Source organism: Pseudidiomarina marina (genome assembly GCF_003987045.1).
Lineage (GTDB): Bacteria > Pseudomonadota > Gammaproteobacteria > Enterobacterales > Alteromonadaceae > Pseudidiomarina > Pseudidiomarina marina.
This window is the reverse complement of the sequence record NZ_PIPZ01000001.1, coordinates 57,672-115,342: the sequence shown is the minus strand read 5'-3', so window position 1 is coordinate 115,342 and position 57,671 is coordinate 57,672. Positions and strand designations below refer to the sequence as shown.

The window sequence follows — 57,671 nt, the reverse complement described above, 5'->3', positions numbered from 1 at the left end:
TTCCGCCAAGGCTGCGCATCATCTTCGCCATACCGCCGCCTTTCATTTTCTTCATCATTTTTTGCATTTGCATAAATTGCTTCAGCAATTTGTTCACGTCTTGTACTTGTGTACCCGAACCAGCTGCTATTCGACGTTTGCGCGAGCCTTTAATTAAGTCGGGGTATTCACGCTCTTTGGGCGTCATGGAATTAATAATTGCTTCCATACGAACGGTCATTTTGTCGTCAAGCTGACCTTTCACTTGCGCTGACATCTTGCCCATTCCTGGAAGTTTGTCCATGAGCCCCATCATGCCGCCCATGTCGCGCATTTGCGCTAATTGGTCACGGAAATCCTCGAGTGAGAACTTCCCTTCTTTCATGACCTTCTTCGCTACTTTCTCGGCTTTGCTTCGATCAACCTTGGTTTCGAGTTCATCAATCAGTGATAACACATCGCCCATTCCCAAAATGCGCGATGCGATGCGATCGGGATGAAACGGCTCCAGAGCCGTGTTTTTCTCGCCAACCCCCAAGAATTTAATCGGTTTACCAGTGATATGGCGAATCGACAATGCGGCACCACCGCGCGCATCACCATCGGTTTTCGTCAAAATCACGCCAGTTAGCGGCAATGCTTCACTGAATGCTTTTGCCGTATTGGCGGCATCTTGCCCCGTCATTGCATCGACCACAAACAGTGTTTCTACTGGATTGATAGCTTGGTGCAACGCCTGAATTTCGGCCATCATGGCTTCGTCAATTGCGGTACGACCGGCAGTATCCACTAACACCACATCGAAAAACTTCTTCCGTGCGTGATCGATAGCACTTTGTGCTATTGCAACAGGCTGTTGCTCTGTGCTGGAAGGAAAAAATTCTACTTCCACTTCTGCGGCTAGCGTTTCAAGCTGTTTAATTGCGGCAGGACGATAAACGTCGGCGCTGACCACGAGTACTTTCTTTTTCTGTTTTTCGCGCAAGTAACGCGCGAGTTTGCCGACACTGGTCGTTTTACCAGCCCCCTGCAAACCGGCCATTAAAATGACAGCCGGTGGTTGTGCCGCTAAATTAATTGGAACGTTGCCATCGCCCATGGCATGTTCGAGTTCTTTTTGGACAATTTTCAAGAATACTTGACCTGGGGTAAGGCTTTTATTCACTTCAACCCCAAGCGCTTGCTCTTTAACTCGACTCACAAATTCACGCACTACCGGCAGGGCAACGTCAGCTTCTAATAGCGCCATCCGCACTTCGCGCAGGGTGTCTTTGATGTTGTCTTCGGTGAGTCGGCCTCGACCGGTGATATTTTTCAACGATTGCGACAATCGTTCGCTTAAATTCTCAAACATGCGAATCTGCTCACTCTCTGTTGGCACTTATGTGTTGGCGATTATGTCGATATGGCGGCGAGTATATCGCAAATCAAGCAAAGTTTCCTGATCCTATTGGGTTTAGTCTCGACAATGCATATACTTGGAGCATTCCAATTTTTAGACACAGTGAAATAATAACCGCCATGACCATATTGCTTCTACTCAGTGTTGCGCTTTATGTACTTTCAGCCATTTTACTGTGGCGCAATTTGGTGCGGGCGAAACCGGCATCGTGGACATTATTAGTGGTACCTTTGCTGGCTATCCTGTCTCATTTAGCACTGTTGTGGGGGTATTTGGAAACCGACCACTTTGATCACCTCAACATCACCACCAGCTTGAGCACTGTGGCGTTGCTGCTTGCAAGTTTAACTCTGATTCGCAACCGTCGAGCCGGCGGCTTGTTATTGAGCCCTATTATATATGTTTTCGCGGCAGTAAGTGTCATTCTGATGGTTGTTAGCCCAGCCAACTGGGGCGCGCAATTGAGTGAGGCCAAGGGTTTAGTTGTCCATATTCTTTTATCGTTATTAGCCTATGCCGTATTAATGTTAGCCACCTTGTACGCAATTCAATTGCTCTACCTAAATTATGTGTTAAAACATCACCGCTCCCAAGCTTTGACCGGTTATTTACCACCATTGATGACGGTTGAACGGTACTTTTTCCGTCTATTAAGTGCCGGAACAGTATTGTTGGCGATTGCTATAATCAGCGGATTTATCTTCCTTAACGATATGTTTGCGCAAGGTCAGGCGCACAAGACGGTACTTAGTCTCGTGGCTTTTGTTTTATATGCTGTCGTGATATTTCTGCACCAAGTAAAACAGGCGCGCGGTAAAACCTTAGTGACAACGAGCGTCATCGCAAGTGTCATTTTATCACTAGCCTACTTTGGCAGTCGTTTCGTCAAAGATATTATACTTTCGCTGTAGTTTATGGCTTAAATACTATCGAAGTGCTTGACTTGTTAGCCTAGCTGGCTAAATTAGTCGTTCAGTTTTAAGTTATAGGAATATTTTTTGGACGAGATATCCACCTCGACCCTACTTATCATTCTTGGGGTTTTATTGCTGCTTTCGGCCTACTTTTCTGGTTCGGAAACTGGAATGATGTCAGTCAACCGTTATCGACTTCGACATCTCGCTCAACAAGGTAATGCCGGAGCCAATCGCGTCCAATATCTGCTCGATCGTCCTGATCGTCTCATCGGCCTTATTCTGATTGGCAACAATTTGGTCAATATTGCTGCGTCTGCAGTAGCCACAATCATCTGCTTGCGCTGGTTTGGCGACGCTGGGATTGTGGTCGCAACCTTTGGTTTAACACTGATTGTTCTGATATTTTCAGAGGTCACGCCGAAAACGATTGCTGCGCTACATCCGGAACAAGTTGCATTTCCAAGTTCGGTCATATTGAAGCCACTTCTTCGTGTCATGTACCCACTTGTAGCCGCCGTAAACTTTATTACCAATGGTTTTATGCGACTACTTGGCATTAATCCGAATGGGTCTTCAGGACAAGATGCGCTGAGCTCTGAAGAGCTACGTACCGTGGTGAATGAAGCAAACTCAATGATACCTTCGAGCCACCAAGAGATGCTGCTCAGTATTCTCGACTTGGAAAAGGTAACGGTTGAGGACGTCATGATTCCTCGCGCGGAAATATCCGGAATTGATGTGCAAGATGACGTCAAATCGATCATCAAGCAGCTTAGCCAAGCGCAATACACGCGCATTTTGCTGTACCGTAACGAAATTGACGATGCCGTAGGCTTTCTGCATGCGCGTGACATTATGCAAATAATGACAAAAAACACTGCCGACCTAGATAAGTCAGAGATTGTGCGTGCGGCTCGAGATATTTACTACATTCCCGAGGGTACGCCACTCAACGTGCAACTATTGAAGTTCCAACGAAATAAAGAGCGCATCGGGCTTGTTGTTGATGAGTATGGCGACATTCAAGGGCTTGTCACCTTAGAAGATATTCTTGAAGAGATAGTTGGTGACTTCACGACAAGCATTACCCCAGCCCCAAGCGAAACCACGCAAGTACAACCCGATGGTTCGGTGTTAGTGGAAGGCGTAGCCAATATTCGTGATTTAAACAAAGAAATGAATTGGGAGTTGCCAACCAACGGTCCGAAAACTGTTAGCGGTTTGATTATTGAAACACTTGGCGATATTCCACAGCAGGCACTGTGCTTGAGAATAAATGGTTATGCGATGGAAGTTATCGAAAGCAGTGATAACCTCGTCAAACTCGTTCGATTCATGCCCGAAAAATAGCGCTTATTAGAACAATAAGCGCCACAACCATCCGCGTTTTAACTCATCTTCGCATTGGCGCAATTGCGCGCCATAGCGACCGGCTCTCGCCTTAACTCGTTCAGCAGTTTGCATCAACCAGCGTTTTTTGCGGTACGTTTGCCGTTGATAGCCGCCCCATCCTTCGTGATAATTCAAATACTGTGCGTAAGCATCCCACTTGGATACACCATTAATTTTTTGGCTTTTTGAAATAAACCAGCCCATAAAATCGATGGCATCTTCGAAATCATCACGCGACGACCATGAATTGCCAGTTTCACGAACATAGTCGTCCCAAGTTGCAGTTTTTGCTTGAGAATAACCGTAAGCGCTACTGACGCGTCCCCATGGAATTATCCACAAAATATAATCCCGTGGCGGTACTGCATCGTGCTTAAATGAGCTTTCTTGATACATCATGGCCATGGGAACCTGAATCGGAACTCCCCACTTATCACGCATATCAGCCGCAGCATCATACCAATCACGCTTTTCTTCGAATATTCGACACAAATTCTCAGGCTCTTCAGGCGGCGCCGAAGCACACCCTGATAGAATCAGAGATGCAAGAATAACGGTAAACTTAACCTTCATTTTTTAACAATCCGGCGACTGACATGCAGCACGGCGGAAGTACTCCTCTAAAAATTCATCGAAACTCGTATTAGCGTCTTGTTGCTCTAATTCAGCCTGCGCTGCAAGCGATGCATCACGTAAACGATCAAATTCAGAACGGCTAAAATATTGTAGCGGCTGGTCCCTCAGTTGCTGCTTATACTGACGTGCCAATTGCATACCAAACTTACTGTTATCCATCTGGTTATCTAATAAATAAGATAAAAATTGACCAGACAAGGTTAACTCTGGATTCAAGACACAACGATATTGCTGTGTCACTGTATCACTGTATTCGCTGCCACCGTGGGCTACATCCATAACTTTTGCAATTTGCTGTAAGTCGGCGAAAATATCTTCCAACCAATCGGAGATCGGACGCTCATAATTGTTGTCATTCAGTGTTAATCGAGGATTCCGACCGTCCATCACCACCCGATTAAAATTCTTATCGGTGATAACCTGTTCTTCCCAGCTCAACGGCTCACTTGGTCTGATCGCACAGTACATTAATAGTAAATCTAGGAACCGAATTTGCTCAGCGGTAATTCCGACTGGACTAAAAGGATTCACATCTAATGCACGCACCTCAATGTATTCAACACCACCACGTTCTAAAGCCTGCGTTGGCGTTTCACCAGAGCGCGCTACACGCTTTGGACGAATGGCCGAATAAAACTCGTTTTCGATTTGTAAAATATTATTGTTTAACTGGCGATACTCGCCATCGACTTTAACACCGATTTTGCTAAACCTTGCCGATTCCTTTGTAATGGCTCGACGCAAACCTCTCACATATTCTTCCAATGTGTTGTAAGTGATTTTAAGGTCGGCTTGCTCTTTATTGGTATAGCCTAGGTCACTCATTCGAAGTGACGTTCCATATGGCCGATATACTGTGCCTTTACCCATTGATGAAAACTCAATGTTATCTTCAGTATGTTGTAAAAACGACTTACAAATGGCCGGCGATGCGCCAAATAGGTAAGGGATCAGCCAACAAACGCGTTTATAATTACGAATCAAGTGAAAGTATCTTGTCGACACAAAGTCCTGATTAAACGGCTTGTTTTCATGTTGGGCTAGTATTGCTAATAACTCATCCGACAAACTAAAGTTAAAATGAACGCCAGCAATTATCTGCATTCCGCCACCATATCGATAAGTCAGACCTTTGCGATAGAGTGTCTTCATTTTACCTGTATGTGAACTACCGTACTGTGCAATCACAATGTCTTCAGCTGAGCCGACAAAACACGGCATGCTGAGCGGCCACAGCAACTCATCCCCTAACTCTTGATATGTGACCTTATGAATATCTGATAATTGCTCGAGGGTAACCGCAATATCGCTAGCGACCGGCGTAATAAACTCCATAAGCGTTTCAGCATAATCAGTAGTAATTAGCGGATGTTTAAGAGCCGATCCAAGTGCTTTCGGATGTGGACTCGAAGCTAATTTACCCTGCTCGGTAATACGCAAAGTTTCGCGTTCCACGCCACGCTGAATACCTCGTAAGGCTTGAACGTGCTCGGCTTTGGCGAGAGTCGCCAACAGTTCGGCAAATTGTGACTGCAAAATTTTTCCTGCCTTATCTCATCGAGCCATAAGTTATGGCGAAATATTACTGGTTTATAAACGGTTAGTCTATGTTAGTCGATCACTGTTAAACATTGGCAGTACTGGGCTTGCATGGCATGATAGTACAACTAAAACATATCAATGTTGATTTGAGGCAGTTGATGCAAGTTTCACGTAAGTTAAAACAGTGGCTTTCTAAGTACCGTCGCCGCGCCCAACACGGTGCGGCGAAAACGGCAACGTCTTCACCATCACTGTCGATTGCCGAACGTGAACGTGAACTCCAAGCGGTTGCTGCTGCGAATCAAGCGAAAAGCGAATTTTTAGCGAATGTCAGCCATGAAATCCGCACACCGATTAATGCCATATTGGGCATGACTCAATTAAGTTTGAAAACCGATCTTGATGATCAACAGCGCAGCTATTTACGCTCCATTGAAAGTTCATCGCGTATCTTACTCGGCATTGTGAATGACTTGCTCGATTTTGCGAAAATCGAAGCTGGTAAGCTAACTATAGAAGCCATCCCTTTTGACCTCGAAGAAGTACTTGCGAACCTCGCAGATATGTTTGCTTATCGAGCGTACGATAAGAATCTGGAATTCATTATCAACTTACCTACTAATATTCCGACCCGCCTTATTGGCGACCCGTTGCGATTAAATCAAGTATTAGTCAACCTCGTTAGCAATGCCATCAAATTTACCGAAGATGGCGAGATTGTAGTTGCCGCAACGTTACTCGATATTGACTCTGATAATGTTTATTTACGTCTATCGGTAACCGATACGGGAATTGGTATGGACGAAGCGCAACGAGCCCGATTGTTCGATGCTTTCACCCAAGCTGATGCCTCAACCACAAGACGTTTTGGCGGCACTGGTCTTGGTTTGGCAATTAGTCAGCGTATCGTCAAATTAATGAATCAACATGGCCTTGGCGTGATCAGTTCATTAGGTCAAGGTTCAACTTTCTTTTTGGAAATGCGCTTTCCATTGCAAAAGAATCAAGATGATTCTGGTCGTGATTCACTTATTAATCGGTTACAACAGAAACATGTTCTTGCTATCGAAGATAACTTGACGACACGAGAAATGTTGACTGAATTATTGCGAAGTTACTCTGTCAATGTTGTGAGTTGCCGCACTGCCGAAGAGGCCTTGCAACTTTTAGAGCAACATGATTTTGATGCGGTCATCGTCGACTGGCAACTTCCTGGTATGAGTGGTTTAGAGTTTTGCCAAGAACTCCTGTGCCAAGACACGACATTACCGCGGCTCGTTCTTGCAACTAACTACCACGCTAAAGATATGATTGAACAAGCGCGAGAAATCGGCGTTGCCGAGTATATTGTTAAGCCATATACCAGCTCGGCCCTATTACGCGTGCTCTGCTCAGCGTTAGCTATATCGGGGCAACCATCAGTTCCTGCCGCATCAAACCGACTTGAGGAACTTTGCAGTGCGCCTGTGTTGCTAGTTGAAGATAATGATATTAATCAAATGATTGCCAAAGAAATGCTTCAACAGGCGGGATTAGTGGTTGATGTCGCGCGCAACGGTGAAGAGGCCGTGGCGATGGTGAGAGCAAAGCCCTATGCCTTAGTTTTTATGGATATCCAAATGCCGGTTATGGATGGACTAACTGCCGCCGAGAAAATTCGTGGTTTCTTTTCTTATCAGCAGTTGCCAATTATTGCTATGACGGCCAATAGTAGCGGCGAAGATATCGAACGTTCGTTGGCCGCTGGAATGCAAGATCACATCAGTAAACCAATTGATGAAGGAACCTTGATTGAGGCACTTGAAAAATGGTGTGTGCGTGGTCGCTACACAAACGACGACAAACCACCTGCGACATCACATCCAATTGTCGAAACACCGGAACACGTGTCTTACCCAAATCACAATGGCATCGACTTTAATGGTGCACTTGAACGGCTCGGGCATAACTTAACCCTATACCAAACTCTCGTTGAACGACTCTATAGCGATTATCACCAAGCCCCTCAACAAGTCGTTGAGTTCTTGTCGAAAGGCCAACATGATCAGGCTAAGCGCTTTTTCCATTCATTGAAAGGTGCTGCGGCAAATCTAGGCTTGACCAAACTGTCAAAAGTAGCGGCAATTCTGGAGCAAAGTATGTCATCAGGCGCTGTCAACGAGGTTGCCGATAACATTACGCGACTCGATCCATTGCTTGAACAAGCCAGACAGGCTGTTGCTGATCTCGTGCTGTGGCAGCAGCGCCAACAATCATCAGGAAAACAATCATGACTCGATTTTTGTTTTTGATTCCACTTATTTTAAGCGTTGCTTGGTTCGTTTATTTGAGATTACATGGATGGACATTACGACAAGGCTTAAAGGGTTTTATCTATATCGCAGTTTTTAGTGCATTTATTGCTGTTTTTTACACGCTTTTGTTGTGGTTAACGGGAAGGTGAATTCCCCCTTCCCATTAGCCAAATCGTTTTGAGTCAGGCTTTTTCAGCCTTCTCGCCAACCTAATGTCACCCTACCAAAGCAAGCAATATACCGGCAGCTACGGCGCTTCCGAGAACACCAGCTACGTTCGGCCCCATTGCATGCATGAGCAGGAAATTTTGTGAATTCGCCTCCAAGCCAACTTTGTTGACAACTCGTGCAGCCATCGGCACCGCTGAAACACCTGCGGCACCAATAAGAGGATTAATAGGTTGTTTACTAAACTTGCCCATCACTTTCGCCATGAGCACACCTGACGCTGTCCCGATGCCAAAAGCAACAGCACCGAGCGCTAATATACCGAGTGTTTGTAACGATAAGAATTCTTCAGCAGACAGTTTTGAACCAACCGCAAGCCCAAGAAAAATCGTGACAATATTAATCAGTTCATTTTGCGCCGTTTTGCTCAATCGATCGACCACACCCGCTTCGCGCATTAAATTACCTAAGCAAAACATACCTACCAACGGCGTTGCTGTTGGCAGGAACAATAGTGTGAGAAACAGCACCGCGAGAGGAAATAAGATCTTCTCGCGACGAGCAACCGGGCGTAACTGTTCCATTTGAATTTTGCGTTCCGCTTCAGTGGTCAACAACTTCATAATCGGCGGCTGAATAATTGGAACTAGCGCCATGTATGAATAAGCAGCGACTGCGATAGCACCGAGTAAATCAGGACTCAGCCGCGAGGCAAGAAAAATCGCCGTCGGCCCATCAGCGCCACCAATAATCGCGATGGCTGACGCATCCGCAAGAGTGAAGTCAAACCCCGGTAGGCCGTTTAGTGCAATCGCACCAAGCAAAGTCGCGAAAATACCAAATTGTGCGGCTGCGCCAAGCAATAGGGTTCGTGGGTTGGCCAGCAGCGGACCAAAATCCGTCATTGCTCCAACACCCATAAAAATGAGGAGCGGAAATACGCCAGTCTCAATACCAACGTAATAAATGTAATACAGCAAGCCGCCAGGCTCAGTAAAACCGGCTTGAGGAATATTGGCTAGAATGGCACCAAAACCTATTGGCAGTAACAATAGCGGTTCAAATTTTTTGTGAATCGCTAGGTAAAGTAACAGGGCTCCCACCAACATCATGATGGCGGCCCCCCAAGTAAATGCTGCAATCGCTGTGCTATCCCACAACGTCATTATTCGGTCCATGAATTACTCCAAAGTCAGTAAAACGTCGCCAACATTCACGCTATCACCTTCTTTGGTAGTCAGCGTAGCTACTGTTCCATCATGCTCAGCCTTAATATCAGTTTCCATTTTCATGGCTTCAAGAATAATAAGAACATCACCGGCCTTAATTTGTTGGCCTTGCTTCACCTGAACTTTGAAGACGTTACCCGCAAGTGGTGCTTTTATTTCTCGACTACCGGCTGCTGTGGCCTTCGATGACTCTGGTGTCGATTGCGCTGCTGATGTCGATACTATTTGCCCAGATGGAGCAACCTCAACAGTAAATGTTTTTCCATCCACTCGCACATCATAAACTTCAGTTGTGCCGGCAGTTTTAACAGCACTTTCTGATTGTGATGTCGTCGCTGAAGCGTCCGTTTCGGCATTCGGAGCCGGCTCAAATGCGTCTGGGTTGCCACGATTTTTGAGAAATTTGAGACCTATCTGTGGGAACAGTGCATAGGTTAAAACATCATCGATTTCATTTGATGCTAACTCAATGCCATCAGCTTTTGCTTTTTCTTTAAGCTCCTTTGTTAGTTTTTCTAACTCATCATCAATCAAATCAGCTGGGCGGCAAACAATAGGTTCTTCACCATCTAATACACGTTGTTGCAGTTCTTTGTTTACTGGCGCAGCTGTTGCTCCGTATTCACCACGAAGTACACCACGCGTCTCTTTTGAAATAGACTTATAACGCTCGCCGCTCAGCACATTTAACACGGCCTGGGTACCGACAATTTGCGATGTTGGCGTTACTAATGGAATAAACCCGAGGTCTTCACGCACACGAGGGATCTCTTGAAGAACCTCATCAAACTTATCGGTTGCACCTTGCTCACGTAATTGGTTTTCCATGTTCGTGAGCATTCCACCTGGCACTTGTGCAACTAAAATTCGAGCATCAACACCTTTCAGCGAGCCTTCAAACTTGGCGTATTTTTTGCGAACTTCGCGGAAGTAACTCGCAATATCTGTAAGGTCTTCGAGATCTAATCCTGTATCTCGTGGTGTACCCTCAGTCATCGCAACAATCGTTTCTGTTGCGGAATGACCGTAAGTCATACTCATTGAAGAGATAGCGGTATCCAACATATCGATACCTGCATCAATAGCTTTTTGATAAGTAGCAGTGCTTAAACCAGTAGTCGCATGGCACTGCATTGCAATTGGTATCTTCACCGTCTTTTTCAACGCCGAAATTAACTCGTATGCAGGTTCTGGACGCAGTAAACCAGCCATATCTTTGATGCACAACGAATCACAGCCAAGCGCTTCAAGCTCCTTCGCCATTTCCAACCATTTATCCAAGGTGTGTACCGGGCTTACCGTATATGACATTGTACCTTGTGCATGTCCGTCGACTTCTTTCGCCGCTTTTATTGCGGTTTCTAAATTACGCACATCATTCATCGCGTCAAAAATTCGGAAAACATCAACGCCATTTTCTTTCGCCCGCTCCACAAAACGACGCACCACATCATCAGCATAATGACGATAGCCCAACAAATTTTGGCCTCGTAGCAACATCTGCTGAGGTGTTTTAGGCATTGCCTTTTTTAACTCGCGAATACGCTCCCACGGATCTTCACCTAAATAGCGGATACAGGAATCAAATGTCGCTCCCCCCCATGATTCCATTGACCAATAGCCCATCTCATCAAGCTTTGCGGCAATCGGTAACATGTCATCCAGACGCATGCGTGTCGCTAATAGCGATTGGTGAGCATCGCGTAATACTAATTCAGTCAACTTCAAAGGTTTAGTCATGAAAGCACTCCTTACTTTTACGAACGACGCTGGCGACGATATTGATGAATTGCGGCTGAAATAGCAGCAAGCTGCATTGCGCTTGGCTGCTGCTCACCAGATGATTGAGTTTGCGACTCGACTTCCACTTTACCTGCGATAATGCGTAAAAGGCCCATCGCACCAATTAAAAGCGTTAAAAACACAAAAACGGTGATCATACCCGTCACCATAACCATGAAAGCTTCTGAGATGAGATTCGTCATGCAACGCCTGCTTTTGTTGAGTTTGTTGTTTTAATCCTAATCTAACTTCAGGATAACACAATTTATTTACAGGCAGGGTTTAGCAAAAAAATAGACAATATAAGTGCGAGATATTCGTTATTCGTTATTCGTTATTCGTTATTCGTTATTCATTATTCGTTATTCGTCTTTAGTGTATTGTTTTAACGAATAACGACAAGCGAAGCGATCGAATAACGATAAACGCTTTTAGGGTGTTGTGTTTGTTTTTGTTTTTACGAATAACCAACAACGAATAACGACTAACGCTCTTGGTTTTAGGGAAGTGGCGCACTCGGGAGGACTCGAACCTCCAACCGCTCGGTTCGTAGCCGAGTACTCTATCCAGTTGAGCTACGAGTGCGCATTTCAATTTTGACTGTCAACAAATGGCGCACTCGGGAGGACTCGAACCTCCAACCGCTCGGTTCGTAGCCGAGTACTCTATCCAGTTGAGCTACGAGTGCGTTGTTGACAAATGGCGGTGAGGGAGGGATTCGAACCCTCGATAGAGCTACAAACCCTATACTCCCTTAGCAGGGGAGCGCCTTCAGCCTCTCGGCCACCTCACCGCTTACTTGTGGCGTTGAATTCTAGCGATGTTGACAAATATGTCAAACGATTTTTTGGAATTCGCTGATCGTTTGTGGGATTTTTAAGCATCTGGACGAAAATTCCAACACAACGGTCTATTTTCAGGCAAATTCAAAACGCTGCAGGAACGCTCTAAACGCAAAAAGCTGACTTTCTAAAGTCAGCTTTTTCGCGCAAATCTTATTCTTTATCGGTCTTCTCGCCGTCTTGGTGCTCAGCTTGAATACGCATATAAATTTCTTCTCGGTGAACAGAGACGTCTTTCGGTGCGTTTACCCCAATTCGCACCTGATTCCCTTTTACACCCAATACAGTGACTGTGACCTCATCACCTATCATCAAGGTCTCACCCACTCGGCGGGTTAAGATCAACATTAGCCTACTCCTTCCCTACTTCTGTTTTCCATACGGTTCAGTATAGAACATTACCGCACTATCAGCCTGTCTAATTTACTGCGCCATCGAATATATCACAATTGTTATACGATTCACTAGTTGATTGCGTATTTATTCATCGAGAATAAAATGAGAATGTTCAGTTTACCAATTAAAGCTTACTAACACACTCTCATTTGCCCTAAAGCCATCCGCATCGCTGTGCAACTTATCGCAATAATGATTCAATTTTTTCTTTGGCAACATTCAATGCTTGGCTCAAGTTGTTCACTTCGGTTCCACCTGCTTGCGCCAAATCTGGTCGACCGCCGCCTTTACCGCCGACTTCCGCTGCAGCGACATTAACAACGTCACCCGCTTTTACACGGTCAGTAAGATCTTTGGTAACACCAACGATCAGACTCACCTTTTCATCAGCGGCTAAACCGAGAACCACTATGCCTGATTGTAGTTGATTTTTTAAATCATCAACCATATTCCGCAGAGCTTTCGGTTCAACATTTGAAACTTCTGCAAGTACCACTTTTACGCCACCGATTTCTAAAGCGTTGCCAATTAAATCAGTACCCGCTTGTGAAGCAATTTTCTGATTCAATTCATCAATAGTACGTTCAAGCGCACGACTACGATCAATATGTTGCTGCAATCGTTCGCTAACATGCATCACATCCGTTTTCAGCATCCCGGCAGCTTGGCGAAGTTGTTGCTGCTGTTGCAAGGTAAACTGCACAGCGCCGGCACCTGTTACCGCTTCAATTCGACGTACGCCGGAGGCAATGCCCGCCTCCGATACAATTCGGAACATACCAATATCACCCGTTTGGGTAACATGTGTGCCACCACAAAGCTCCATGGAGAAATCGCCCATAGTCAACACGCGCACATCGTCATCATACTTTTCACCAAACAAGGCCATAGCGCCTTGCTTTTTGGCCTGTTCAATTGGCATGACGGCAGCTTTAACAGCGTGATTCTTATAGATCTCTTCGTTCACTTGACGCTCGATTGCATCAAGTTGCTGTGGTGATACCGCCTCAAAGTGAGAAAAGTCGAAACGTAAACGTTCCGCGGTAACGAGAGAACCTTTTTGTGTTACGTGTTCACCTAACAAGTTACGAAGCGCTGCATGCAACAAGTGGGTTGCCGAATGGTTACGCTTCACCGCTTGGCGGCGTTCCGCATCCACATGGGCTGCAACTTTATCACCAAGCTTCAAGGCCATCGCGGCCTGACCATGATGAGCAATTGCTTTACCAATATATTGGGTATCTTCAACGATAAACTCACCACCATTCGCAACGAGCTTACCTGTATCGCCAATTTGACCACCACTTTCAGCGTAGAAAGGAGTGCGCGATAGTACGATAATCCCCTTGCTGCCAGCAGCTAGTTCCTCAACAGATTCGCCATCAACAAACATTTCGACAATTTCACTTTCGTCGGCTGTTTCGGTATAGCCAGAAAACTCCGATTTTTGCGCCGACTTCAGGCGTTGATTGTAATCAACACCAAAATTAGATGCCTGCTGAGCACGTTGGCGTTGTGCTTCCATGGCTTCGTTGAAGCCATCCTCATCGATGGTTAATCCTTTCTCACGCGCTATATCAGCGGTTAAATCCATCGGGAAGCCATAGGTATCGTAAAGTTTAAATACCAGTTCGCCGGGTAACACGGTACCCTCTAAGCTTTCCAACGCATCGTTTAGAATACTGAGTCCGCGCTCGAGGGTTTTACCGAACTGCTCTTCTTCACGCTGCAATGCTTGTTCGATTACCTTTTGTTTCTCTTGCAACTCAGGGTAAGCGTCTCCCATCTGCGTTACGAGGCTCGCAACGAGCTTATAGAAGAAGTTTCCCTTAGAGCCGAGCATACTACCGTGGCGCACAGCACGGCGAATAATACGACGCAATACATAGCCACGACCTTCATTTGATGGCTGCACACCATCTGCAATCAAGAAGCTGCATGAGCGAATATGATCAGCAATGACGCGTAATGATTTATTGTTTAGATCATCGGTGCCAATCACTTTAGCGGCATCGCCGATAAGCGCTTGGAACAGGTCAATCTCATAGTTGCTGTGAACGTGTTGGAGCACTGCGGCAATTCGTTCAAGCCCCATGCCGGTATCCACTGAAGGCTTTGGTAATGGCAATAAGGTTCCGTCTGCCTGACGGTTATATTGCATGAATACCAAATTCCAAATTTCAATGTAACGGTCGCCATCTTCTTCAGGCGTTCCCGGCGGTCCGCCCCAGACATCATCGCCATGATCATAGAAGATTTCCGAGCATGGACCGCAAGGACCGGTATCACCCATCGCCCAAAAGTTATCTTTAGCACCGATACGAGAGATTCGATCGGTAGGGACACCAATCTCTTTCGCCCAGATATCGTAAGCTTCATCATCTTCAGTAAAAACGGTCACCCACAGCTTATCTTTCGGAAGTTTTAATTCTTCGGTGAGAAATTCCCAAGCGTATTGAATGGCTTCGCGTTTGAAGTAGTCACCAAAACTGAAGTTGCCTAGCATTTCAAAAAAAGTGTGATGGCGCGCGGTGTAGCCAACATTTTCAAGGTCATTGTGCTTACCACCAGCGCGTAAACAGCGCTGAGATGAAGTTGCACGCGTGTAGTCGCGGTGCTCATCGCCCAAAAATACGTCTTTGAAAGGCACCATTCCGGCGTTGGTGAATAACAACGTTGGGTCGTTACCTGGGATTAATGATGCTGAAGGGACGCGATGATGGCCCTTGGAAGCGAAGAACGCGAGAAACGCTTCACGAATTTCCGCACTGGTCATTTGCATGGACTACTTCCTACGACGTTTTGGGTAAAAAATGGACTAAAATATTAGGCGAAATGCTACCACGAAAGAAACGGCTAAACTAGTCTGCATCAGCGTTAGCTTGACGATCAAGCGCCTGTTTTATCTCACCGAAACTGTAACCACGTTGCATCAAGTGGCGAATCATTTTGTCGCGCTGTTTTTGATCTTGCGGCGGCGTTTCACCAAATTTTTTAATTAAACGCTCATAACACGCCTGATTCCAATTGGGCTGCTCAGTTTGCAAAATATCTTCGATTAACTCGCTCGATAGACCTTTTTGCGGAGCACGAGCCATTATTTTTCGCACGCCATCTCCCTTGGCGATACATGCTCGAACCCAAACTTGTGCGAAACGACGATCCGATTGCCAGCCGTTTTCTTGCGCTTTAGTCAGAACCATTTCAATAATTTGGTGGTCGAAACCTCGTTGTTTTAACTTCTGTTTTAGCTCTCGGGCACTATGTTCTCGACGCGCTAGCAAACGGATGAGCGTTTCTTCTGCTTGAAGTCTTTCGTTTTCAGCTGTCATATTGATGTGTTATCAACCGTATTTGGAGGCGCTATGTTACTTCGCCATGCAATTATCTTGAGTTTATTTAGTGGAATTCTCGCCGGCTGCCAACCGCCAAGCTCCGACATGACGCGAACCGTTAGCGTGACTGGGCATGCCGAATCACTGGTGGCTCCTGATCAAGCCAAATTGACTATCAGCGTTAATCGCGATGGTGCAGAACTTGCCGATATCAAACAACAAATTGATCAAGTTTCGGCATCAATCATAGCATTTCTTCGCGAACAGCAAATAGATGATGCGGACATCACGTCTTTCAAAGTAAGTGCCAGTCCGGCATACGATTACCAGGATGGCAAACGTGTTGCTCGTGGATTCACTGCTACGCGCCAAATCCAAATCACGCTGCGAGACCTGACGCAATATGACAGTATTGTCGATCAAGCTTTACAGGCGGGCGCAACACACATCATGAATGTTGAGTTTATCATCAGTGAAACTGACAAAATTTATCAGCAATTACTTGCCTCAGCGGTCGAACACGCGCGTCAAAAAGCAAGCAATATGACGAGCGCTGCTGGCAGCACACTCGGCGAGGTTATTTCTATCCAAGAGAGTAGTCACGCGCCGGCTGTCAGTCAGCAAGCGATGATGCGCATGCAAGAAGCTGCCGACGTTAGCTTACCGGGCAAAAATGAATTAAGAGCACAAGTCAGCGTCACTTATCGTATACGTGATTAAGGCGTTGGCAAGGTCATACAATGCAGTGCCCCACCGGCTTTTATGAATTCATCGGCTGCAGCACCAATGATTGTAAGTTGTGGTGCTGAACGCCGTAAAATTGCGAGTGCCTCGGCGTCAGTATCTAAACCAAATTGTGGCACCAGCACAACGTTCCCTGTGCGCACAAAGTTAACGTAACTTGCCAGCAGTGGAGCCTTGCCTCGTGGAAGCACGCCAGCTTGCTCGCGAATACTCTGATACTCACTTAAAACAGGTGTAATCGCTTCCGGTTGAGGCACCACAATCACCTTGAATAGTTCACCCTTTGCATTTGTCCAGCGCCGCGCTACTTCAAGTTGTTGGATATAATCATCGGTTAATGATGATGCTGCATTCGGTAGGCTAACCACAATGGTATTGGCGTCTAAAAACTGCACTTGGTTATCGGCATGACCACCGGTTTCATCGGCAGGGTGAGCAAAATGCAACCAATAAAGGTGAGTTATTTGAAGCTCAGCTTTCAGATATGTTTCAATGTCTAAAGCTGACCAAGTTGGATTATTTCGAATGACGCTTACACCATGAATGACCGCTGTACCAGCACCATCAGTGCTGATTGCACCGCCTTCGAATACCAAGTCATGGGCACGGTAAGTGACATTCAATTGATGTGCTAAACGCTCAGCAAACAATTGATCATCGTGAAAGTTGGGGTACAGACCATGCCATGCGGAAAATTTGAAACCATGTGCAACGAGCGTTTGCGTGTCGCTGCGAGCCCATAGCGGACCGATATCACGTGGCCAAGCATCATCATACTTCATGGAAAAAAGGGAAAACTGATTTGATATACGCTGCTGGACCGCATCGTATTGATCGGGATGAACGCCAATAACAATATTCTGATAAGGCTGAAGGCGTTCCGCGAGTTGCAACAACTGACGCTGTGCAGGCTCTCCGTTATCACGCCATACATCGTTACGAAAAGGCCACAGCGCTAGCAGTGGCCCATTCAGTTGCCAATCAGCCAACAGACTCATGAGCGTGTTCGTTGACGTCCATTGGGTTTACGTTTTTTGTTGGCGTTCGTCCGCGATGATGGTTTACCAGTTGACGGCGCTTTACCACGCGGACTGCTTGGCTTACGTGGGTCTCTGCGCGGAGCTTTTCGTTGCTCCGGCGTAGGCTCTTCAAGATTTGCTCCGGGACCGCGTTGTTGCAGTTTTTGCGCATTAATTCGACGCGCACGTGAATAGCGTTTCTGCCGTGACTCACCTTGACGCGGATCGATAAACGTACGGGTTTCTTCAGGCAACCCAACCAAGTCGCGTAGATAATTAATATCTTTTAGGGATAGCTCACCCCAGCCACTTTGAGGTAAGCCTTGTTCTAATTTGATATTCCCGTAACGAACACGAATTAGCCGGCTTACTTGCACGCCCTGTGACTCCCACAAACGGCGAACTTCGCGGTTACGACCTTCCGTTAACACAACGCGAAACCATTGATTCATGCCTTCGCCTCCACCACGTTTAATTTCTTTAAACGCAGCAGGACCATCTTCCAATTGAACGCCTTGCTTCAACTTTCGCATCATTGCATCAGTAACTTCACCAAACACACGAACTGAATATTCTCGCTCAATTTCATGGCCCGGATGCATCAATCGATTGGCTAGTTCACCATCAGTGGTGAATAACAGTAGACCCGATGTGTTCACATCTAAACGACCCACTGCTACCCAACGCGCGCCTTGCATACGAGGTAACCGATCGTACACCGTTGGGCGGCCTTCCGGATCGCGTTTTGTACACAATTCACCTTCTGGTTTGTGGTACATCAATACGCGACAGACAACATCTTCTGGCTGCTTGATGCTCACTTCGCGACCATCAATGCGCACAACCGCATTGGTATCAATTCGTTCGCCTAATGTGGCGACCTGGCCATTGACGCTTACGCGCCCAGCAGCAATCATCGACTCCAACTCACGGCGCGAACCATGACCAGATCGGGCTAGTACTTTTTGCAGTTTTTCACTCATGGTGGATATTACTCTGTATTTGTCGCTGTCTCAGCGGTTATCTCAAGTTTAATCTGAGCGGTCTGCCCGGCATTGCTGCCTCGCTCGGGAGGTTCCGGAATTGCAGGTAATTCAGATAAATCGTGTAAGCTAAAATAATCTAAAAACTCATTCGTTGTGGCATAAAGCTGCGGGCGCCCAGGTACTTCACGATGACCAACTACTTTGATCCATCCCCGTTCTTGCAACGTCTTCATAATATTGGAACTGACGCTGACCCCACGGATTTCCTCAATGTCGCCGCGAGTAATCGGCTGCCGATACGCAATTAATGCAAGCGTCTCTAATAATGCCTGTGAATAGCGCGGAGGCTTCTCTTGCCACAAACGACTTATTATACCACCCAATTCCGCGCGCGTCTGAAATCTATATCCAGACCCAACTAAAATGAGTTGCACACCACGTTCTTGATAGTCGCTCTGCAATTCGCGCAGTACGTCTTTTAGTTGTTTTTTCGTGACGTTTTCGGGGGCAAAATGATCCGCAAGCTGTTGCTCACTCAACGGTGACTCGGCAACAAATAGCAATGCTTCAATAGCCTGTTTAAGTTGTTGAATCTGCATAAACTTGCTCTCGATTTGTCACATGAATTTCGCTAAATGCATCGACCTGAGTTACTTCTACTAATGCTTCTTTCACGAGTTCCAAAATAGCTAAAAAACTAACAACAACGCCAGCTCGCCCTTCTTTGGGCTCAAAAATATCGCTTAATCGGAGCCGTTTTTTTGTCTGCAACAAATCTAAAATACGGCTCATCCGCTCGCGGGTCGATAATTTTTCTCTTTGTACATGATGATGGTTCTGCAACTTAGCCTGAGCCAACGCTTGACTAAAGGCAACAGCAAGTTCAGCCAGAGTTACTTCTGGCAACTGCTGTTCAATTAATTCCTGTGCATCAGTCTGTGCGTGCGCTACAAAATTATCGCGCCCCGTTTGTGGCATTCCATCAAGATGTTCCGCGCCTTGGCGAATGGCCTCGTACTCTTGTAATCTTCGAACGAGTTCAGCTCTCGGATCGTGTTCATCCTCGTCCTCAGCTGGCGGCCGTGGTAACAGCATGCGACTTTTAATTTCAGCCAGCATGGCAGCCATCACCAAATAATCTGCCGCCAACTCTAATTTCAAATCTTTCATCATATCGACGTATTCCATGTACTGTTTGGTAATGGGCAGTATTGGAAGATCGACAATATCGAGTTTTTGACGGCGAATTAAATAGAGTAACAAATCCATCGGCCCGGAAAAGCTCTCAAGTATTAGCTCAAGCGCATCCGGCGGAATATAGAGGTCTTCGGGTTTTTCAATCACTGGCTCACCACGGACAAAGCCCAGCGGCAGTGATTGTTGTTGAGCGATAGTCACGTCAGCGTTGCTCATCGCACTTTATGCATCCACAAATGGCGAAATATCGCCAGCACCTTCCCGAACTACTTTGACTGCGTCGTCGGCTAAGTCAATCACGGTAGTTGGCTCTTCACCACGATGCTCACCATCAATGATCAGCTCAACTTGTTGGTCTAATCTTTCGCGAATCTCATAGGGATCAGACTCAGCAAACTCATTATCGTCGAGAATTAAACTCGTCGACATTAATGGTTCACCCAACGCTTCAAGTAATGCCATAACAATTGGGTCATCCGACACCCGAATACCGATAGTTTTGCGTTTCGGATTCAGCAGGCGCTTTGGGACTTCTTTGGTACCTTTCAAAATAAAAGTATAAGCTCCCGGTGTGTTGTTTTTAAGCAGCCGAAACGCTTGGTTATCAACACGCGCGTACGTCGACAACTCTGATAAATCACGGCACATTAGGGTGAAGTGATGGTCTTTATCAATATTTCGAATACGACAAATGCGTTCCATGGCATTTTTGTCACCAATACGGCAACCTATGGCATAGCCTGAATCGGTTGGATAAACCACCACACCACCCTGCAAAATAATCTCAGCGGCCTGTTGCATCAAGCGCTTCTGCGGGTTTTCTGGGTGTACACTAAGGTATTGGCTCATAATAATTAAATTTGTCTCATTGCGGTTGCTTTAACACAGCCTACTTATACTGCTTACCATAGGGTCCATATTGGCACACAGCGCTCTGGTAAACAAAGATTTTTACCTAACTCACGCCAGCGTGCCGGATAATGAAAATCAGAGCCAACAGAGGCTGCCAGGCCAATTTCTTCAGCAAACGTCGCCAATGCTTCGCGCTGACCGGGTGATTGTGTGCCAATGGCAACTTCGACACCGGTTACGCCGACCTGTTTAGCCTCGGTTAATAAGCGCCGTAACCATTTATTACTCAATTGATAAGCATGAGGATGTGCGATTACCGTCACACCGCCAGCGGCCGTAACCGCCGCCACCGCATCGGCTAAGTTCACCCATTGCGTGGCAACATAAGCTTGCTGGCCTTTCCCCAAATAACGCCGGAATGCCGACTCAAACGAGCTGACCCAATCACCTTCAACCATGGCATCGGCAAGATGCTTGCGGGTCGGCATCGTCATAGCCTGTGCCATTGGCGGTTGTACATCAATGCCAGCTTTGTGAAGCTTCGCTACCATGGCTTGGTAGCGGTCGCGACGGCGTTGTTGTTGCTGCGCCAATAGCTGTTCCATGCTTGGTGCATCGGCGTTAAAGTTCAGCGCCACCAAATGAATTTCGAAACCTTCCCACGAACAAGTGATTTCTGTACCCACAATGAGTTTTAAAGGTAGCTGGTGTTGCGCAATAAACGCTTGTGCCACGGCAACACCACCTACCGAATCGTGATCAGTTATCGCCAAATGCGTGACGCCCTGCTCACAGGCGCGCTGAACCAACTCTGCGGGGCTTAATGCGCCATCAGAATAGTAGCTATGACAATGTAAGTCATAACATGGTGTCACATCAAATGCTGGCTGCAAGCTCGGCTCCTTGACGAATGGCTCGTTTCGCATCGAGTTCGGCGGCAACATCTGCGCCACCAATTAAGTGCACCGATACGCCCTTTTCTTGTAGTGCGTCATGTAACTCGCGCTGTGGCAATTGCCCGGCGCATACCACAACGGTATCAACGGCAAGCAGTTGCTCGGTGCCCTCAATTTCAATCCATAAGCCTTCGTCAGTCACTTTCTTGTAAGTAACACCGGCAATCATTTCCACGCCTTTTTTCTTCAGCGTCGCACGATGCACCCAACCCGATGTTTTACCCAATCCCGCACCTACTTTGGAGGTTTTGCGCTGTAATAACCACACCTCGCGTGGACTATGTTCAGTCGCCTGAGGCATTAATCCACCGCGATGTTCATAACTTTCATCAACTCCCCATATTTGCGACCACTCGCGAACATTTAGGGTTGGCGAATGTTCAGTAGTTAGGTATTCCGCTACGTCAAAGCCAATACCGCCAGCACCAATTAGAGCTACTTTATGACCGACCGGTTTGTGATCACGAAGTACATCGAGATAGCCAAGAACATTTTCGTTGTTAATGCCTGGAATATCTAATTCACGAGGCACGACACCAGTAGCCAATACAACCTCATCATATCCGCCTGAACTCAAATCATCAGCTGTTTGACGCGAGTTTAAGTGAACGTTGACACCGCTATCTACCAGACGATTTTTAAAATAACGAATAGTTTCGTGGAATTCTTCTTTGCCTGGAATCTGCTTGGCATAGTTAAATTGACCACCGATGTCGCTTGCGCCGTCGAATAAATCGACATGGTGTCCGCGTTCTGCTGCGCGGCAAGCAAACTCGAGTCCTGCAGGGCCCGCTCCAACAACGGCAATGCGTTTAGCTTGTGCAACCGGAGTAAAGACTAACTCACTTTCATAACAGGCTTGCGGATTGACCAAACAGCTTGCCCGCTTATTTTCAAAAACGTGGTCAAGACAGGCCTGGTTACAAGCGATACAGGTATTAATTTTGTCGGCTTCATTGCGATTGGCTTTTGCAACAAAATGCGGGTCGGCAAGCAAAGGACGCGCCATCGACACCATATCAGCTTCGCCATCAGCTAAGATTTTTTCCGCAACTTCAGGCGTGTTGATGCGGTTGACGGCGACTACCGGAATAGATAGTTCTTGTCGAACTTTTGCCGTAATCCAACTAAATGCTGCACGCGGCACTGAGGTCACAATGGTTGGCACTCGAGCCTCATGCCAGCCAATACCACTATTGATAATGGTTACCCCGGCCTGCTCAACAGCCTTACCGAGTGCGATTACTTCATCGTAAGTATTTCCGTCCGGCACTAAATCGAGCATTGATAAGCGGTAGACAATAATAAATTCTTGCCCTACCGCTTCGCGAATGGCCTTGATAATTTCAATGGCTAAACGACTACGGTTCTCAAAAGAGCCGCCCCAGCGATCCGTTCGCTTGTTTGTTCGCGGGCAAATAAACTGGTTGATTAAGTAGCCTTCGGAACCCATCACTTCCACACCATCATAGCCGGCCTTCTGCGCCAGCTTAGCGGCACGTGCAAAATGGCGAATCGTGGTGAGAATTTGCCGTTCGCTCATCGCTCTCGGTGCAAATGGGTTAATTGGCGCTTTGATTTTACTCGGAGCGACAGAAAATGGGTGATAGGCATAGCGACCGGTATGCAAAATTTGCATACAAATCTTGCCGCCCTCAGCGTGCACAGCCTCGGTTACTTTGCGGTGTTTTGCCACATGCCAAGGCTTGCTCAGTTCACTACCAAAAGGGCTCACGCGGCCGCGAAAATTCGGACTAATACCGCCAGTGACAATTAACCCAACGCCGCCTTTCGCGCGCTCGGCATAAAAGGCGGCGAGTTTATCAAAGCCATTTTTCTCTTCTTCAAGCCCGGTGTGCATCGAACCCATCAACACGCGGTTCTTGAGTTGCGTAAAGCCTAGATCGAGAGGCTGAAATAAATGCTGGTATTTTGTCGTCACAGTGACCTCAACTTAAACAACTGTTTGAATAGGGTCACTGTACTCATTTTTGCTCAAAAATAATAGCCTATATTAATGTTGAAACGGGTGTTGGTATCCGTAGCATTGCCGCTCATGGAGCCACCAACAAACGGTTGATTACGTGCTGTCACCAAATCAAAGTAGGTGTACAAACCGCCCGCTGAAACCGCAACGCCTAGCACATTCATTAATGTATCTTCGGAATAAAAACGTTTATCGGTCATCAAGCTAAAATCATTGTAAAACGTTAAGTTGGTTACCGGCCCCCATTTCACTGGAAGACTGTACGCGATGTTTGCTGAGTACAAGGTAGCTTTCGTTGGAATGGTATCAAAGTAATTGTAGGCGCCCACGACAATGCCTGCATTCGTAACATCCATATCGTAATCGTATTGCGTGACTTGCCCCATGAACGTCCAGCGATCGTAGTTATAAAGACCATGAACTGCCCAAGCAATACGTTCGCCAACATTATCAACGCCATCATTCATGTCGCCCCACTGCACTGATGCGCCGAATTCTGCTGAACGAATATCGTCAAACGACCATTTACGCACACCGCGTAATGCCCAGCTATTGGTTTCGGCAGCGAGAACAGTCGGATCATCATACAAACCTTCATCAGGGATCCGAATACCAACCGCATCGTAAGCGTAACGATCCGATTTATTCGTTGCTAAACCGTCTGCACCACCGAGCTCATCCGATTTAAAGAAGGCAACGTCAAAATCCCAGTCGGCATCGCGATAACGCATTTTCGCGCCCATATCGTGGTCATCTTCTAAACCAACGTAAAAGTTTGAGCTAAAAAAGTAGCTGTTTGAGTTATACGGCGTGTTACCGAATGGGACTTTAGTTACCCCTAACTGCCCTTGCCAGTTCTCGGTGAAGTTGTAACCAACCCATGCATGTTGCACCACATCCATATACTGGAACCATCGATATTGAGCTGACAAAATCACATCACCAATTTCGCCATTGTAGTCAATTCGAACCAGATCAAAGTCAAAATCGCCACCGCGATCTTTCAGCGGGTCATTATAATCTTCCCATACGTACTGAGCCCGTACTGCACCACCTATTTGTATTGGTGCATTTTGAGCCTCTTGCACATCCTCTTCTAAACGCTCCACTCTTGCTGCTAAGGCTGAGCTTCTTACCTCACGCCGCGGCGCAAATTCTTCTTGTTGGTCAGATTGTTGCGCTTGATCTTGCTGCTCCTGCTGCTGCGAGGCTACGCGTTGCTCTAAATCGACAACACGTTGTTTCAACTGCTCGATTTGTTCAAGTAGCTGCTGTAACTCTTCAGTGCTTGTCAACTCATTTGCCTGACCAAACGCACTTGGTGCGGTGATCAAAGTCGCCATCGCTACGGTTAACAGTTTCAATTTCATAGTCTGTTCCTTAACGCAGAACATGCAGGAAATGCATGTGTTTGTGGTAATGATCGATGATATCTCCTATCACAGCATCACGTGACCAACCTAAAATATCGTAATCTTGGCCGCCCTCACGTAGGTGAACTTCAGCGCGATAGTATTTCTGTTCTTCAGGGGCATCTACTTGCTCCCCTTCGGCATAGATAAATGCTGGCTGGATATGTGAGGCAAGTTCAACTTGATAAATAAAATCGATTTCGTCACCATGAATGACGCGAAATGTCTTAAGGTTCTTATCGTCAACTTGCAATACAACGGTTAGCCCACTTGCTTCCATTTCTTCAGCAACATCTTTAAATGCCGGCTCAACAACTTGCAATAAGAAACGCTGACCCACTGACTTGCTCGGAAAGTCGATAATGTTGTGCAAGCGTTCACGCCAATTCTTGTTGCTCTGTGATGACGCAGTTAAATAGCTGTTCTGTAGCGTATCTTTTTTATGAACGTCTACACGTAAGGCTTGGATCAATCCATAAGTTGCCACAAGAAGAATGATCGTAAACGGCAGCGCGCTAGCGATGGTCATAGTTTGTAATGCGCCTAAACCACCAGCCAAGAGCAGAATAATAGCGACGATTCCTTCTCCGCTCGCCCAGAATATACGTTGCCACGCCGGTGTATCATCGCGACCATTGGAGCACAGCATATCGACTACCATGGAACCCGAGTCGGATGAAGTGACAAAGAAAACGACAACCATAAGCGTCGCAACCACACTCAAGAAACTACTCCACGGAAACTGCTCCAAAAAGGCAAATAGAGCAATCGACACATCGTTTTCAACCATTTCACCGAGCGACACAACGCCCTTATTAAGAATCATATCAATGGCTGAGTTACCGAAAAATGTCATCCACATGAGCGTGAAGCCGGCAGGCACCAATAACACACCTAAGACGAACTCACGAATCGTGCGTCCACGCGAAACGCGCGCAATGAATAAACCTACGAACGGTGCCCAACTTAGCCACCACCCCCAATAAAAGACAGTCCAACCGCCAATCCAATCGGTTTTTTCATAGGCAAACAGGTTAAACGTGTTATTGACGAGTTCAGACACATATGAACCCGTATTTTGTACAAATGCTTGTAAGAGGAATACGGTTGGCCCAAGTAACAAAACAAACACCAGCAATAACACGGCAAGAATCATGTTTAGTTCGGACAGTCGACGGATACCTTTATCCAAACCAGTGGTAACCGAAATAACTGCAAGTAAAGTTACACCAATAATCAGCAATACTTGTACCGTGTCAGAAACCGGAACATCGAATAGGTAATTAATACCAGCGTTAATTTGCGTCACACCATAACCTAAGGATGTTGCTACCCCGAATACGGTACCGATCACCGCAAACACGTCAACAACATGACCGATGGGGCCATATATTCTGTCACCAATCATAGGGTAAAGCGCCGAGCGAAGCGTAAGCGGTAAGCCATGCCGATAAGCGAAAAAGGCGAGAATTAATGCGACAATGGCATAGATAGCCCAAGCATGAAGGCCCCAATGGAAGAATGTAATCTTCATCGCCTCACGAGCGGCTTCGACACTACCTGCCTCTGCTACTGGCGGAGCTAAAAAGTGCATCACTGGTTCGGCTACACCGAAAAACATCAAACCGATACCCATCCCTGCGGAGAACAACATTGAAAACCAGGTGATTTTTGAATAATCGGGAGCAGAGTGATCAGGGCCGAGCTTAATCGCACCCATTTTCGAAAAGCCCAGATAAAGAACGCTCAGAAGTATAATTGCGACGGCAAGCACATAGAACCAGCTACCATTCTCAATAATGGCTGCCTGAACGGTTTGAAACCAACTATTCGCTGTTTCTGGGACAATGGCTGCGAATAATAAAATCACAATGATTAAACCGGCCGCACTATAGAATACAGGGGGATTCAGTCTTGCAGGAGCGTTAGTATCGTTCATTCTATGTCCTTGCTTGAATTGAAAAACTTTCGATTATTATAGCGTTGATTGAGAAAATTTCCTGAACACAAAAAAAACGACCACCCGAGGGTGGTCGTTTATTAATCACGTTATTAAGTAATCGGTTAGATTACTTCAGCGCGCTCTACAATCTCAACTAGTGCCCAAGACTTCGTCTTAGATACTGGACGAGTTTCGCGAATAATCACGGTATCGCCAGCTTTACACTCGTTGTTTTCGTCGTGTGCGTGTAACTTGGTGGTACGGGTAATGTACTTACCATATACCGGGTGTTTTACACGGCGAGTTACAGCTACAGTGATAGACTTGTCCATCTTGTCGCTAGTAACACGACCTTGCAGAGTACGAACACGTTTTTCTTCAGCCATTACGCACCTGCCTTCTGATTCAAGATAGTTTTCACACGTGCGATATCACGACGCACTTGCTTCAACATGTGAGTTTGATTCAGCTGACCAGTGGCTGCTTGCATGCGCAGGTTAAACTGCTCACGACGCAAACCTAACAACTCTTCGTTCAGCTGCTCAACGGTTTTTTCTTTCAGTTCGTTCGCTTTCATTACATCACCGTCCGAGTCACAAAGGTGGTTTTGAATGGCAGCTTACGTGCCGCAAGGTCAAACGCTTCACGCGCTAACTCTTCCGAAACACCGTCCATTTCATACAGGACACGACCTGGCTGAATTTGAGCTACCCAGTATTCCACGCTACCTTTACCTTTACCCATACGCACTTCAAGAGGCTTCTGAGTGATTGGCTTGTCAGGGAACACGCGGATCCAAATTTTACCTTGACGTTTCACGTGACGCGTCATGGCACGACGAGCCGCTTCGATTTGGCGAGCAGTCATACGACCACGCTCAACCGATTTCAAACCGAAAGTACCGAAGCTGACCTTGTTACCTGCTTGCGCCAGGCCGCGGTTACGGCCTTTGTGTACCTTACGGAATTTAGTACGCTTTGGTTGTAACATATCGTATCTCCTTACTTACGGCCTTTAGGGCGTTTTGCTGGAGCTGCTGGCTTTTCTTCAGCAACTGGCATGCCGCCAAGAACTTCGCCTTTGAAGATCCATACTTTGATACCAATGATACCGTAAGTGGTGTTAGCTTCAGCGGTTGAGTAGTCGATATCCGCACGCAATGTGTGCAATGGAACACGACCTTCGCGGTACCATTCGGTACGTGCGATTTCCGCGCCGCCTAAACGGCCACTAACTTCAACTTTGATACCTTTGGCGCCAAGACGCATGGCGTTTTGAACCGCGCGCTTCATTGCACGACGGAACATGACACGACGCTCTAGCTGGCCAGCGATGTTTTCAGCAACCAGTTGTGAATCAAGCTCAGGCTTGCGCACTTCTGAGATGTTGATTTGCGCAGGAACACCAGTCAGTTTAGAAACTGCTTGACGCAACTTCTCAACGTCTTCGCCTTTCTTACCAATCACAACACCTGGACGTGCAGTGTGGATAGTCACGCGGATGCTCTTCGCTGGACGCTCGATGACGATACGTGAAACTGACGCGTTAGCCAGTTCTTTGTTCAACATCTTGCGAACCAAGTGATCGCTGTGCAGGTTATCAGCAAAATCTTTCGTATTCGCGAACCAGGTTGAATTCCATGGTTTGGTGATACCTAGGCGAATACCATTAGGATGTACTTTCTGACCCATAATTTATCTCCTAGCTATCTGATACAACCACAGTAATGTGGCTGGTACGCTTAAAGATACGATCAGCACGACCTTTCGCACGAGGCTTGATGCGTTTCATGGTTGGACCTTCGTCTACCATTACTTTAGCAACTTTTAACTCGTCGATGTCGGCACCTTCGTTGTGTTCAGCATTCGCGATAGCTGACTCCAACACCTTCTTCAGCAGCACAGCTGCGTCTTTAGGGCTGTAGTTCAGAATATCCAGAGCTTTCGCTACTGGTAATCCGCGAATCTGATCCGCTACCAAACGGCCCTTTTGCGCAGAAAGCTTGGCAAACTTGTGAATAGCAATAGCTTCCATCTTATGTCTCCCTTAGCGTTTCTTCGCTTTCTTATCAGCGGCGTGGCCACGATAAGTGCGGGTTGGTGCGAATTCACCAAGCTTGTGACCAATCATTTCGTCAGAAACGAAAACTGGTACGTGCTGGCGACCGTTATGAACAGCGATAGTTAAGCCGATCATATCAGGGATAATCATTGAACGACGGGACCAAGTTTTAATTGGCTTTTTGTCCCCGGCTTCCAACGCTTTCTCCACCTTATTCAGTAGGTGAAGGTCGATAAATGGACCTTTTTTAAGAGAACGTGGCATGTCTAATCCTCAACTCTTATTTGTTGCGACGACGTACGATGAACTTATCAGTACGCTTGTTCTTACGGGTCTTATAACCCTTAGTCGGAGTACCCCAAGGAGTAACCGGATGACGGCCACCAGAAGTACGACCTTCACCACCACCGTGTGGGTGATCAACTGGGTTCATCGCCACACCACGAACGGTAGGACGAACACCACGCCAGCGCTGCGCACCAGCTTTACCCAATTGACGCAGCATGTGCTCTGCGTTACCTACTTCACCGATGGTTGCACGGCAATCCGACTGAATGCGGCGCATTTCGCCAGAACGCAAACGTACAGTTACGTACGCGCCATCGCGAGCTAGAAGCTGTACTGACGCACCAGCTGAACGAGCCAACTGAGCACCTTTACCAGGCTTCATTTCGATAGCGTGAATCACTGAACCCACTGGGATATTGCGCAGTGGAAGTGCGTTACCGCTTTTAATCGGTGCATCTGAACCAGATACGATTTGATCGCCAGCTTTCATGCCTTTTGGAGCAAGAATGTAGCGACGCTCACCGTCTGCATACAGAACCAAAGCGATGTTCGCTGAACGGTTTGGATCATATTCCAAACGCTCAACTTTCGCTGGGATACCGTCTTTGTCGCGTTTAAAGTCGACCATACGGTAGTGATGCTTGTGACCACCGCCGATGTGACGAACAGTAATACGACCATTATTGTTACGACCGCCTTTTTTGTTGTTTTTATCCAACAACGGGGCGTAAGGCTTACCTTTGTACAGGTCTTCGTTAACCACTTTAACTACGTGGCGACGACCTGGAGACGTAGGCTTACACTTAACTAATGCCATGTGAATTCCTCCTGTTACTCAGCGCCGCCGACGAAGTCGATGTCCGCACCTTCTTTCAGGGTGACATACGCTTTTTTCCAGTCGCTGCGCTTACCGAAGCGCATGCCGGTACGTTTGGTTTTGCCTTTTACGTTCACAGTGCGAACGCTATCAACCTCAACTTCAAACAACTTTTCTACAGCTGCTTTAATTTGCGGTTTAGTGGCGTCTTTCGCTACTTTGAACACGACAGTGTTAGCTGTTTCTGCAGTCACAGTCGACTTTTCAGAAACGTGAGGAGCCAGAATTACAGTCAGCAAACGTTCTTCGCGCATCATGATAATACCTCCTCGATTTGCTTCACTGCGTCAGCAGTCATCAAAACTTTTTCAAAAGCAATCAAGCTTACAGGGTCAAGACCTTGAACGTCGCGAACGTCAACTTTGTGCAAGTTACGTGCGGCTAAGAACAAGTTCTCGTCAACTTCTTTAGTCACGATAAGAACGTCGTTCAAATCCATTGACTTCAGCTGAGCTGCTAATGCTTTAGTTTTTGGTGATTCAACACCAAACTTCTCTACCACGATTAAACGGTCTTGACGAACAAGTTCAGACAAGATGCTTTTCATCGCACCGCGGTACATTTTCTTATTTACTTTTTGGTCGTGGCTGCGTGGTTTCGCTGCAAACGTAGTACCACCAGAGCGCCAAATTGGGCTACGGATAGTACCTGCGCGAGCGCGGCCAGTACCCTTCTGACGCCATGGCTTTTTGCCACCGCCAGATACTTCAGAACGCGTCTTTTGTGCTTTGGTGCCCTGACGAGCGCCCGCAGCATAAGCAACGACTACCTGATGAATCAGAGCTTCGTTGAACTCACGTCCAAAGGTAGCTTCGGAAACTTCAAGAGCGCCTTTTGCGTCTTTTAATGTTAATTCCATCACCATTCTCCTCAGACGTTACGCCTTAGCCTTGACTGCTGGCTTGACGATTACATCGCCACCAATAGCACCAGGGACAGCACCGCGAATCAGCAACAAGCCACGCTCTGCGTCAACACGTACAACGTCAAGCGTTTGTACAGTTACTTGCTTGTTACCCATTTGACCTGCCATCTTCTTGCCTTTGAATACCCGACCAGGAGACTGGTTTTGACCAATAGAACCCGGCGCACGATGCGACAACGAGTTACCATGGGTAGCGTCCTGAGTACGGAAATTCCAGCGCTTAACAGCACCTTGGAAACCTTTACCTTTTGAGGTACCGGTAACGTCTACTTGTTTGGTGTCTGCAAAAATCTCAACAGTGATTTCAGAACCTACTGCAAAATCTTCACCTTCACCGCTCTCTAGGCGGAATTCCCAGAGACCGCGACCTGCTTCAACACCCGCTTTCGCGAAGTGACCAGCAAGTGGTTTAGTAACGCGGTTTGCTTTTTTAGTACCTGTAGTCACTTGAAGCGCGCGATAACCGTCAGTTTCCTCAGATTTAACCTGAGTCACACGGTTTGCTGTCACTTCGATCACAGTAACAGGTACAGAAGCGCCGTCTTCTTGGAAGACGCGAGTCATTCCTACTTTACGACCGACTAGACCAATAGCCATTGTTAAAACCTCTCGTGTGTAATCCTATTACTGCCCGCTTAGCCCAGGCTGATCTGTACATCAACACCCGCTGCAAGGTCTAAACGCATTAATGCGTCTACAGTCTTGTCAGTTGGGTCCATGATGTCGATCAAACGCTTGTGGGTACGGATCTCGTACTGGTCACGCGCATCTTTGTTCACGTGTGGAGAAATCAACACGGTGAAACGTTCTTTGCGTGTAGGTAGTGGAATTGGGCCACGTACCTGAGCACCAGTGCGTTTTGCAGTCTCAACGATTTCTGCAGTCGACTGGTCAATCAGACGATGATCGAACGCTTTCAAGCGAATCCGAATTCTTTGATTAGCCATAAAAAATCAAAGCCTCAATTAAAGAGCATTTAAAAAAGAGCACAGAAAAAAACCGACACCCTGGCAGCATACCGGGCGTGGCATTTTCAACGAAAAATCCATTCAATCCCCTATCGGGACTGCTGTGGCAACCTAACACAGCTGTGAGCGCTCCAAGGAGTTCATCAACTGTGGCCGCGAATTATACACTTTTGAAGGGAAAAAGCAACGTCGTTATTGGTTATTCGTTATTGGTTATTCGTTATTGGTTATTCGTGGAAAAGAAAAATCTCCGCTCACGGAGTGAGACGGAGATTTCGGGATTCAACGCTTTTGGTTTTTCGTTTTCTCGAATAACGAGTAACGAATAACCAATAACGCCTTTAATGTTTGGCGGCGTAGTCTTCTACTTCGCGCCACACACGTACAAAGTTTTTATACAGAATCTTCTCAATTTCTTCTTCACTGTAGCCCCGGTCAAGAAGCCCTTGAACCAAGTTTGGATAAGTTGAGACATCCTTCAAGCCCACCGGCAGTGAGTCACCAACACCGTCGTAATCCGAACCAATACCTATGTAATCAATACCAACGAGGTTTTTCACATGGTCAATATGGTTCAGCACTTCTTCAAGGGTCGCGAACGGGAACGGATTTTTTGCGCGTACTTCAGCGATGCGCTTTTCAGCTTCCTCGCTGCCTTCTCCATATTGCTCATTGATCGCAGCAATTTGCTTACGAACGATATCGCCGTATCGGTTTGCTTGCTGCGTAACAAACGATGAGCCGAAGTTGATCATGATAACGCCGCCATTTTCGGCGAGGCCTTTGATCATCTCGTCACTCATATTACGCTCAAAACCTGGCGTATATTTACGTAGCGAAGAATGCGATGCGATAACTGGAACTTGCGAGAGCTCGACGGCTTGCCAGAATGCTTCGTCCGACACGTGAGAAATATCAATCATCACCCCGACGTTGTTCATTTCTTTTACCAGCTCTTTGCCAAATGGACTTAAGCCATTCCATTGACGGCGAATATCGTATGATGAATCTGAGATGTGATTCGACTGGCTGTGTGCCAAGGTAATATAGCGAATACCTCGGTTATAGAATTCGTGGAGGTTGTTTAAGTCGCCTTCAATTGGCGAACCGTTTTCCATACCAAGGGCTAAAGAAATAACGCCGCGCTCTTGTTGCTGCATCACTTGATCGACACTATATGCCATAGCAAATTTTTGCGGGGCTCGCCAAGCTAAGGCTTCCATACTATCAATAAGCTGATGCGCTAATTGATAGCTAGCTCCTGGCGTTTGTTCTAATTGCGCTGGAATATAAATCGACATGAACGGAACATTCAAACCGCCCTGCTTTGCACGAGGGTAGTCGAAGTCACCACGTTGTGTTGCGCGTGAAACATCTTCCCAATCGTTATTTAATCGATATGGCACATCAATGTGTGTATCAATAATTAAATTCTTCTGCGCAATTTCATGCGCTTTGTCACTCGCTGTGTATTCTTGTGCTGTGGCAATAGTTGTTAGACTCAGGGCGCCAACCAAACCCAACATAAGTGGCTTATTCACGCAGTAACTTCCTCTTATTATAAGAATTAACGGTGAAAATCAGCCTACCACATGTTTATGTTGTATTCACTCGGATTTGTCGACGCTTATCGCAGCAGTAGCGATGACGACCGCTCCAGCAACCACGGTACCCAATACTGGTGCTGCCATCATCGCGACAAGAAAACTGGATTGCATCCACATGCTGTTATTCCTCGTTACCGGCAATTAAGTCAACGGCAACTTCAGCCACATTAGTCAACATGCGTGATGGATCTAATGCAAATTTTACTTCAGCAATATACTGCATCAACTCAAGTTGGTTTTTTGATTTAACTTGCTGACGCGTGTTGCTAACTTCTTGTGAAATGCTTTCTTTTAAAGACAATTGTAAATTACTGTCTGTTTGTTTTTCTTGTGCTTGCGCTGAACCGAACAATAAAGCAGAAGCTACAACGATTGAAGTGATTGTGGTTTTCATGGGTAATCTCCTAGTTAGTATTCGTGGACTAATTATTTAGTCGCTAGGAGATAAGCAAAGGTTGTGCCAACTTTGGCGGGTGACGCTAAAAAATTTATTTATTCTTTATTTTTCAAAGGCTTGTATATTTTCTTTTTAATTAAAAGTGATCATATACCCGAGCTTCACTGATGTGCAGTTAACTTGTTTCAGTTGCGAAATTAGCCAATTTTTCGGCAAAAAGCGTACGGGCTGATACAACTTCATGGTATGCCGCCTCCAAAACAGGACGCGCAGCAGTAGCTTGCGGACCAAGCTGGCTGAGTACCTGTCGCCACTTTTTAGCACCAGGCCCACCTTGAAACAAACCAATCATATGTCGTAATACATGCCATGGTCGGCCGCCTTGCTCCACATGGTGATCGGTATAGGCAATCATTGTTTCAATAACCAACTCGACGTCAACCTGACGATTATGTCCGAGTAAACCGTCAAACTCAGTTAACAGATATGGATTTTGATAGGCTTCACGGCCAATCATCACGCCATCAACATAGTGTAGATGCTGCTTGATTTCGGCAACACTTTTAATGCCGCCATTAATAGATAGGTGCAAATGCGGGTAACGCTCTTTCATGCGATATACACGATCATAGCGAAGCGGAGGAACGTCCCTATTTTGTTTCGGGCTCAAGCCTTTTAGCCAGGCGTTACGTGCATGCAGAGTAAAATGCTGGCAACCGGCATCCATTACCGGCTCCATAAACGCTTGAAGATACTCGTCACTATCGTGTTCATCAATGCCAAGTCGAGTTTTGACCGAAACAATCGTATTCGGTGCGGCGTCGCGCATCGCTTTAACGCATGCTGCTACAATTTCCGGCTCGGCCATTAAGCAGGCGCCGAAACTACCGTTTTGCACTCGATCTGACGGGCAACCAACATTGATGTTTACTTCTTGATAACCACGTTCAGCTGCTCGCGCAGTGCACTCAGCCATGGCCGCAGGGTCGCTACCACCGAGCTGAAGAACCACGGGTTGCTCTTCAGGGTTAAACTGCAAAAAGTCCATTTTCCCGTGAATAATTGCGCCTGTAGTCACCATTTCAGTGTAAAGCACTGACTTTTGGGTCAATAACCGATGAAAATACCGACAATGCCGATCAGTCCAATCTAACATCGGCGCAATTGCAATTAATTTGTCGGCATCATAATAGGTCATTGTACTTCTTCACTACTGTTTCAATTCGAGCGCGCGATTCTACCACTCTCTACTAGTGAGGGCTAGCCACAACCGGAGCCCGTCGTGCCTGCGTCATCAATTCAAAAGCATGTGCTGCTTCAATCAAAACACCCTCACTACGAGCGGTGCCGAAAAAACTTAATCCAACTGGCATGTGCTGAACAAAACCCATCGGCACAGTAATATGAGGATATCCAGCAACTGCGGCCGCCCCACTCGCTGAACCGGTAAAATGATCACCATTAATTAAATCAATTTTCCATGCCGGTGATACAGTCGGCGCAATAAGCATGTCTAAGTTATGCTCTTTCAAGACCGCATCGATACCTTCTTTGCCCGCTTTGCGTTTAGCATCAGCCTTAGCTTGCTTATAATCCTCATGGTCAGCTTGGCGAGCGACTGACATTTCGAACAATTCTTGTCCAAACCATTTCATGGTGACGCCTGCATGTTCCTTGTTTGCAGCAATAAGGTCTTCCAATGAACTAAAATCCGGATGCGGGCTCTGTTCAAAGTACTCGCGCATGCCATGAGCGAACTCATACAGCAAAACGGTATATTCATCGCCACCCCAATTGCGTCCATTTGGAAATCTGAGGTCATCAACAATAATGGCGCCAGCTGCTTCTAGCTCCTCAATCCGACGATTAAACACGCGGTCAAGCTCGTTATTGTAGCCAGCGAGCTCGCGCATCACACCAATGCGCTTTCCTTTCAAACCATCGGTTTTTAGATGTTCTACATAATTGACTGTATCGTTATAACTCGCGGCATCGCTTTTATCGTAACCCAGCATCGCCATCATTAGATGTACGGCATCGGCGACGCTACGAGCCATTGGTCCGGCCGTATCTTGACTTGCAGAGATCGGGATAATCCCATCGCGGCTGAGTAAACCAACCGTTGGTTTAATGGTCACAATGCCGTTAATGGCAGCCGGACAAACAAGACTACCGTCCGTTTCAGTACCAACCGCAACGGGAATAAAGTTAGCGCTCACCGCGGCAGCTGAACCCGAACTAGAGCCACAAGCGGTGCGTGACTGATCATATGGGTTCTTAACTAAACCACCCAAACTACTCCATCCAGAAGACGAATTGGTCGAGCGAAAGTTCGCCCATTCACTTAAGTTGGCTTTACCCAAAATAATTGCACCGGCTTCGCGCAATTTCGCCACAATAAAAGCATCGTTGGGTGGCATATGGTCACGCAATAAATAAGAACCTGCGGTGTTAGCTAACCCGTCAGCAGTATCAATATTATCTTTCAACAGTACAGGAATACCGTGCATTGAACTGCGAGTTTTCCCGGCTTCACGCTCAGCATCGAGCTGCTTGGCTTGCTGTAATAGCTTCTCACGCTCCTGCACAGACAAAACCGCTTGAAGTTCGGCACCATCACGATTGTGTTGGGCAATTCTATCCAAGTACCGTTCAACCAAAACAACACTGGTCAATTCACCACGGTTTAATTGGTATTGAAGTTGTTCAATTGTCGGATCATCAGCCGCCCATGAATTCGCACTGAACAATACAAAAAACGCCAACCAACAAAGTGCTTTTATTGTTTTCATTTATATTCCTTTCAAGTCACTGACAGATGGCGCTTTGCGCCTGATGAAAGCGATGATAAACTGCTGCTCATGAACACACAAGAAACCCAGCGCCTCGTCAATAAGGCCGAACAACTATGTGAACAACGTGGCGCCCGCTTAACGCCGGCACGCCGCGAGGTTTTTGAGATCCTTGCTGAACAAGAAGGTGCTATTGGTGCTTACGACCTGCTTGATAAACTCAAAGCAGCGGTACCGAATGCTAAACCGCCAACCATTTATCGCGCATTAGATTTCTTGCAAGAGCAGGGTTTTGTTCACAAAATCACATCGTCAAACAGCTACGTATTATGCAGCCATTTTGACCACCAGCATCCGGTACAAATGTTAATTTGTGAGCGTTGCGGATCGGTGCAAGAGATACAATCAGACGGTGTATATGATGCGCTGAAAAAGCAGGCTGAGGGACAAGGTTTCTTAGTTGCTTCGCAAACCATTGAGGCGCACGGCCTCTGCAAAGACTGCCGTTAATAAAGCGAGCGGGCCTAGTAATCAGGCCCGTCTGGCATATCAATCTTCGCTAAATTATCAAAGCGCGAGTAATGTCCTTGGAATTTTAGCTTCACACTGCCAATAGGACCATTACGCTGCTTACCAATAATCACTTCCGCTACGCCCTTTTCTTCACTTTCTGGATGATAAACTTCATCACGATAGATAAACATAATCACGTCGGCATCCTGCTCAATTGAGCCTGATTCACGTAAATCAGAGTTAACCGGCCGTTTGTTGGTGCGTTGTTCCAACGAGCGGTTCAACTGCGACAAAGCAACAACAGGCACTTCAAGTTCTTTCGCTAACGCTTTCAATGAGCGAGAGATTTCAGCAATCTCAAGCGTTCGGTTTTCTGACATACCTGGCACGGTCATTAACTGCAGATAATCGACCATAATCATCGAAAGACCACCACTCTCGCGATAAACACGTCGTGCTCTAGAGCGCACCTCAGTCGGGGTTAATCCAGATGAGTCATCGATATAAATATTATTCTTATCTTTGAGAATATTGATTGTTGAGGCGATACGCGACCATTCGTCTTCTTCGAGTCGCCCAGTACGAATTCTAGTTTGGTCCACATGGCTTAGTGAAGCGAGCATACGCATCATGATTTGTTCCGATGGCATTTCTAAACTAAACACAAGAACGGGTTTCTCAGCGCGCATCGCAATGTTTTCAGCTAGGTTCATTGCAAACGTTGTTTTCCCCATCGATGGACGCGCTGCGACAATAATGAGATCCGACGGTTGTAATCCAGCTGTCATTTGGTCGAGATCATAGAAGCCGGTTGAAGCGCCAGTAATACCATTATGATTTTTACTACGGCTAAGTTCGTCAATTCTATCGATAGTTTTCTGCAGAATTGGCGAGATTGGTTGCGGCCCTTCATTCTCGTTGGTACGTTTTTCGGCAATCTGAAAAACTTTGCTTTCAGCAAGATCAAGAAGTTCGCTGGAAGTTCGGTTTTGGGTGTCAAAACCAGATTCGGCAATTTCATTGGCCACTGCAATCATTTCTCGCAACACTGCGCGCTCGCGTACAATCTGCGCGTAGGCTCTAATGTTTGCTGCACTTGGCGTGTTTTTGGCAATTTCACCTAAGTACGCGAAACCACCAACATCTTGAAGTTCGCCGGAGGTTTCCAATACTTCAGATACTGTGACCAAGTCAATCGGTTGGGTACGCTCGGCTAAATGATGCATGGCTCGATAAATAAGGCGATGCCCGCGATGATAAAAATCATCCGCAATCAATTCCCCAGCAATCGTATCCCAGGCCTGATTATCCAGCATCAACCCACCCAGAACTGATTGCTCTGCTTCAATCGAATGGGGAGGCGTTTTTATTGCATCTAGTTTGGCATCTTTTATTTTTTGCTGTCCTTGCCGTGAATGCTTATCGCTGCGCTTGTCTGCCATGAATGTCCCAGTGAACTAATTTGAACGACCAAGCGAAACTATACAAAATGATGCCTCAGTAAGAAAGCGAATCAGCATAATTTTGCTGATTCGCTTCTTCTCGTTCCAATCAATTACTTTTTAAGAACGATGTCACCGCTAACCGTACGGAAGGTCATTGAGCCGCTACGCTCGCCCAACTGCAAGCTAAGGCGTTGGCCAATGCCGAAGGGTGATTCTTCTGCTTGTTGTTGTGTTAAGTGATTATGGATAGCGCCACCAGCACTTGTTTTAGCATCGATATCGGCGTCAATAGACCCCTTGAACAGCATATTGACTTCACCGCTAACACTCTCAACGCTCACTCGGCCTTCACGAGCTACTTCTAAGTTTGCATCGATATCACCGCTAACACTATTCACCTGAAGTGACTCGATACGTTGCAAGCGCAACTCGATATCACCAGAAACAGCTTCTACACGCACAACCTTGGCATTTGTTTTTGCGGCCAAGTCACCACTCACGCTGGAATAAGTTGCACGTGAGCTATCACTGCCATGGTCCTTCACATCGCCACTCACGCTGCGTAGTGCTAGTTCGCCGGCAAGACCTTTTCCTTCGATATCGCCGCTTACAGACTCAAGCTGTGCGTTACCAACAAGTTGTGAAGCCGCAATATCTCCGCTGACGGTATTCGCCGTTACGGCTGATTTAAAGTTTGATACTTTAAAATCTACTGATACGCCGCGAGCTTCTACTCTAGCGGTTTCAGGTAATGTTATTGTCAGATCGTTACCATCGTTATCGTTGTAATTACCACGCTTTGGCATTTCAACTTTAATCGTCAAAGTATCGCCGTTTAACTCAAAAACAAACTTCTCAGCGTGTTTGTCCAAGCGACCAGTAACGTGGGCAACATTATTTGAACCACCTCGAATATCCACTTCGCCACGCATTGTATCAATAACAACGCGTGCATTTGCTGGAATGTCTAGTTTCTGGTCAACTCGTTCGCCCTGAGCCTGTGCTGAAAACGATAGCGCGATTACAACGGCGCCAATCAACATATTAAATACTTTCATGGTCGTACTCCTGTTACACCTGCTGATAGGTGCGTGGTTGTTGATACATAACTTTTAATAAATCGAGTTCTTGCTGATGCAGCCATTGGAGAAACTGCCACAACTCACTATTATCCGGATCGAGTCGCAATTGCTCTGTGACTTGCACAGCAGCGCTACGCAATTGTTCAAGCTCAGATTGCAGCTCTGAAAAAGTAGGTTGTAAACCAGCATCTTCATAGTTCGCTAAAAGTATCTGGCGTTGTTGTTGATGCTGCTGCGTCACCATGGTCAACAGTTCAAGCTGTTGCCCATTGACGGTTGTACTGACTGAATTCATCGATAAGCTCAAGGTAACGCCAACAATGACAAATATCGAAGCCGCCGCACCAGTGAACCACACCCAGTAATTGCTAGGTTTACGTTTCAACGTGACTTGACTGCGACTGATACTCGCTTCAATACCACGCCAAAGATCTCGCGGAGGGGTTACTTCACGGTTTTCAGCGATGGCTTGTTGGATAAGCGCATCAAGCTTTTGAGCTCGGTTATCATGCGTTGTCATAACTTAGCCACTCCTCTAATAATGTTCGGGCGCGAAATACCTGCGCTTTGCTAGTGCCTACTGCTATACCTAACTCCTCGGCCACGTCTTCATGGCGCATTCCCTCTAAACAATGCAGCACGAAAACCCAGCGCATCTGTAACGGAAGTCGTTTTACTAAGTGATCCAGTTGGTTTAAGTCAGCACTATCTTCTTGCACCAGTTGCTGTTCAAATTGCGCTTGGTTCTCGCCAGCTAACTGCAATTTGCTGAGACGCTTCGTTTGTTTACGCAATTCGGTTATTGCCACACGTGTCGCGACAGTATGTAACCACGTACTAAACTTGCTCTCACCGCGAAATCGTTCGAGATTCTTCCACAGCTGAATAAACACTTCTTGCGTCACATCCTGAGCGGCATCATGATCGGCCGCGAGTCTCAGTACCAAACCGTAAACTCGGCGATGGTGCCGTTCATAAATTTCTCGAAACGCCTGGAGATCGCCAGCACCGGCTTTTTTAGCAAGTGCGATGTCAGGATCATCAAACTGCGTTGTTGTTAGTATTTGGGCTGTCACTGTTAGTCCTTGATTCAGTTGGTACAGCTAAGTGTTATTTCTCGTACCTAGTATGTCGTCACTAACCACATTATGGTTTACACGATTTAAAAAAAATCCAAAAAAAAAGCTGCCCGAATGGACAGCTTTCTTAAATTGATAACTGCGACTCAATTAGTCAGCAGCAACAACCTGTAACTTCACAGTAGCAAATACGTCTGAGTGCAAGTGCAACTCGATGTCGTATTCACCAACTTCACGCAAAGTACCGTGTGGTAATAATACTTCAGCTTTCACAACTTCAACGCCTGCAGCAGTTACTGCATCCGCGATGTCGCGAGTACCGATTGAACCAAACAACTTACCTTCGTCACCAGCTTTAGAGCTAATCACAACCGGCTCAAGTGCATTGATTTTTTCTGCACGTGCTTGCGCTGCTGCTAACTCTTCTGCCAATTTAGCTTCAAGTTCAGCACGACGCTCTTCAAATACTTTGATGTTCGCTTCGGTAGCAGGAACTGCTTTACCTTGTGGGAACAAAAAGTTACGTGCATAGCCAGACTTAACTGAAACTTGGTCACCCAAGCTACCTAAGTTGGCAATTTTGTCTAATAGAATGATTTCCATTGTACGCTACCTCTGAGTTTCTGAGATCGTTCGCGATGCCGGCTTACTGATGTGAATCAGTGTAAGGCAGCAACGACAAGTAACGTGCACGTTTAATTGCACGCGCCAACTGACGCTGGTACTTCGCAGAAGTGCCAGTGATGCGGCTAGGAACGATTTTGCCACTCTCAGTGATATAGTTTTTCAGAGTAGCGATATCTTTGTAATCAATTTCTTTAACGCCTTCAGCCTTAAAACGGCAGAATTTACGGCGACGGAAAAAACGAGCCATGATGGTCTCCTCAAATCTTCACAAGTTGCTGGGCGTGTAGTACTAATTTGCCAATACCGTTTTTATCTTCTATTCGATTCAAAAAACCAGTGGCTTGTACTGCAGTTCCAACCTTTAATTCGTTTGCCCATTGCGGTGCTTTCTCGCCACTTAAAACCACAGTAATTCTGACATAACTGCGACGTGGGAGACCGGCTTCAATTTGTTCAGAAATATGTTCTAAGACAAATCGTAAGTGGCTAATGCCAGCCGGACTGTGCGTCAATTGAGGCGGTTTGATAATCTCGCCGCTTACGCAATAGTTATTTTGCACAGGCTCCACAATAGTAGACTCAGTGAGTTACGGCTTATGCCGCTTCGCTGTCGTCTTGCTCTTCGTTACGGCTTTCGCTCTTACGCGGCTCGTCTTTCTTGCTCAATGGAGAAGCTTCAGTTTCCGCTTCTTTCTTGCGCATGATCATGCTGCGTAATACCGCATCGTTGTAACGGAAAGCTGTTTCCAGCTCTTCAACAACTTCAGCAGTCGCTTCGATGTTCATCAACACGTAGTGTGCTTTGTGCAACTTGTTGATTGGGTATGCCAACTGACGACGGCCCCAGTCTTCTAAACGATGAATGGTACCGCTTCCCTGTTTGATGGTCTCGCTGTAACGCTCGATCATGCCAGGGACTTGCTCGCTCTGGTCTGGATGGACCATGAATACGATTTCATAATGACGCATTTCTGCTCCTTATGGTTCATAGCTACTGACTGGCTCAGTCACACCCTCAGCAGCAAGGAACGCTTTTTTAAATGAATAAAATACTTCAGACTGATTTAAGCGGCGGGATTTTAGCCTATAACGCCTGCAATCACAAGCTTGATTGCGCTTTATGGCCGTTTTCAACAAGCTCAATTAATATTTTGACGTACTGCTCCGGCAATGCACCAAAGGTTTCCATCTGCCCTTGCACTTTAAAACGTTGTATCGAAGAGCTTGTGTCACTCTCTGTTGGCGCGCTCAACTGCCCTGACAATTGCAGTAAATCAGCAGCTTCAACCGTAACATTGAGTGTCCAGGCATGGTCTTGTGGTTGATCGAGCAATCGCCATTCATGACGGCTTTCGATTCGTTGTTGTACATCAAACAGAACATCTTCTAACTGCGGATTTTTAGTACCGGTAACCTCGTAGGAAACATATAGGTACGGCTTGTTTGAGCGCTTGCTTGGATCAAGATCGCCAACGGGCAGCCATGCTAGTGCTAACATGGCAATCACTAACCCCGCGAGTAATAATGGCCGCCAGCTACGCTTAATTGCCATGACGTTGCCTCACCGCCTCATACAAGCAAACACCGGTAGCGACAGACACATTTAAGCTACTGACGGTGCCTAATAATGGGATTTTAATGAGCTCATCACAGGTTTCCCGCGTCAACCTGCGCATGCCGTCACCCTCTGCACCCATTACAATAGCGACAGGCCCTTTAAGGTCGACAGCATAGAGTTCTTGTGTAGCTTCACCAGCCGTACCAATCACCCACACTTGCTTATCTTGCAACTGTCGTAAAGTACGCGCCAAATTCGTTACCTGGACAAACGGTACGGTTTCGGCCGCACCACTTGCCACCTTGCGGACCACTGGTGTAATCGATGCCGATTTGTCTTTTGGAACAATCACGGCAGTAACCCCAGAGGCGTCGGCAGTGCGTAAGCAAGCACCTAAATTATGCGGATCAGTCACACCATCGAGAACTAGGAACAGCGCGCGTTTGCCGGCTTTGTCACATAGGCTATCCAAATCATTCTCGGTTAACTGCGGTGCTTCAAGCGCAGTAATGGCGATTCCTTGGTGATTACCACCTTCGGTTTTTTTATCGAGCGTCGCCTTTGGCACAAATTGGACGCGTAAACCTAATCGCTGAGCTTGGCTGACTAATAACTGTAACGGTTTATCTTGACGCTCTCGGGTGGCAAATACTTCGACCAAACGCTCTGGGTGCTGCTCTAACAAAGCGCGCACCGAATGCATGCCAAATATGGTGACTTTTTTACTCATGATAATTATTGACTCACTTTCTTACTTTTTTGTTTTTTGGCTTCTTACCTTTTCGCGTCGCTTCGGTCGCTTTTCGCTTCGATTTGATTCGCGCTTTAGTCGCTTGTTTTTTCTGCTTCTTACTAGTAGCAGAAGGCTTGTTGCGCTCGCCACGCGTACTCGGATGGTGCCCTTCCGGCATGCGATTTTTACCCATCGGGCTTTCCGCTGACAACAAGTCTAAATCGATTTTACGTTCATCCAAATTAACCGATTTGACACGGATGCGGACTTTATCACCTAACCGATAAACAATTCGACTATTTTCACCAATGAGCATCTGCTTTTCGCCGTCAAATTGATAATAGTCGTTGGAAAGGTTACTGATATGCACTAAACCATCAATTTGCATGTCATCAATACGCACAAACAAGCCAAAATTAGTCACCGCGGCAATCACACCACCAAACTCAGAGCCAATATGGTCTTGCATGTATTCACATTTGAGCCATTCATCAACTTGACGCGTTGCATCATCGGCGCGACGTTCAGTCATTGAACAGTGCGCTCCAAGTTCATCAAGTTGTTCATCCGGATACATCCAAGCGCCCTCTAGCGCCGGACTGGGCCCTTGTTGTTTCTTCAACAGCGCCTTAATTGCTCGATGCAAAATTAAATCTGGGTAACGACGGATGGGCGAAGTAAAGTGCGCATACTCATCAAGCGCTAATCCAAAATGTCCTGCATTATCCGGGCTATACACCGCTTGCTGCATCGAGCGAAGTAACATCGTTTGAATCAATTCAGCATCAGGACGTTCAGCCACCTGTTGTAAAACTTCGGTGTAGTCGCGTGAACTCGGATCATCTGACCCTTTCATGGTTATTCCTAGCTCTGCTAAGAAACTTCGAAATGCACTTAAGCGCTCAGTTGATGGTGGCTCATGCACACGGAACAGCGCGCCAGCCTCTTCATGCCCTTCTATCAGTCGAGCCGTGGCGACATTCGCCATAATCATACATTCTTCAATAATGGTGTGAGCAACATTTCGACGCACTGGCTCAATTGATTCAATTTTCCGTTGAGCATTGAAGATAAAACGCGTTTCTAATGTTTCAAATTCAATTGCAGCGCGCTGTTGGCGTGCTTTTTTAAGCACTTTAAACAATCCGTGTAGATGGTCGATATTCGTCATCACATGATCATATTCAGCACGTAACTTCGGATCACCATCGAGAATTGCAGCAACTTTGGTATAAGTTAGTCGCGCATGTGAATTCATTACTGCCGGATAAAACTTCGATTTTTGTAGTTTACCCCGCGCATTAATTTCCATTTCAGCGACCATGCAAAGCCGGTCAACATCTGGATTTAATGAACACAATCCATTGGAAAGTTTTTCCGGTAACATGGGAACAACAAAGTTCGGGAAATAAACCGAGTTTCCGCGCTCAAAAGCATCTTTATCTAATGCCGTGTTGGGACGCACATAGTAGCTCACGTCAGCAATCGCCACCCATAAGCGCCAGCCGTCGCCATTAGGCTCGGCACACACTGCATCATCAAAGTCACGAGAATCATCACCGTCTATGGTAATTAACGGCAACTCGCGTAAATCGATTCGCCCTTCATAAGCTTCTGCTGGAATCGTCTCACCAAACCGAGCGAGCTCTTGCTCAACGCCAGCAGACCACGTGTTTGGAATATCATGTTCGCGAATGGCAATTTCAATTTCCATGCCGGGTGCCATGTGTTCACCAAGCACCTTTGTGATCGTACCGAGCGGACTACTACGTCGAGTCGGTCGTTGGGTAATTTCAACCACCACAATTTGCCCATGCCGTGCTCCGGCTGCCTGACCTTCTGGAATAAGAATGTCTTGGTTAATGCGGCTATCATCCGGTACAACCATGCCAATGTTATGCTCGACAAAATAGCGTCCGACAATGTCGCCTTGGCGAGGTTCGATAACCCGCACCACACGCCCTTCAACACGGCCTTTACTATCGGTACCTTGCTGCTGCACCAACACTTTATCGCCGTGCAAAACGTTGTACATTTGATGATGAGGAATGAATAAATCAGCCCCACCCTCATCCGGACGACAAAACGCAAAGCCATCGCGGTGGCCAATAATCCGACCTTTTATCAAATTCATTCGGTCTGGCAAACCATAGGCGTTAGCTTTGGTATAAATTAATTGCCCATCACGCTCCATAGCCCGTAGCCTGCGTTTTAAGCCTACCTGTTGACGTTCGTCACTGAGCTGAAATTGTTCGACAAGTTCTTCAAATTGCATGGGCTTGAGACGAGCTTTCACAGCGTCTAGGAGCTGCTCGCGCGAGGGAATTTCTACTTCGTATTCGGGGGTATCTTTTTCTTTAATTGTCATAATTTCTCATATTAGCAATGCGTTCTTGCATTGAATGAATAACCTAAGCATAACAGGTTATTCGTTATTCGTTATTCGTTATTCGTTATTCGTTATTCGTTATTCGTTAAAGATTAGACTAAAGCCAAAGAACGCAAGTTCCTTGCAGCAAAAGAAATTCCGAAACAAGATTGTTGTTGAAGTACCGAACAGCGAAGCGGACGAAGAGCGTAGCGCACGAACAACGAAACACGCTTTTGCACTTGTCTTTTCGAATAACCAGTAACGAATAACGAATAACGTCTTTAGGAAGTGGTGCCTAGGGTCGGACTCGAACCGACACGGGTTTTATCCCGGCGGATTTTGAATCCGCTGCGTCTACCAATTTCGCCACCCAGGCACTGGGGACTTTTGCGCTAGCTTGGCTAGCTGAAGCATGGTGCGCATTATACTGAACCATTACCGTCAATCAAGACATTTTAGTGAACATTTGTTCGTTCGATTATTTCATAACCATATTCATTTAAAAATTAGTGTTCCACGGTAAGTTTTGGTTAAGATAGCTGCCATCAAATGAGCAGAGAGGCCAATACACAGCCATGACCGACCAACCCGAAGATTTAAATCAACAAGCTCCTCGAACCACCGCTCAAATTCATGCGAGTTTCCCCAGCGCTGGATTTCTTCGGCGCATAGCCGCCATGGTTTATGACTTACTTGTTGCCGTTGCAATTTTAATGCTCGCCTCGGGCATTGCCATGTTGCTACCTGCCATATTAAGTAAGATGGGTATTATTGAACTGACTGAATCGTTCACCGCCGCAGATTGGCTCAATCAAACGCCCCTTTACGGTATCTATTTAATAACCGTGCTGGGATTATTTTTTGGTTGGTTTTGGTGGCGTAGCGGACAAACAATTGGCATGCGTGCTTGGCGACTCAAAGTACAACAACGTAATGGCCACCGATTAACGAAAAAACAGGCACTGATTCGCGTTCTAACATGTGCATTCGGGCTTGGAAATTTATGGGTTTTAGTTGATTTTAAAAATCGTCGAGCATGGCATGACTATGCCGCTGGAACCGAGCTCGTAACCCTCTCAAAAGAAGCCAATCAACTGTATTATTGGAAAGAGTTGTAAGGTTCTCACGCCGCGGCTAACTTCCGCGGCGCCCCATCATCCAAAGTGCCCATCCCGCAAATATCAAGCTTGGCAACAACGCTCCTAAAACTGGCGGTAGCTGATACACCTGAGCCATCGGACCAAATATTTCGTTGCTAACATGGAAACCGAAGCCAGTGATAACACCCAGTAAAATACGAGCGCCCATGGTTGTTGAGCGTAACGGCCCAAAGATAAATGACAACGCTACAAGCAACATCACAGCAACGGTCATTGGCGCCAATAATTTTCGCCAAAGTGCTAACTCGTAGCGATCGGCAGCCTGACGATTACTTTCTAAATAATCGAGATAATCCAATAACCCCCGAATTGAAAGTGATTCAGGTTTTACCGTTACAACGCCAAGCTTGTCTGGGGTCAAGGATGATTGCCACATAAACGTTGGTTGCGAAGACTGAATAATTCGATCAAGTGTGTATTGGGTTTTGGTCACTTCCATAAGGCGCCATTGATCGGCAGCATAGGTGGCTGATCGGCCTTGGGTTATCGACTCAAGTTCGTTATTTTGGTCAAAGTTATAAATAGTGACGTCACGAAGCCGACCCGTGTTTTCCACTTCACCTATATTGACAAAACTAAGCCCATCTCGTGCCCAAATCCCTTGCTGTGCAGAAATTAGACTGCCACCTGATATTGCACGGGCGCGAAGTTCGCGACCGTGAGATTCGAGCTCGGGCGCAATCCACTCGCCCATCGCCATAACAGCTAGCATCATAATTACTGCAGCCTTCATCACTGAACCGACAATATTCAATCTCGAGCGACCGGCCGCGAGCATAACAACAAGCTCTGAATTGCTCGCTAGCATTCCCATCCCAATCAAGCCACCTAAAAGAGCAGCCATTGGGAAAAACACTTCAATATCTCGGGGTAAACTGTACAGCACAAATAATCCGGCATCGGCTACCGAATAGGTGCCTTTACCCACTGACTTTAGCTGTTCCACAAAACGGATCAGACTTGATAATCCACTCAGTACCGCCAAACTCAGTAACGAGGTAACGAGTACAGAACGTGCAATGTAGCGATCAAGGATAGAAAACATTAACGTGACCTCTTCAGCTTAGCCATTGCTTTGAGCCCCCAAGGCCGACCTTTGCCGATAAGTATTATTCCGCAAATAAGCAGTAAAATATGAATCCACCACAAACCGATAGCTGGATGAATTGCCTCATCGGCAACGGCTGAACGCGCCGCCATTAACGTCAAAAAGTAGCCAAGATAAATCAGCAACGCAGGTGCCATTCGTGCAAACTTGGCCTGACGCGGATTAACACGGCTCAGCGGCACCGCAATGAGTGTTAAAAGAGGCATTGCTAGCGGTATTGCAATACGCCATTGCAGCTCAGCCTGAGCTTCAGCATCCTGCTCACGCATAAGCTCGAGGGTACTGTAAGCCTCTAATTTGCGAATATATTCTGAGCCTTCTTGTTCTTTAATCTGCAGTTGATAATCGTCAAACTGCATAATTTGGAATTCACCTTCAATAAAACTTTGCGCGTAACGCATACCATTGTTCAAAACCAAGGTTTGCGCGCCTGTGTCGGCGGCAATAACACTGCCGCGATCTGCCATAACGACACTTCCACCTATTACTTGGTCATCTTCGTCACGCAATGACTGTGCTACAAAGACTTCGTCAAGGTCGCCATTTTCGTTGAGACCTTGAACATAAATCACCGCTTTTTGGTTACTGGCTTGTTGAAAGCGTCCAGGCATAATCACGCTAAGCCCACTTTCACTTCTCGCTTTTTCTTCCACGACACGTTCTTGTTCTAGTGACCATGGTACTAAATAAAGTGTCAATGTTGCCGTGATAATAGCCAACACAATGGAGAGCACGAGTGTTACTCGGGTGACATACCACTCACTGACACCGCAAGCATGCAAAACGGTCATTTCATTATCTGCATAAATGCGACCATGAGCTAACAGGATGCCAAGAAAAAGACTTAGCGGAAGGATTAATGCAGCAAGCGCAGGAAGATTCAGACCAAGTAGCTGGATCACAATATTGCTTGGAATTTCACCCGCTGATGCATCAGCCAATACGCGAACAAACTTCTGACTTACAAATATCGTCATCAACACCACCAATACGGCGATTTGAGACTTGAATGTTTCACGTATTAAATAGCGAAATATGCGCACTGAAACCCACTCTTAACATTGCTTTTTACTGGAAATGCTGCGAATTTTAAGTAAACTTGTCATTTTCACAAGAATTATTCTACGACAGCGATCTACTGTCAACCGCAGCAAACGGGAGCACATATGGAGTTCAGCGTAAAAAGCGGCAGTCCTGAAAAACAACGTTCTGCCTGTGTCGTGGTCGGTGTATACGAACCACGCCGCCTATCCGGTGTAGCAGAGCAACTCGACAAAGTGAGCGGTGGTTACTTGAGTAACCTATTACGCCGCGGCGATCTCGAAGGCAAATCAGGCCAAATGCTACTGTTACACAACGTTCCTAATGTATTTAGCGAGCGCGTACTGCTCGTTGGTTGTGGTAAGGAACGCGAGCTCGATGAACGTCAGTATAAACAAATTATAGAAAAAACCATCCATACTTTGAACGAAACAGGTTCTATGGAAGCGGTTTGTTTTCTCAGTGAGCTGCACGTTAAAGGTCGCGATACTTACTGGAAAGTCCGCCAAGCCGTGGAAGCGGCGCAAAGTGGTTTGTATACGTTCAATCAGTTGAAGACCCGCAAAGAAGAGCCGCGTCGTCCTCTGCGCAAGCTAGTTTTCAACGTACCAACTCGCCGCGAGCTCCCGCTCAGCGAAAAAGCGATTGCACATGGGTTAGCGGTTGCTAAAGGGATGTCGATTTGTCGCGATGTAGCTAATATGCCACCCAACATTTGTACACCTCGCTATTTGGCTGAACGCAGTAAAGAGTTGGCGAGTAACTATGACAATATGTCGTTTACGGCGGTCACCGAGCAAGAAATGGCTGAGCTTGGTATGAACGCGTACCTTGCTGTTGGCCGCGGCTCTGAAAACGAATCCGTATTAAGCTTAATACACTATCAAGGTGCCGCTAAAGAGCACGCTCCGATTGTATTAGTCGGTAAAGGGCTAACCTTTGATGCTGGCGGTATTTCCATAAAGCCTGCAGCCAATATGGACGAAATGAAATACGATATGGGTGGTGCCGCAGCCGTATTAGGTACTATGCAAGCCATCGCAGAGTTACAACTACCGATAAATGTAATTGGCGCCATCGCTGGTTGTGAAAATATGCCAGATGGCCGTGCTTATCGCCCAGGTGATGTACTCACTACCATGAGTGGCCAAACGGTTGAAGTATTAAACACTGACGCTGAGGGTCGCCTCGTGTTATGTGATACGCTGACTTACGTTGAGCGCTTTGAACCAGAAGCTGTTGTTGATATCGCCACCTTGACTGGAGCCTGTATTATTGCTCTTGGACATCATGCTAGCGGATTAATGAGCAGTCATAACCCGCTTGCTCATGAATTGCTATCAGCCTCTGAACAAAGTGGTGATCGTGCATGGCGGTTACCGTTATGGGATGAGTATCAAGAAGCGCTCGACAGTCCATTTGCCGATATGGCAAATCTTGGTGGACGCGATGCCGGAACAATTACGGCTGCTTGCTTCCTATCTCGATTCACGAAGAAATATCATTGGGCCCATCTCGACATCGCTGGCACAGCGTGGCGAAGTGGTGCCAAAAAAGGAGCAACCGGTCGACCAGTCGCTCTGTTAACGCAATTCATCATTAACCGCACCGCCTCTGGCGAGCAAGATTAAGCTGAGCACATTATGGCGCAGGGCATTTTTTACGTACTCGATGGACTCAACGAAGAGCAACAACGACAGTTCTTCTGCGAGCGTATCGCGCAAGCCTGGCGCGAGTTTCGCAGTGTGCGCGTTTGGTGCCCTGACCAAAGTACTGCTGAGCAGCTAGATGAAGCATTATGGCAAGCGCCAGCAGATGCCTTTGTGCCGCATAATCTCGTGGGCGAAGGTCCTGCGCAAGGTGCGCCAGTCGAGCTGTGTTGGCCGCAGGCTAACGTTCCGCAACGACGCACAGCAGCGGTCGTTAATTTGATGGCTGACATACCAAACTGGCAAGGCGCTCGACTTATTTTAGAACGTGTTCCCTCAGCAGAAAGCGAACGTCAAGCAGCACGAGAAAGATATAAGACTTATCGTCATCAAGGTGTTGAGTTACAAACCGTAAATGCATCTGAGCAGATAAAATCATCAACCAAATAGAACGAAGTGAAGGTTTCTATGGATAAAACGTATTCCCCGCAAGCCATTGAGCAAGCGCTCTACAAAAATTGGGAAGAGCAAGGTTATTTCAAACCGTCAGGTCACGGCGATTCATATTGCATTATGATTCCGCCGCCCAATGTTACTGGCAGCTTGCACATGGGACATGCGTTTCAGCACACCATTATGGATACGCTGACGCGGTACAAGCGAATGGACGGCTACAATGCGCTTTGGCAAGTAGGCAGCGATCATGCTGGTATTGCGACGCAGATGGTTGTTGAGCGCCAACTTGCAGCTCAAGGTGTTACCCGTCAAGAGCTTGGTCGCGAAGCCTTCATCGAAAAAATTTGGGACTGGAAAGCGAAATCTGGCGGAACCATCACCTCACAAATGCGTCGCCTTGGCGATTCAGTTGATTGGGATCGCGAACGCTTCACTATGGACGATGGTTTATCCAATGCTGTGAAAGAAGTGTTCGTTCGGTTACACGAAGAAAACCTAATTTACCGCGGTAAGCGTTTGGTGAACTGGGATCCGAAACTGCAAACAGCTATTTCTGATCTGGAAGTCGAGAACAAAGAGCAACAAGGTCATATTTGGCATTTACGCTACCCTCTTGCTGACGGTGCAACGACTGCAGATGGCAAAAACTACTTGGTCGTTGCTACGACACGCCCTGAAACCATGCTTGGCGATGTTTGTGTGGCAGTACACCCTGATGACGAGCGGTATCAAGCCCTTATCGGTAAGCACGTACAACTACCGATTGTTGGACGCAAAATTCCGATCATTGCCGATAGTTACGTCGATCAAGAGTTTGGTACCGGTTGTGTGAAGATTACTCCAGCTCATGACTTCAATGATTATGACATTGGTAAACGTAATAATTTGCCAATGATTGCTGTGTTAGACAACCATGCACATATCCGAGTACAAGCCGGTTTGTATACCCCAACAGGCGAAGAGCTGCCAAGCATTGATGGCTTCGATGGTACGCTTCCTGCCGATTATCAAGGTCTAGAGCGCTTCGAAGCACGCAAGAAAATTGTCGCTGATTTTGATGCGCAAGGCTTGCTCGACAAAACTGAGCAACATACGAATAAGGTTCCGTATGGCGACCGCGGTGGCGTGCCAATTGAGCCGTATCTAACCGACCAGTGGTATGTACGGGTCGCACCTTTAGCCGAAGTTGCGACCAAAGCGGTTGAAGATGGCGAGATTCAATTCGTACCCAAGCAGTATGAGAACATGTATTTCTCTTGGATGCGTGACATTCAAGATTGGTGTATTTCTCGCCAGCTCTGGTGGGGACACCGCATTCCAGCTTGGTATGATGAGCAAGGTAATGTCTATGTCGGCCGCGATGAAGCCGAAGTTCGAGCAAAACATAATTTAGACGACATCACGCTTCGTCAAGATGACGACGTGCTCGATACGTGGTTCTCATCGGCATTATGGACATTCTCAACTCTAGGCTGGCCAGAGAATACGGATGATTTGAAGACGTTCCATCCAACCGATGTACTGGTGACTGGTTTCGATATCATTTTCTTCTGGGTTGCCCGCATGATTATGATGACCATGCACTTCCTAAAAGATGAGAATGGCAAACCGCAGGTACCATTTAAAACGGTATACGTCACCGGCCTGATTCGTGATGAAGAAGGTCAGAAAATGTCGAAGTCAAAAGGTAACGTGCTTGATCCACTCGACATGATTGACGGTATCGATTTGGAATCGTTGGTGCAAAAGCGTACGGCAAATATGATGCAGCCGCAGCTTGAAGCAAAAATTAAGAAACGTACTGAAAAGCAGTTCCCAGAGGGAATTTCGGCACACGGTACTGATGCACTGCGCTTTACTTTAGCCGCATTAGCTTCAACAGGTCGCGATATCAACTGGGATATGAAGCGTCTGGAAGGCTACCGTAACTTCTGTAACAAGCTTTGGAACGCTAGCCGCTACGTGCTAATGAATACCGAAGAACAAGATTGCGGCACCAATGGCGGCGCAATGGAGTTATCGCTTGCTGACCAATGGATCATTGAGCAGTTTAACGACACTGTGAAGCAATTCCGCAGTGCACTTGATAACTACCGCTTTGACCAAGCAGCAAGTATTGCTTATGAATTTACCTGGAACCAGTTCTGCGATTGGTACTTAGAGTTAACTAAGCCAGTTCTGTTCAACGGTACTGCTGAGCAACTACGCGGAACCCGTCACACGTTAATTACCGTGCTAGAGCAGCTGTTACGCTTACTACATCCGTTGCTGCCGTTCATCACAGAAGCCATTTGGCAACGCGTTGCGCCACTTGCTGGCGTTAGTGGTGATACCATCATGATGCAGCCGTATCCACAAGTGCAGGAGCAGCAATTCGCTACAGCACGTGACGATATGGAATGGTTGAAACAAGTGATTGTCGCAGTGCGAAATATTCGTGGCGAAATGAATTTGTCACCAAGTAAACCATTGCCGGTGTTATTTAAGAATGCTGATGATGTCGCTCGCAAGCGTCTTGAACACAACGCTAACTTCTTAAGTGCGTTAGCAAAACTTGAGTCTGTTACTTTCTTGGGTTCTAACGACGAGGCGCCAGCGAGTGCGACTGCCTTGGTTGGTCGTATGGAAATTCACATTCCTATGGCAGGCTTGATTGATACCGCAGCAGAGCTAGCTCGTCTTGATAAAGCGATTGAGAAAGCTCAGAAAGAGTTTGATTTGTTTACGCGTAAGCTAAGCAATGAAAACTTCGTTAGCAAAGCACCAGCGGATGTGATTGAGAAAGAACGCGCCAAGCAAGCTGAAGCCGAGGAAACACTCCAACAGCTTCAACAGCAACGCGCTAAAATAGCCGCACTTTAATCTAGCACATTAAGCTGCACTCACATTTTTAAGCGAATGCGAGTGCAGCTACAACGGCAATCAGTGCCGCTAGCATTGGGATAACAACGGTCACCACAAAAATATCTTTATACGCTTCTTTATGGGTTAAGCCCATGAGGGTCAGTAACGCAATCACTGCCCCCGAGTGTGGCAACGAATCCAAACCGCCTGCCGCAAGGTTAGCGATACGATGCAAAAGCTCTGGTGCCACACCAGCCTCAAGATACGCAGGCGCTAAACTTGACATAAAAATCTGTAAGCCGCCGGATGCAGAAGCAGTGACACCTGAAATCAAATTCGCCGAAACAAACACAGAAGCCAACGCTGGCATGTCTAACGCGAGAAGCCATTGCGCAAATGCATGGAATCCCGAAGTTTGAATAACAACCCCACCAAACCCAATCACCGCTGCCGTATTGATTAGCGGAAGCAGCGCATCGTCAACACCTAAGCCTGCTGCTTTAACAAACTGCGAACGCACTTGCGGAAACAGAATAAAGCACAAAGCACTGCCCACGAGTAAAGCAAAACTTGCCCATAAAACCGGTTGCGTCGACGCAAACTTTTGCCAATCACTATCGATTCCAAAACTTTGAAGCGCTCGTGGTAATACGATTGTTGCTAATACCAGAAGGATTGGCATTAATGACATCCACAGCCCAGGTAAGGCCTCACCGGGTTTGGGAGCTAATGCGGCCATATGCTGGTCTTTGTCATTCGCAATGTAGTCTTCGCCCTGTTGCTGAGCGCGCTGCCACTGCCTCTGAAGGTACCACATTCCTAAACCAGCCATCACCAGCGCGGCTAATACGCCGTACCAGCCTCCGGCAAAAAGATCAGTCGATAAACTACGTGCGGCAATAACATTATGTATCGACGGCGTGCCGGGTAGCGCGGTCATGGTGAAGGTTCCCGCCCCAAGTGCTATTGCTGCCGCATAAAGGCGTCGAGGAATATTTGCGGTGCGCATTAAGGTGACGCCAATTGGATACATGGTAAACATCACGACAAAGACGACCACACCACCATAAGTTAATACAGCACAAACGAGCATAGCGATAAGTAAAGCGCGTTTTTGCCCCAACCTATTGGTTATTCCAACGGCGACGCCTTGAGCGGCATGACTTGTTGCCATAATGCGCCCAAATAAGCCACCACACAGAAATAATAAAAGGAAGTTGCCAGCAAAACTAAAAGCCCCGGATGGGCCAAACGGAAAATGTTTTAGAAATATGTCGGATATGGGTAGGTGATTGGTAACGCCAATCACCAACACCGACAGCAGCACTGCCAAAAGAATATTAACGCCGCGTAACGCCAATATAATGAGTAAAACGAGTCCAATAATGAGTCCCAAATCACCTAACATAATGTCATGCCCTTCTATTATTGTTCTTAGCGGGCGCGGTGATTATGGAACGTCGTTATTCCTCTTCGTCGTCCTCACCGAAATACGTGCCCCAGCCGTCGTAATCGACACCGGCGATGTCTGCTATTTTGGTCACTTCTTTGGTTTGCGCCTGCAAAACTTCTGCTTCAAGTTTTACCTCACTCACGGCAACAAATGCAAATAAACGCGAACCATCGTCTAACTCAAATTCATCGGCATCATCAACATGATAGCCTACCTTTACCAGTTCTACGGCTGCTTTTTCGAGCTTGGTAAAATCAGAGCTGACTAAGTGATGCTCAATCTGGAATTTTTCCTGTGGATCAGCGCCATCAGCAATCAGTGCCGCGACTGTTTCATCGCTTTGCTTCAATAACTCAGGAAGATCGTTAGCCATGCGTTGTTTTTCCTTGCGCTAATTCGTGATCAAGTTCACTTATTTTAGACTGCATCAGTTCGTGGCAATGGGCGGCTAAGGCGCGAATTGAATCAGCGCTGTAGTTCGCAATTTTTACTGGCTTCAGCATTTCGATAATCACTGTACCATTGTTCCAACGGTTCAGTTTTATTCGACCATGCAAATTAGATACGCAAATTGGAACAATGTCGACTCCCGCTTGCACGGCTGTACGAAAAGCACCGGTTTTAAACGGCAATAAGCCACGACCGTAACTGCGCGTGCCTTCTGGAAATAAGAGAATTGAGAGCTGACGTTTACGAATCGCTTCTGCTGCTTGTTCAATTGTACCGTGTGCGCGACCTTTGTTGTTGCGATCAATCAGAATGTTTCCAGCAAGCCAGTACAGCTGACCGAAGAACGGTATCCACTTCAAGCTCTTTTTACCAATACTTACGGTGCTTTGCGGCATCGAGCGCGCTAAGGTGAAGATATCGTAACTATTTTGATGATTGGCGATGTAGACAAAAGGACCTGCGTTGGCAATTTCATCCGGTACTCGAATATCTAGTTTCACCCCTAACAAACGATGCATGCGACCGTACCAGTGGGCGGCAAGAGTCGTGTTATTTCGATGAAATGGACGAATCAGACAAATAAGCAATAACAACGTACTGCCAACAACAATGAAAACGCCTAACAGCACTATACGTAAAACAGCGAGCATGTAGTCTCCTTAATCACTAATGCCCGCTAGTATAACCTGTTAGGCGCCGAGAAACGTCCGATCAGTCTTGATTTTCGACAGTAATTGCATCAACGCGCTGCAACCCTCGTGGTAATTTGTTTCCACGACGACCGCGCTCACCGCGATAGTGCTCTAAATCAGACGGTTTCAAAGTCAGTTTCCGTTTCCCAGCCAGCAAAGTAATCGCTGCATCAGCCGGCACGACTGCCGCCGCCACCACATATTCTTCACGTGATTGTGCGCGAAGAGCAGGAATGCTCAGCATCTTATTACCTTTACCTTTAGCTAGTTCTGGTAAATCGCGAACTGGGAACAGTAACATACGACCTTCGTTCGAGATTACGGCAAGTAGGTCATTTTCAACATCGGTTACGGTGCTAGGCGGAAGTATTTTTGCCCCGGTTGGCAGGTTCAAAATAGCCTTACCATTCTTATTCCGGCTGACTAAATCTCCGAACTTACAAATAAAACCGTACCCAGCATCAGAAGCTAATAAGTAGCGTTGTT

General features: G+C 46.7%; 59 protein-coding genes and 4 tRNA genes (2 of these 63 cut by a window edge). 9 read left to right on the top strand and 54 right to left on the bottom strand.

Features of this window, described 5'->3' with window-relative positions; all coding sequences use genetic code 11:
* Nucleotides 1–1,333, bottom strand: the 5' portion of a protein-coding gene (gene ffh / locus CWI76_RS00555; RefSeq protein WP_126758448.1) for a signal recognition particle protein. 41 nt of this gene lie to the left of the window's left edge; 1,333 of the gene's 1,374 nt are visible here — the first part of the coding sequence; the start codon lies at nt 1,331–1,333; the stop codon falls past the left edge of the window.
* A 167-nt stretch (nt 1,334–1,500) separates the two neighbouring features.
* Between ffh and CWI76_RS00550 the strand changes: the two genes are divergently transcribed.
* Both CWI76_RS00550 and CWI76_RS00545 read left to right on the top strand, forming a co-directional pair.
* The gene (locus CWI76_RS00550) at nt 1,501–2,292 is read left to right on the top strand and encodes a cytochrome C assembly family protein (protein WP_126758447.1); all 792 of its coding nucleotides are present in this window, start codon (nt 1,501–1,503) and stop codon (nt 2,290–2,292) included.
* Nucleotides 2,293–2,379: 87 nt separating this feature from the next.
* A complete protein-coding gene (locus CWI76_RS00545) occupies nt 2,380–3,648 on the top strand; it encodes an HlyC/CorC family transporter (RefSeq protein ID WP_126758446.1) in 1,269 nt (422 codons plus the stop codon).
* A 6-nt stretch (nt 3,649–3,654) separates the two neighbouring features.
* Here CWI76_RS00545 and CWI76_RS00540 read toward each other — a convergent pair whose 3' ends face one another.
* Nucleotides 3,655–4,263: a transglycosylase SLT domain-containing protein gene (locus CWI76_RS00540; protein WP_126758445.1), complete on the bottom strand. Its 609-nt coding sequence runs from the start codon at nt 4,261–4,263 to the stop codon at nt 3,655–3,657.
* A gap of 3 nt (nt 4,264–4,266) precedes the next feature.
* Nucleotides 4,267–5,862, bottom strand: coding sequence for a glutamate--cysteine ligase (gshA, locus tag CWI76_RS00535; protein ID WP_126758444.1), 1,596 nt, complete (start codon nt 5,860–5,862; stop codon nt 4,267–4,269).
* A 119-nt stretch (nt 5,863–5,981) separates the two neighbouring features.
* On the opposite strand from gshA, the gene CWI76_RS00530 reads away from it, so the two are divergent.
* Entirely contained in the window at nt 5,982–8,141 is a 2,160-nt protein-coding gene (locus tag CWI76_RS00530; protein WP_126758443.1) for a response regulator, read from the top strand.
* 236 nt (nt 8,142–8,377) lie between these two features.
* On the opposite strand, the gene CWI76_RS00525 is transcribed toward CWI76_RS00530, so the two are convergent.
* The 9 genes from CWI76_RS00525 to CWI76_RS00485 all read right to left on the bottom strand — a co-directional run bounded on the left by CWI76_RS00525 (nt 8,378) and on the right by CWI76_RS00485 (nt 15,911).
* Nucleotides 8,378–9,508, bottom strand: a complete 1,131-nt coding sequence (locus CWI76_RS00525; protein ID WP_126758442.1) for a sodium ion-translocating decarboxylase subunit beta — start codon at nt 9,506–9,508, stop codon at nt 8,378–8,380.
* 3 nt (nt 9,509–9,511) lie between these two features.
* Nucleotides 9,512–11,299 (bottom strand): sodium-extruding oxaloacetate decarboxylase subunit alpha, encoded by a 1,788-nt coding sequence (gene oadA / locus CWI76_RS00520; protein ID WP_126758441.1) that lies wholly within the window; start codon nt 11,297–11,299, stop codon nt 9,512–9,514.
* A 17-nt stretch (nt 11,300–11,316) separates the two neighbouring features.
* Nucleotides 11,317–11,544, bottom strand: a complete 228-nt coding sequence (locus CWI76_RS00515) for an OadG family protein (protein WP_126758440.1) — start codon at nt 11,542–11,544, stop codon at nt 11,317–11,319.
* Between the two features lie 305 nt (nt 11,545–11,849).
* Nucleotides 11,850–11,926 (bottom strand) — tRNA-Arg (locus CWI76_RS00510).
* A 26-nt stretch (nt 11,927–11,952) separates the two neighbouring features.
* Nucleotides 11,953–12,029, bottom strand: a tRNA-Arg gene (locus CWI76_RS00505).
* Between the two features lie 12 nt (nt 12,030–12,041).
* Nucleotides 12,042–12,134: transfer RNA gene (locus CWI76_RS00500), tRNA-Ser, on the bottom strand.
* A 202-nt stretch (nt 12,135–12,336) separates the two neighbouring features.
* A complete protein-coding gene (csrA, locus tag CWI76_RS00495) occupies nt 12,337–12,531 on the bottom strand; it encodes a carbon storage regulator CsrA (protein ID WP_092854232.1) in 195 nt (64 codons plus the stop codon).
* A 229-nt stretch (nt 12,532–12,760) separates the two neighbouring features.
* Entirely contained in the window at nt 12,761–15,361 is a 2,601-nt protein-coding gene (alaS, locus tag CWI76_RS00490; RefSeq protein ID WP_126758439.1) for an alanine--tRNA ligase, read from the bottom strand.
* Nucleotides 15,362–15,440: 79 nt separating this feature from the next.
* Nucleotides 15,441–15,911: a regulatory protein RecX gene (locus tag CWI76_RS00485; protein ID WP_126758438.1), complete on the bottom strand. Its 471-nt coding sequence runs from the start codon at nt 15,909–15,911 to the stop codon at nt 15,441–15,443.
* Between the two features lie 33 nt (nt 15,912–15,944).
* On the opposite strand from CWI76_RS00485, the gene CWI76_RS00480 reads away from it, so the two are divergent.
* Nucleotides 15,945–16,634, top strand: coding sequence for an SIMPL domain-containing protein (locus CWI76_RS00480; protein ID WP_126758437.1), 690 nt, complete (start codon nt 15,945–15,947; stop codon nt 16,632–16,634).
* Here the strand turns inward: CWI76_RS00480 and CWI76_RS00475 are convergent.
* From CWI76_RS00475 to CWI76_RS00360, 24 genes are all read right to left on the bottom strand, one after another.
* On the bottom strand, nt 16,631–17,656 hold the full coding sequence (locus CWI76_RS00475) for an agmatine deiminase family protein (RefSeq protein WP_126758436.1): 1,026 nt from the start codon (nt 17,654–17,656) through the stop codon (nt 16,631–16,633). The genes CWI76_RS00480 and CWI76_RS00475 overlap by 4 nt on opposite strands.
* Nucleotides 17,653–18,660 (bottom strand): 23S rRNA pseudouridine(2605) synthase RluB, encoded by a 1,008-nt coding sequence (rluB, locus tag CWI76_RS00470; protein ID WP_126758435.1) that lies wholly within the window; start codon nt 18,658–18,660, stop codon nt 17,653–17,655. The genes CWI76_RS00475 and rluB overlap by 4 nt, the downstream gene beginning before the upstream one ends.
* An 8-nt stretch (nt 18,661–18,668) precedes the next feature.
* On the bottom strand, nt 18,669–19,262 hold the full coding sequence (gene scpB, locus CWI76_RS00465; protein WP_126758434.1) for an SMC-Scp complex subunit ScpB: 594 nt from the start codon (nt 19,260–19,262) through the stop codon (nt 18,669–18,671).
* The gene (locus CWI76_RS00460) at nt 19,243–20,076 is read right to left on the bottom strand and encodes a segregation and condensation protein A (RefSeq protein ID WP_198678540.1); all 834 of its coding nucleotides are present in this window, start codon (nt 20,074–20,076) and stop codon (nt 19,243–19,245) included. The genes scpB and CWI76_RS00460 overlap by 20 nt, the downstream gene beginning before the upstream one ends.
* A 6-nt stretch (nt 20,077–20,082) precedes the next feature.
* A complete protein-coding gene (locus CWI76_RS00455) occupies nt 20,083–20,709 on the bottom strand; it encodes an L-threonylcarbamoyladenylate synthase (RefSeq protein ID WP_126758433.1) in 627 nt (208 codons plus the stop codon).
* 53 nt (nt 20,710–20,762) lie between these two features.
* On the bottom strand, nt 20,763–21,605 hold the full coding sequence (locus CWI76_RS00450; RefSeq protein ID WP_241967916.1) for a PHP domain-containing protein: 843 nt from the start codon (nt 21,603–21,605) through the stop codon (nt 20,763–20,765).
* Nucleotides 21,589–23,610 (bottom strand): NADPH-dependent 2,4-dienoyl-CoA reductase, encoded by a 2,022-nt coding sequence (locus CWI76_RS00445; protein ID WP_126758432.1) that lies wholly within the window; start codon nt 23,608–23,610, stop codon nt 21,589–21,591. The genes CWI76_RS00450 and CWI76_RS00445 overlap by 17 nt, the downstream gene beginning before the upstream one ends.
* 53 nt (nt 23,611–23,663) lie before the next feature.
* Nucleotides 23,664–25,025, bottom strand: a complete 1,362-nt coding sequence (locus tag CWI76_RS00440) for a carbohydrate porin (RefSeq protein ID WP_198678539.1) — start codon at nt 25,023–25,025, stop codon at nt 23,664–23,666.
* 10 nt (nt 25,026–25,035) lie between these two features.
* Nucleotides 25,036–27,006: a BCCT family transporter gene (locus tag CWI76_RS00435; protein WP_126758431.1), complete on the bottom strand. Its 1,971-nt coding sequence runs from the start codon at nt 27,004–27,006 to the stop codon at nt 25,036–25,038.
* A 125-nt stretch (nt 27,007–27,131) separates the two neighbouring features.
* Nucleotides 27,132–27,395 (bottom strand): 30S ribosomal protein S17, encoded by a 264-nt coding sequence (gene rpsQ, locus CWI76_RS00430; RefSeq protein ID WP_092854207.1) that lies wholly within the window; start codon nt 27,393–27,395, stop codon nt 27,132–27,134.
* Nucleotides 27,395–27,586, bottom strand: coding sequence for a 50S ribosomal protein L29 (rpmC, locus tag CWI76_RS00425; RefSeq protein ID WP_055438609.1), 192 nt, complete (start codon nt 27,584–27,586; stop codon nt 27,395–27,397). The genes rpsQ and rpmC overlap by 1 nt, the downstream gene beginning before the upstream one ends.
* On the bottom strand, nt 27,586–27,999 hold the full coding sequence (gene rplP / locus CWI76_RS00420; RefSeq protein WP_092854205.1) for a 50S ribosomal protein L16: 414 nt from the start codon (nt 27,997–27,999) through the stop codon (nt 27,586–27,588). Before rplP ends, rpmC begins: the two co-directional genes overlap by 1 nt.
* An 11-nt stretch (nt 28,000–28,010) precedes the next feature.
* Nucleotides 28,011–28,700 carry a 30S ribosomal protein S3 gene (rpsC, locus tag CWI76_RS00415; RefSeq protein ID WP_092854203.1) on the bottom strand — a complete coding sequence of 230 codons (690 nt, stop codon included), beginning with the start codon at nt 28,698–28,700 and terminating at the stop codon, nt 28,011–28,013.
* A 10-nt stretch (nt 28,701–28,710) separates the two neighbouring features.
* Complete coding sequence (gene rplV / locus CWI76_RS00410) at nt 28,711–29,043, bottom strand: 50S ribosomal protein L22 (RefSeq protein WP_055438606.1); 333 nt, start codon at nt 29,041–29,043, stop codon at nt 28,711–28,713.
* 12 nt (nt 29,044–29,055) lie between these two features.
* A complete protein-coding gene (rpsS, locus tag CWI76_RS00405; protein ID WP_026860408.1) occupies nt 29,056–29,334 on the bottom strand; it encodes a 30S ribosomal protein S19 in 279 nt (92 codons plus the stop codon).
* A gap of 16 nt (nt 29,335–29,350) precedes the next feature.
* Nucleotides 29,351–30,175, bottom strand: coding sequence for a 50S ribosomal protein L2 (rplB, locus tag CWI76_RS00400; protein WP_092854201.1), 825 nt, complete (start codon nt 30,173–30,175; stop codon nt 29,351–29,353).
* A 14-nt stretch (nt 30,176–30,189) separates the two neighbouring features.
* Nucleotides 30,190–30,492, bottom strand: a complete 303-nt coding sequence (gene rplW, locus CWI76_RS00395) for a 50S ribosomal protein L23 (RefSeq protein WP_092591572.1) — start codon at nt 30,490–30,492, stop codon at nt 30,190–30,192.
* Entirely contained in the window at nt 30,489–31,094 is a 606-nt protein-coding gene (rplD, locus tag CWI76_RS00390; RefSeq protein WP_092854199.1) for a 50S ribosomal protein L4, read from the bottom strand. The genes rplW and rplD overlap by 4 nt, the downstream gene beginning before the upstream one ends.
* Nucleotides 31,095–31,112: 18 nt before the next feature.
* Nucleotides 31,113–31,757, bottom strand: a complete 645-nt coding sequence (gene rplC, locus CWI76_RS00385; RefSeq protein ID WP_126758430.1) for a 50S ribosomal protein L3 — start codon at nt 31,755–31,757, stop codon at nt 31,113–31,115.
* 38 nt (nt 31,758–31,795) lie between these two features.
* A complete protein-coding gene (rpsJ, locus tag CWI76_RS00380) occupies nt 31,796–32,107 on the bottom strand; it encodes a 30S ribosomal protein S10 (RefSeq protein ID WP_008488677.1) in 312 nt (103 codons plus the stop codon).
* A gap of 362 nt (nt 32,108–32,469) precedes the next feature.
* Nucleotides 32,470–33,654 carry a dipeptidase gene (locus CWI76_RS00375; protein ID WP_126759336.1) on the bottom strand — a complete coding sequence of 395 codons (1,185 nt, stop codon included), beginning with the start codon at nt 33,652–33,654 and terminating at the stop codon, nt 32,470–32,472.
* Between the two features lie 202 nt (nt 33,655–33,856).
* A complete protein-coding gene (locus tag CWI76_RS00370) occupies nt 33,857–34,129 on the bottom strand; it encodes a hypothetical protein (protein ID WP_126758429.1) in 273 nt (90 codons plus the stop codon).
* Between the two features lie 178 nt (nt 34,130–34,307).
* A complete protein-coding gene (gene dusA, locus CWI76_RS00365) occupies nt 34,308–35,330 on the bottom strand; it encodes a tRNA dihydrouridine(20/20a) synthase DusA (protein WP_126758428.1) in 1,023 nt (340 codons plus the stop codon).
* 52 nt (nt 35,331–35,382) lie between these two features.
* Entirely contained in the window at nt 35,383–36,924 is a 1,542-nt protein-coding gene (locus CWI76_RS00360; RefSeq protein ID WP_126758427.1) for an amidase, read from the bottom strand.
* Nucleotides 36,925–36,993: 69 nt separating this feature from the next.
* On the opposite strand from CWI76_RS00360, the gene zur reads away from it, so the two are divergent.
* Complete coding sequence (gene zur, locus CWI76_RS00355; RefSeq protein ID WP_126758426.1) at nt 36,994–37,434, top strand: zinc uptake transcriptional repressor Zur; 441 nt, start codon at nt 36,994–36,996, stop codon at nt 37,432–37,434.
* A gap of 14 nt (nt 37,435–37,448) precedes the next feature.
* Here zur and dnaB read toward each other — a convergent pair whose 3' ends face one another.
* The 12 genes from dnaB to CWI76_RS00295 form a co-directional block, all read right to left on the bottom strand.
* Nucleotides 37,449–38,879, bottom strand: a complete 1,431-nt coding sequence (gene dnaB / locus CWI76_RS00350) for a replicative DNA helicase (RefSeq protein WP_126758425.1) — start codon at nt 38,877–38,879, stop codon at nt 37,449–37,451.
* 113 nt (nt 38,880–38,992) lie between these two features.
* Nucleotides 38,993–39,940, bottom strand: a complete 948-nt coding sequence (locus CWI76_RS00345) for a DUF4097 family beta strand repeat-containing protein (RefSeq protein WP_126758424.1) — start codon at nt 39,938–39,940, stop codon at nt 38,993–38,995.
* Between the two features lie 13 nt (nt 39,941–39,953).
* Complete coding sequence (locus CWI76_RS00340) at nt 39,954–40,484, bottom strand: hypothetical protein (RefSeq protein ID WP_126758423.1); 531 nt, start codon at nt 40,482–40,484, stop codon at nt 39,954–39,956.
* Nucleotides 40,471–41,040: an RNA polymerase sigma factor gene (locus tag CWI76_RS00335; RefSeq protein ID WP_241967915.1), complete on the bottom strand. Its 570-nt coding sequence runs from the start codon at nt 41,038–41,040 to the stop codon at nt 40,471–40,473. Before CWI76_RS00335 ends, CWI76_RS00340 begins: the two co-directional genes overlap by 14 nt.
* A gap of 153 nt (nt 41,041–41,193) precedes the next feature.
* The gene (gene rplI, locus CWI76_RS00330; protein WP_126758422.1) at nt 41,194–41,646 is read right to left on the bottom strand and encodes a 50S ribosomal protein L9; all 453 of its coding nucleotides are present in this window, start codon (nt 41,644–41,646) and stop codon (nt 41,194–41,196) included.
* 43 nt (nt 41,647–41,689) lie between these two features.
* Entirely contained in the window at nt 41,690–41,917 is a 228-nt protein-coding gene (gene rpsR / locus CWI76_RS00325; RefSeq protein ID WP_006956988.1) for a 30S ribosomal protein S18, read from the bottom strand.
* A 10-nt stretch (nt 41,918–41,927) separates the two neighbouring features.
* Complete coding sequence (gene priB / locus CWI76_RS00320; RefSeq protein ID WP_241967914.1) at nt 41,928–42,230, bottom strand: primosomal replication protein N; 303 nt, start codon at nt 42,228–42,230, stop codon at nt 41,928–41,930.
* Between the two features lie 34 nt (nt 42,231–42,264).
* Nucleotides 42,265–42,639 carry a 30S ribosomal protein S6 gene (gene rpsF / locus CWI76_RS00315; protein WP_126758420.1) on the bottom strand — a complete coding sequence of 125 codons (375 nt, stop codon included), beginning with the start codon at nt 42,637–42,639 and terminating at the stop codon, nt 42,265–42,267.
* A 130-nt stretch (nt 42,640–42,769) separates the two neighbouring features.
* Nucleotides 42,770–43,222, bottom strand: coding sequence for a hypothetical protein (locus tag CWI76_RS00310; protein WP_126758419.1), 453 nt, complete (start codon nt 43,220–43,222; stop codon nt 42,770–42,772).
* Complete coding sequence (gene rlmB / locus CWI76_RS00305; RefSeq protein ID WP_126758418.1) at nt 43,212–43,958, bottom strand: 23S rRNA (guanosine(2251)-2'-O)-methyltransferase RlmB; 747 nt, start codon at nt 43,956–43,958, stop codon at nt 43,212–43,214. Before rlmB ends, CWI76_RS00310 begins: the two co-directional genes overlap by 11 nt.
* Before the next feature lie 13 nt (nt 43,959–43,971).
* Nucleotides 43,972–46,329: a ribonuclease R gene (gene rnr, locus CWI76_RS00300; RefSeq protein ID WP_126758417.1), complete on the bottom strand. Its 2,358-nt coding sequence runs from the start codon at nt 46,327–46,329 to the stop codon at nt 43,972–43,974.
* A gap of 292 nt (nt 46,330–46,621) precedes the next feature.
* Nucleotides 46,622–46,708 (bottom strand) — tRNA-Leu (locus CWI76_RS00295).
* Nucleotides 46,709–46,907: 199 nt separating this feature from the next.
* Between CWI76_RS00295 and CWI76_RS00290 the strand changes: the two genes are divergently transcribed.
* The gene (locus tag CWI76_RS00290; RefSeq protein WP_126758416.1) at nt 46,908–47,450 is read left to right on the top strand and encodes an RDD family protein; all 543 of its coding nucleotides are present in this window, start codon (nt 46,908–46,910) and stop codon (nt 47,448–47,450) included.
* 16 nt (nt 47,451–47,466) lie between these two features.
* On the opposite strand, the gene lptG is transcribed toward CWI76_RS00290, so the two are convergent.
* Both lptG and lptF read right to left on the bottom strand, forming a co-directional pair.
* Nucleotides 47,467–48,537, bottom strand: a complete 1,071-nt coding sequence (gene lptG, locus CWI76_RS00285) for an LPS export ABC transporter permease LptG (protein ID WP_126758415.1) — start codon at nt 48,535–48,537, stop codon at nt 47,467–47,469.
* Nucleotides 48,537–49,643: an LPS export ABC transporter permease LptF gene (gene lptF / locus CWI76_RS00280; protein ID WP_126758414.1), complete on the bottom strand. Its 1,107-nt coding sequence runs from the start codon at nt 49,641–49,643 to the stop codon at nt 48,537–48,539. The genes lptG and lptF overlap by 1 nt, the downstream gene beginning before the upstream one ends.
* 123 nt (nt 49,644–49,766) lie before the next feature.
* On the opposite strand from lptF, the gene pepA reads away from it, so the two are divergent.
* Genes pepA through CWI76_RS00265 form a run of 3 tightly spaced genes read left to right on the top strand, consistent with a single transcriptional unit; the run spans nt 49,767 to nt 54,608 of the window.
* Entirely contained in the window at nt 49,767–51,272 is a 1,506-nt protein-coding gene (gene pepA / locus CWI76_RS00275; protein WP_126758413.1) for a leucyl aminopeptidase, read from the top strand.
* A 12-nt stretch (nt 51,273–51,284) separates the two neighbouring features.
* The gene (locus CWI76_RS00270) at nt 51,285–51,740 is read left to right on the top strand and encodes a DNA polymerase III subunit chi (protein ID WP_126758412.1); all 456 of its coding nucleotides are present in this window, start codon (nt 51,285–51,287) and stop codon (nt 51,738–51,740) included.
* 18 nt (nt 51,741–51,758) lie between these two features.
* Nucleotides 51,759–54,608: a valine--tRNA ligase gene (locus CWI76_RS00265; protein WP_126758411.1), complete on the top strand. Its 2,850-nt coding sequence runs from the start codon at nt 51,759–51,761 to the stop codon at nt 54,606–54,608.
* A gap of 28 nt (nt 54,609–54,636) precedes the next feature.
* On the opposite strand, the gene CWI76_RS00260 is transcribed toward CWI76_RS00265, so the two are convergent.
* The 4 genes from CWI76_RS00260 to parC form a co-directional block, all read right to left on the bottom strand.
* Nucleotides 54,637–55,998: a GntP family permease gene (locus tag CWI76_RS00260; protein WP_126758410.1), complete on the bottom strand. Its 1,362-nt coding sequence runs from the start codon at nt 55,996–55,998 to the stop codon at nt 54,637–54,639.
* A gap of 55 nt (nt 55,999–56,053) precedes the next feature.
* Entirely contained in the window at nt 56,054–56,416 is a 363-nt protein-coding gene (gene rraB / locus CWI76_RS00255) for a ribonuclease E inhibitor RraB (protein ID WP_126758409.1), read from the bottom strand.
* On the bottom strand, nt 56,409–57,143 hold the full coding sequence (locus tag CWI76_RS00250) for a 1-acylglycerol-3-phosphate O-acyltransferase (protein WP_126758408.1): 735 nt from the start codon (nt 57,141–57,143) through the stop codon (nt 56,409–56,411). The genes rraB and CWI76_RS00250 overlap by 8 nt, the downstream gene beginning before the upstream one ends.
* A 61-nt stretch (nt 57,144–57,204) precedes the next feature.
* Nucleotides 57,205–57,671: the final stretch of a DNA topoisomerase IV subunit A gene (parC, locus tag CWI76_RS00245; RefSeq protein ID WP_126758407.1), read on the bottom strand. Its footprint extends 1,774 nt past the window's final position; 467 of the gene's 2,241 nt are visible here — the last part of the coding sequence; its start codon lies off the right edge, out of view — the gene reads right to left on this strand; it ends in the stop codon at nt 57,205–57,207.

Coding starts and splice junctions, on each gene's coding strand:
- CWI76_RS00270 (WP_126758412.1), top strand. CDS start 51,285: ATGGCGCAGGGCATTTTTTACGTACTCGATGGACTCAACGAAGAGCAA.
- alaS (WP_126758439.1), bottom strand. CDS start 15,361: ATGCAAATGACCAGTGCGGAAATTCGTGAAGCGTTTCTCGCGTTCTTC.
- CWI76_RS00540 (WP_126758445.1), bottom strand. CDS start 4,263: ATGAAGGTTAAGTTTACCGTTATTCTTGCATCTCTGATTCTATCAGGG.
- CWI76_RS00360 (WP_126758427.1), bottom strand. CDS start 36,924: ATGAAAACAATAAAAGCACTTTGTTGGTTGGCGTTTTTTGTATTGTTC.
- CWI76_RS00515 (WP_126758440.1), bottom strand. CDS start 11,544: ATGACGAATCTCATCTCAGAAGCTTTCATGGTTATGGTGACGGGTATG.
- CWI76_RS00475 (WP_126758436.1), bottom strand. CDS start 17,656: ATGAGTCTGTTGGCTGATTGGCAACTGAATGGGCCACTGCTAGCGCTG.
- rpmC (WP_055438609.1), bottom strand. CDS start 27,586: ATGAAAGCGAACGAACTGAAAGAAAAAACCGTTGAGCAGCTGAACGAA.
- rpsS (WP_026860408.1), bottom strand. CDS start 29,334: ATGCCACGTTCTCTTAAAAAAGGTCCATTTATCGACCTTCACCTACTG.
- scpB (WP_126758434.1), bottom strand. CDS start 19,262: ATGCAGATTCAACAACTTAAACAGGCTATTGAAGCATTGCTATTTGTT.
- rpsQ (WP_092854207.1), bottom strand. CDS start 27,395: ATGGCTGAAGAAAAACGTGTTCGTACTCTGCAAGGTCGTGTTACTAGC.
- CWI76_RS00290 (WP_126758416.1), top strand. CDS start 46,908: ATGACCGACCAACCCGAAGATTTAAATCAACAAGCTCCTCGAACCACC.
- oadA (WP_126758441.1), bottom strand. CDS start 11,299: ATGACTAAACCTTTGAAGTTGACTGAATTAGTATTACGCGATGCTCAC.
- CWI76_RS00370 (WP_126758429.1), bottom strand. CDS start 34,129: ATGAAAACCACAATCACTTCAATCGTTGTAGCTTCTGCTTTATTGTTC.
- CWI76_RS00260 (WP_126758410.1), bottom strand. CDS start 55,998: ATGTTAGGTGATTTGGGACTCATTATTGGACTCGTTTTACTCATTATA.
- rnr (WP_126758417.1), bottom strand. CDS start 46,329: ATGACAATTAAAGAAAAAGATACCCCCGAATACGAAGTAGAAATTCCC.
- rluB (WP_126758435.1), bottom strand. CDS start 18,660: ATGAGTGAAAAACTGCAAAAAGTACTAGCCCGATCTGGTCATGGTTCG.
- rpsC (WP_092854203.1), bottom strand. CDS start 28,700: ATGGGTCAGAAAGTACATCCTAATGGTATTCGCCTAGGTATCACCAAA.
- dusA (WP_126758428.1), bottom strand. CDS start 35,330: ATGACCTATTATGATGCCGACAAATTAATTGCAATTGCGCCGATGTTA.
- CWI76_RS00485 (WP_126758438.1), bottom strand. CDS start 15,911: ATGACAGCTGAAAACGAAAGACTTCAAGCAGAAGAAACGCTCATCCGT.
- csrA (WP_092854232.1), bottom strand. CDS start 12,531: ATGTTGATCTTAACCCGCCGAGTGGGTGAGACCTTGATGATAGGTGAT.
- rlmB (WP_126758418.1), bottom strand. CDS start 43,958: ATGAGTAAAAAAGTCACCATATTTGGCATGCATTCGGTGCGCGCTTTG.
- CWI76_RS00525 (WP_126758442.1), bottom strand. CDS start 9,508: ATGGACCGAATAATGACGTTGTGGGATAGCACAGCGATTGCAGCATTT.
- rplC (WP_126758430.1), bottom strand. CDS start 31,757: ATGGCTATTGGTCTAGTCGGTCGTAAAGTAGGAATGACTCGCGTCTTC.
- pepA (WP_126758413.1), top strand. CDS start 49,767: ATGGAGTTCAGCGTAAAAAGCGGCAGTCCTGAAAAACAACGTTCTGCC.
- rpsR (WP_006956988.1), bottom strand. CDS start 41,917: ATGGCTCGTTTTTTCCGTCGCCGTAAATTCTGCCGTTTTAAGGCTGAA.
- rpsF (WP_126758420.1), bottom strand. CDS start 42,639: ATGCGTCATTATGAAATCGTATTCATGGTCCATCCAGACCAGAGCGAG.
- dnaB (WP_126758425.1), bottom strand. CDS start 38,879: ATGGCAGACAAGCGCAGCGATAAGCATTCACGGCAAGGACAGCAAAAA.
- CWI76_RS00480 (WP_126758437.1), top strand. CDS start 15,945: ATGTTACTTCGCCATGCAATTATCTTGAGTTTATTTAGTGGAATTCTC.
- rplI (WP_126758422.1), bottom strand. CDS start 41,646: ATGGAAATCATTCTATTAGACAAAATTGCCAACTTAGGTAGCTTGGGT.
- CWI76_RS00375 (WP_126759336.1), bottom strand. CDS start 33,654: ATGTTGGGTTTGGTTGGCGCCCTGAGTCTAACAACTATTGCCACAGCA.
- rplW (WP_092591572.1), bottom strand. CDS start 30,492: ATGATGCGCGAAGAACGTTTGCTGACTGTAATTCTGGCTCCTCACGTT.
- lptG (WP_126758415.1), bottom strand. CDS start 48,537: ATGTTTTCTATCCTTGATCGCTACATTGCACGTTCTGTACTCGTTACC.
- CWI76_RS00310 (WP_126758419.1), bottom strand. CDS start 43,222: ATGGCAATTAAGCGTAGCTGGCGGCCATTATTACTCGCGGGGTTAGTG.
- rplP (WP_092854205.1), bottom strand. CDS start 27,999: ATGTTACAACCAAAGCGTACTAAATTCCGTAAGGTACACAAAGGCCGT.
- CWI76_RS00440 (WP_198678539.1), bottom strand. CDS start 25,025: ATGAAATTGAAACTGTTAACCGTAGCGATGGCGACTTTGATCACCGCA.
- CWI76_RS00340 (WP_126758423.1), bottom strand. CDS start 40,484: ATGACAACGCATGATAACCGAGCTCAAAAGCTTGATGCGCTTATCCAA.
- rplV (WP_055438606.1), bottom strand. CDS start 29,043: ATGGAAGCTATTGCTATTCACAAGTTTGCCAAGCTTTCTGCGCAAAAG.
- CWI76_RS00265 (WP_126758411.1), top strand. CDS start 51,759: ATGGATAAAACGTATTCCCCGCAAGCCATTGAGCAAGCGCTCTACAAA.
- rpsJ (WP_008488677.1), bottom strand. CDS start 32,107: ATGGCTAATCAAAGAATTCGGATTCGCTTGAAAGCGTTCGATCATCGT.
- rplD (WP_092854199.1), bottom strand. CDS start 31,094: ATGGAATTAACATTAAAAGACGCAAAAGGCGCTCTTGAAGTTTCCGAA.
- rplB (WP_092854201.1), bottom strand. CDS start 30,175: ATGGCATTAGTTAAGTGTAAGCCTACGTCTCCAGGTCGTCGCCACGTA.
- zur (WP_126758426.1), top strand. CDS start 36,994: ATGAACACACAAGAAACCCAGCGCCTCGTCAATAAGGCCGAACAACTA.
- CWI76_RS00530 (WP_126758443.1), top strand. CDS start 5,982: ATGATAGTACAACTAAAACATATCAATGTTGATTTGAGGCAGTTGATG.
- CWI76_RS00435 (WP_126758431.1), bottom strand. CDS start 27,006: ATGAACGATACTAACGCTCCTGCAAGACTGAATCCCCCTGTATTCTAT.
- CWI76_RS00455 (WP_126758433.1), bottom strand. CDS start 20,709: ATGAGCCAATACCTTAGTGTACACCCAGAAAACCCGCAGAAGCGCTTG.
- CWI76_RS00550 (WP_126758447.1), top strand. CDS start 1,501: ATGACCATATTGCTTCTACTCAGTGTTGCGCTTTATGTACTTTCAGCC.
- CWI76_RS00345 (WP_126758424.1), bottom strand. CDS start 39,940: ATGAAAGTATTTAATATGTTGATTGGCGCCGTTGTAATCGCGCTATCG.
- CWI76_RS00460 (WP_198678540.1), bottom strand. CDS start 20,076: ATGAGCAACGCTGACGTGACTATCGCTCAACAACAATCACTGCCGCTG.
- rraB (WP_126758409.1), bottom strand. CDS start 56,416: ATGGCTAACGATCTTCCTGAGTTATTGAAGCAAAGCGATGAAACAGTC.
- CWI76_RS00250 (WP_126758408.1), bottom strand. CDS start 57,143: ATGCTCGCTGTTTTACGTATAGTGCTGTTAGGCGTTTTCATTGTTGTT.